The following is a 57,671-nucleotide window of genomic DNA, read 5'->3' as shown; positions in this document are numbered from 1 at the left end:
GCGGCGACCGCCCAGAACCCGGCGTAGGCCAGGCCGCACAGGAAGCGGGTGACGATCAGGACGCCGAAGTTGTCGGTGATCAGGCCGATCGCCACGCAGAGGGCGAAGAGGACCTGCGAGGTGACCAGCGTGGTGCGCCGCGGCCAGCGGAGCGTCAGGACCGCCAGGGGCGGTCCGCCGATGACGACGCCGATGGCGAAGGCGGAGATCAGGGCGCCGGCGGAGGAGAGCGAGATGTTCAGGTCGTCGGCGATGTCGGGGAGGACTCCGGCGAGCAGGAACTCGGCGCTGCCCATCGCGAACAGGCTGAACGCGAGCAGGTAGACCGCGAGCGGCAGCCGGTCGCCGGTCTTGCGCGGGGTGGCCTCGTGGGCTTCGGTCTTGACGCTCATCGGCGGCCGCCGAGCGGACGGGGAGTGGTCGGTCGCATGGGGCGAACTCCTTGTCGGGACGGTTCGGGACGGGCGGATCGGGGCGGGTGCGCGCCGGTCTGCCGGGCGCGCGGAGTCCGGCACCGCCGGGCTCCCGGGACGGCCGCCCTCGGCGGCGCGGACGCCGCGGCGATCCGCTGGATCACGGTGATCACTACCGGTCCCCATGCTGGAACCGAGCGTGGCGGACGGACAACATTTGTTGCCGATTCCGGGACGGGCGGGCGGGATCCGGCGGGGCCGGTTCCGGGCTCGGCGCCCGCCCGTCAGTCGTCACCGGGCAGGGCCTCGCCCCAGCCCCACTTCTTGATGGTGGTACGGCTCGAAGGGCCGACGCCCGGCTGGGAGTTGGCCATCGCGCGGCGTGAGCCGAACTCGATGTAGCCGACGAACGCCGAGCGGAACTCCGCGTCCTCGGGAAGGCCGACGACGTCCATCGCCTCCAGCATCAGCTCGACCCATCGCGCCCGCTGTTCGGGCTTGATGGCGCGGTTCCGGTGCCGGGAGACCATGTGCGGGTAGCCGCCGTGCTCCTCGGTGTAGCGCTCGGGGCCGCCGAGGACCTCGCCGAGGAAGGTGGCGACGTGCTGCGGGTGGTCGTCGTCCATGTACCGGAAGAGCGGGGCGAGGATCTCGTCCTTGCGGACGCGCCGGTAGAACTCCTCCGTGAGTCGTTCCAGCGCCTCGGCGCCGCCGGCCCATTCGTAGAGGGTGGGGATCCGGTCCGTCACTGTGTCACCTCGTGTGGAGTGCTCGATGTCGGGTGCGGAGCGCGCTCGGGCCGCGCACAGGTCGACGTGGGCGCGCTCGGGCCGCGTACCGGCCGAAGCGGGCGCGCTCAGGCCGCGTACAGGTCGAAGGTGGGGGTGGGCGGGCCGCCCTGGGCAACGGTGTCGAGCCGGGGGTCGACGGCGAGCATCGCCTGGTGCAGTCGCTGGAGCTGCGGGGCGGGTTCCAGGCCCAGGTCCTCGATCAGCCGCCGGCGCAGCCTGCGGTAGAGGTCGAGGGCCGCGGACTGCCGTCCGGAGCGGTAGAACGCCACCATGGCCTGGGCGTACAGCCGCTCGTGGGCCGGGTGCCGCTCGGTCAGTTCGACGAGCTCCGAGAGGAGTTCGGTGTGCCGGCCGAGCCGCAGGTCGGCGTCGATGCGCCGCTCGGTGGCGAGCAGCCGGCTCTCCTCCAGTGCGGCCGCGTGGATCCGGAGCGCGGACCCGGCGCGTACGTCCACGAGCGCGGGGCCCCGCCACAGCGCCAGGGCCTGGCGCAGCAGCCGGGACGCGAGCTCGCTGTCGCCGTCCGCGAAGGCCGCGTGGCCGGCCCGGGCCGTCCGCTGGAAGACGAAGGCGTCGACGTCCTCCTCGGCGACCCGCAGCAGGTAGCCGCCGTGTCCGGTGGCGAGGAGCCGGCGGGCCGCCCCCGTCGCGTCCGGCGTCGCGCCGCCCTCGTCGAGGGCGGTGGCGAGGACGCGGCGCAGCCGCAGGACGTAGGTCTGGAAGGTGGTGTGCGCGCTGCGCGGCGGCACCGGTCCCCACACCTCCTCCCACAGGGTGGACACCGGGACGAGCTGTCCCGGGTGGAGGGCGAGGAGCGCCAGGATCTGGCGCGTCTTCGCCGCCGTCGGGACGGCCCGGACGCCGTCCGACTCGGCCTCCAGCGGGCCGAGAATCCGTATCTTCACGCTTCCTCCGTCACTCGCACGCGCCTCGGCCGGTTTCCCGCTTTCGCCGGGGCGACCGCTCTGGGAAGGAACGTAGAAGTGCGGGGAGGGGGTCCTCAATACGGTGGGACCGTAGGGCTGACCGAAGAATCTGCGGTGGGGTTCGCCCTTCGGTCACGCGGACCACCGGACATAGGGAGACGGCCCGCGGCGGGAACGCCACGGGCCGTCGGATCTGCGGGGGACAATGCCGGGGGAATGTGCGGGAGGACGTGAAGGGAATCGTCCCGGAGATCGTCCGGGACCGAATGGACGTGGATTCCTTCGGGTAATTCGAGACCCCCCCGCTTCTACTAAGGAATTACGGAGAGATCAGGCGCGGGGCCGGCACAGGCGGGCCGTGTGCACGGTGACCGCCGTGAGGTAGAAGGCGTCGGGGCGCCACAGGATGCCCGTGCAGGCGTCGCCGTCCAGGAGCTGCTCCACGGTCAGCCGGTCGACGAGGTCGAGCCGGTCGCCGAGGTCGTCGAGCAGGCGGCTCAGCCGGGTGTGCAGATGGCGGCGCGCGGCCAGGTCCAGCGGGGCGGGGAAGTCGATCAGGAAGGTGCGGCTGCCGGTGGGGACGAGTCCGGCGGAGGCCAGCAGGCACGGCCAGTCTTCGACCACGGAGGTGGCGCCCGGCAGCCGGGCCCGCGCGGCGGCGAACCGCTCCTCGAGGGCGGCGTCCAGGCGGGCCTGGAGACCGGGTTTCCCGATGCCGATGTCGCGCGGCAGGAAGCGCGGCGGCAGCCCTCGTTCGGCGACGGCGAGCAGTCCGCCGGGCCGCAGGGCGGACGCCAGGGCGCGCAGCGCCGCCTGCTGGTCGCCCAGGTGACGGCAGACGTTGCCGGTCCAGATCAGGTCGGCGGGTCCGAGCCGGCCGAACTCCTCAGGCCGCTCGGCCCGACGGGTGGTGATCCGGCCGGTCAGCCCGTGCTCGGCGGCGCGGGCCTCGGCGCGGGCGAGGAGCGCGTCGGACCGGTCGACGGCGACGACGTCGGCGAGCGGGAAGGCACCGGCCAGGGCGCAGGAGGCCACGCCGGGGCCGCTGCCGACGTCGACGATCCGGCGGACCGCCGCCGTCACCCGGTCCTCGGGGCCGAGCAGGCCGCGCAGCCAGTGCGCCGCGTCGGCCAGGAAGCCCGCGTGCAGTTCCGCCTCGTGCTCCGCCTCGTGCTCCGGCCGCTGCTCCGCCTCGTGGCCCGCCTCGTGCACCGGCTCGGCGCCGGGGGCTTCGCCGCCGAGGCCCGGGGAGCGGTGTGTGGGTGTCATCTGGTCACCTCCGGCGGCCAGGATGTGGAAGCGGCCGGGACGGGGCAATTCCTGTTGCCGATTCCGGAACGGGCCGGGGGCATCCGTGGCCGGGGCCGCCGTCGGGCCGGCCGGAACGGGCCGGGTCACCCGCGGCCGGGGGCGCCCATGGCCGGGCCGCCGCCGGGCCGGCGCGGATCGGGCCGGGTCACCCGCGGCCGGGGCCGCCCATGGCCGGGTCGCCGCCGGGCCGGGCCGGAACGGGCCGGGTCACCGGTGGCCGGGGTCGCCGTCGGGCCGGGTGGGAACGGGCCCGTTCCCGTAGGGGCCCCGCCCCCAACAGCCCCGGTCCCGCCTCGGGCCCGCCTCGGGCCCGCGTCGGGCCCGCGTCGGGCCCGGTCCCGGCCGGTCCCGGCCGGTTCCGTGGTCAGTACGCGGCCGCCGCCAGGAGGCGGCGCGCGGCGGCCGGGCGGATCAGGTCGCGGGTGAAGGTGTCCAGGAGCTCGCGCTGGGCGGTGAGCGGGAAGTAGTGGTCGCCGGGGAAGGTCTCCACGCGCAGGGCGCGCCGGGTGCAGCGGCGCCAGCCGGCCAGGTCGAGCCCGGTGACGGTGCGGTCCTGGAGGCCGCCCATGGCGGTGACGGGGCAGTGCACGACGTGGCGCGGGTCGCGCCGGTAGGACTCCATGACGGCGAGGTCCGCGCGCAGGGCGGGCAGAGCGCGGGCCGCGCGGCGCGGGTCCCGGTCGACCGGGGGCATCCGGCCGCGGTCGCGGAGCCTGCGGATCATCGCCGCGTCCGGCAGATGCGCGACCGCGCGCTCCGGCAGGGTCCGCTGCGGCATGCCGGAGCCGGAGACGTAGAGCCGGTCGGCGACGGCGTCGTGCTCCCATTCGAGGCGGGCGGCTATCTCGTACGCGAGGAGGGCGCCGAAACCGTGCCCGTAGAGCGCGAACGGCCGGTCGCACATGCGGGCCACGTACGGCATGATCTCGGCCAGCAGCGGCTCCAGGCTGTCGCAGGGGCGGGTGCGCGGGTGGCGGCCGCGGCCGGGCAGCTCGACGGGGGTGACGACCACCGAGGGCCCCATGGCCTCGGTCCACGGCAGGTACACGCCGGCGGAGACGCCCTCGAAGGGAAGGCAGAACAGCCGCACCGAGTTGTCGCCGGAGCCGGTCATCGGCCCACCGACCCCGCGAGCAGGTCGCCGGCGCCGTCCGGGCACCGCGGGGTGCCGCCGCGCAGCAGGACGGCGTACGCCTCGGTGGCCCGCTCCAGGAGGCGCAGGCCCGCCCGCCGGTCCATCAGCTCGCGGGCGTAGCGCCAGGCGAAGGTCCAGGTCGTGTCGTCGCGCCGGATCAGGGTGGCGCACATGGGGCCCGTCGACGGTCCCTGGCCCGCAGGCAGTCCCGTGGCCGACTCGTGGGCGAGCCGCTCGGCGAGGCGGGCGTCCTGGACGGCGGGGCGGGTGGCGCGCCAGTCGACGACCTGGAGTCGGAAGCCGGGGCCGAGGACGGTCTGCCAGGCCTGCTCGTACACCAGCGGCAACAGACCGGTCAGGGAGAGGACGAACCGCTCGGTGCGGACGTCGCCGTCGCGGGGGGCGGGGGCCGGGTGCGGCGGCAGGGCCGGGCGGACGGCCCATAACGGCCGGAGCTCCTCACTGGTCGCGGTCACGGGGACACCGATCCTTCCATCAGATTTCGCCATTAGGCGGCGGGTGAATATGTCAGGTCCCGGAGGAGCTCGTCATCTCCGGCTCACCGGTCACCGCCGCAATGCCGTGCAGACCGTACCCGTGCGGTCCCCACGCCCATCAATACGGGGGGACCGAAGCAATGGCCGAAGGAATACTCATCGATTCCCTCGGGTGGCGGGAGGTCGTGTTAGCGTCGGGCGCATCAGAGGTGTACGCCGTTCACCGGTGATCGGGGGATCGACGTGGGGGGGCTCGGTTTTTCTCCACTCCGCCTGCTGAAGCCTTTCCGCCCGGCCGGCGACGGATTGATCATGACCGGGAATTACCCTTGACGGCGCTGGTCGGCAGGAGGTTCAGGGCGGTGCCCCAGGAACTGTTCGGCAGAAGCGAAGAATCCAAGATCATCACTGAGCTGCTCGCGTCCGCCAGAGCGGGCGCGGGCGCGGTCGCGCTGATGGAGGGGATCATCGGGACGGGCAAGACCTCCCTCCTGCGCTGGGCCGAGGACACCGCCCGCGAGCAGGGCATGGTCGTGCTCTCCGCCACGGCCTCCCCCACCGAACAGCGCTTCTCCCTGGGGGTCGTGCACCAGCTCCTGGGCACGCTGCCCGAGACGGCGGACGGATGGGAGCGCGCCTTCGCGTCGAGCGCGCGGGGCGACGGCCGGCCGGCCGAGTCCGACTACCCGCTGCTCGCGGAGCTGTGCGCGGCGGTGGGCCGGGCCGCGCGCCGCACCCCGATCCTGCTCACGGTCGACTCCGTCCAGCACGCCGACCGCACGTCGCTGCTGTGGCTGGGCTTCCTCAGCCGGCGGCTCGACAACCTGCCGGTGGTGCTGCTCGCCACCAAGCGCTGCGGCGAACCGGCCAGCGACCAGCACCTGCTGGTCGAGTTCATGGAGGGCGTGCGCCCCGACCGCCACATCCACCTGCACGACCTGAGCCCGAGCGCCGCCTCCGACCTGGCCGCCGCGCTGTGCGGCCACGACCACGCGTCGGTGGACGCGCTGGTCGCCGACACGGGCGGCAACCCCTATCTGTTGACCGAGCAGATACGGACCGTGCCCGCGGGATCCGGCGGGCCGCTGTCCGCCGGGCCGGGGCACGCGCACCCGCACGCGCCGGACGCCCTCGCCGGCCGGGCAGCGGCGGACCCGCCGGACGAGCGGATGCGGCTCCAGGCGGTCAAGGAGCGCATTCTGTGCATGCTCCGGCGGCTCGATCCGCACTGCCTGGAGGTCGCCCGCGCGGCCAGCATCCTGGGCTCGCCGCTGGACCCCGCGATCCTGGCGGACCTGTGCGGCGTGCCGACCGAGGACGCCTGTCGCAGCCTGTCGCGGCTCACCGAGTCGGGCCTGCTCTGCCGCCACGACATGACGTTCCGGCACCCGCTGCTGGCCGGGCTGCTCTACCAGGACATCCCGTGCGCGGAGCGCGCCGAACTCCACCGGCTCGCCGCCCGGTACATGTGGCGCCGCAACGCGCCGCGCGAGGACGTCGCCGCCCATCTGCTGCGCTCCCACCGGCTCGACGAGCCGTGGATGACGCGCCTGCTGCTCGACGCCGCGCAGGACATGGTGGGCCGTGACCCCGCCGGGGCGCGGCGGCTGATCGAGAAGGCGGTGCTGCACGGCGTTCCGGACGAACTGGCCGCGCGCGCCGAGGGGTTGCGCATCCAGGCCCTCACCGCCCTGGACCTGCCGGCCTCCGCCCGGGCGCTCAGCGCGCACGCCGCCGGGCAGCTGGGGTCGGAGGACCGGCTCCAGGAGGCGCTGCGGCTCTCGGACATCCTGCTCCGCCTGGACGAACTCTCCTGCGCCCGCGAGGTCCTGGAGGACGCCCGCGAGGAGATCGGCGTCCTGGACGTCTCGGCCGAGGCCCGGTTGCGGGAGCGGCTCACCGAGATCCGGCTGCACGAGGGAACCTACCGCCCGGGCGGCGACGAGGGCGAGGACCGGCTGGAGCGGGTGCTGCTGCTGCGCACCGCGGCCGGCGACTCGGCACCGGCGGTCCGGCGGATCGCCGACCGGTTCCTGGCCGTGCCCCGCGCCCCGTACGGTTCGCCCACCTGGTACCACGCGCTGCTCGCGCTGCTGTGGGCGGGCGACGCCGACAAGGCCCGGCGGCACATGGACACCGAGGTGCGCCTCGCCCGCGCCGAGGGCACCGTGACCCGGATCGCCGAGGCCCTGGCCGTACGCGGTCTGGTGCAGCTGCACCGCGGGCAGCTCGCGGACGCCGAGGACGACGCCCGCCAGGCGCTCGACCTGCTCACCCGGATCGCGGCCGCCGCCTACCACGCGGGGGCGCTGGCCCGCAGCGTCCTGATCGACGTGGCCCTGGAGAAGGACGACATCGCCGCGGCCGGCGCACTGCTCGACGAGGCTCCGCCGCTGCCCGGCGAGCAGCCCGTCACCTGGTGGCGGCTGCACCTGCTGCACAGCGCGGGGCGGGCCCTGGGCCGGCTGGGGCAGGCGCAGCGCGGTCTCGCGATGATCGCCCACTGCGAGGAGGAGCTGGTCCGCCGGGGCATCGTCAACCCGGCGGTGCTGCCCTGGCGTTCCACCCGCTCCGCCCTGCTCCTCGCCCAGCGCAACATGGCCGCGGCCCGGCGGGTCGCGCGCGAGGAGACCGATCTCGCCCGCCGCTGGGGCGCTCCGTTCGCCCTGGGCCGGGCCCTGGTCGCGCAGGCGGCGGCGAGCTCGGGGCAGGAGGCGCTGCAACTGGCCGACCAGGCACTGGAGATCCTGGAGCCGGCTCCCACGCCGCTGCTGTTCGCCCACGCCCTGTACGAGGCGGGGCGGGCGCACCGGCAGATCGCCAAGGTGCGCCGCACCCGCGAACTGCTGCACCGCGCCAATGAGCTGGGGATCTCCCTGGGCGCCGACGGTCTGGTGGAGGCGGTCCAGCGGGAGCTGCGGTACGCGGGTGGCAGGCCCGATCCGCGCAAGGACTCCCCGGAGTCGCTGCTCACACCGGCCGAGCGGCAGGTCTCGGAGCTGGCGGCGGGCGGGATGAGCAACCGGGACATCGCCCATCTGCTCAAGGTGAGTCTGCGGAACGTGGAGTCCCATCTCACCCATTCCTACCGGAAGTTGCGGATCAGCGGCCGGCACGAGCTGGCCAAGCACTTCCCGCCGGAGGAGAAGGAGCCGGCGGCGGCTCCGGTGCTGCTCTACCAGCCCAGGACCGCGCCGGCCCCGCACGCGCGGGCCCGGTCCGCGCTCACCGCGCGGCACCAGCTGCGGACCGGCTGACGGACGGCGGTGCCTCGTCGGCGTGCCTACGCCCGCGGGGACCGCCGGTCGCTCCCCGGGTCCGTGCCGGGCTGCCGCGGGGCGGTCGGCGGCTCCTGCGGGGCGGCCGGCGGCTCGGTCCGGGACCGCCCCTGCGCGAACGCCCCGTCGAGCAGGGCGCGCAGTCCGGCGGCGAACCGCTCCTGGTCGCTCATCCCGGCCAGGAGCGGGGCGACCCGCCGTACGGTCGGATAGTCCTCGGCGCCGTCCGCGCCCGTCGCGGGGCAGGGCGTCAGGCCGGGCGCGCCGGCCCGGGCGGCGACCAGGTGTCCCACCAGGTACTCCCAGATGGCGACGTGCACGCGCGCGGCCTGGGCGTCGCTCATCCCGTCGCGGACCAGGGTGTCCAGGATGAACTCGGACAGCCGCATCGAGGCGGCGCCGAGCAGGCGGCCGTCGAGCATCCCGGCGGCGATCCAGCCGTGTTCCTCCAGGACCCGGTGCGCGCTCTGGGTCGCCGCCACGATGGCCGTACGGGGGTCGTCCCCCGGGTCCGGCAGTTCGATGCGCCGCGACACCTCGTCGAACAGCAGGCACATCAGCTCGCGTTTGTCGCTGACGTGCTTGTAGACGGCGGCGGGGGCCTTGCCCAGTTCGCCGGCGAGCTTGCGCATGCTGAGGCCGGCGGCGCCCTCGCGCTCCAGCAGGCGCAGTCCCGCCGCGACGATGTGCGGACGGGTCAGCCGCTGCATCGCACGCTCCGGGGTCGGGGACTTCGGGGAGCGCCATCGTCTCGCACCCGGGCGGTCCGCGGCACCGAATCGGAGGCGATGAAACATGACTGTCGTGTTTGCCGCGACCGCCGGTCATGCCGGAGGCCCGGCCCCTTCCGTGCCGGGGCCGGGCTCGGTCGTACGGGCTTCCGCGCGCCGGTCAGGCGGCGCCGCGGCGGCCGGGCCTGAAGCCGGCCTTGGCCGTGCCGACGATCGCGAAGGCCAGGGCGGCCAGGGCGAGCAGCACCCACGGGAAGGAGGCGGGGCCGGAGGACTCCAGGAGCAGACCGCCGACCACGCCGCCACCGGCGACGGCCAGGTTGAAGATCGTGACGAGCATGGACTGGGCGACGTCGGCGCCGTCGCCCGCCGCGTCGGCGATGGCGGTCTGCAGCAGGGTGGGGGCGCCGCCGAAGGTCAGGCCCCAGGCGACCACGCCGACGATCACGGCGACGGGCGACTCGTTGCCGATGCCGAGGACCAGGGAGGCCGCGGCGAAGCCGGCGAGGCTGACCAGGGTCAGCAGGCGCAGCTTGCGGTCGACGAGCATGCCGGTCAGCCAGATGCCGACGATGGCGGTGGCGCCGAAGACGAGCAGCATCACGTCGACGCGCTCGCCGAGGCCCGCCTTGCTCATGAAGGGAGAGATGTAGGTGTAGAGGATGTTGTGGGCCAGGATCCACAGGAAGATGACCGCGAGGATGGGCCGGATGCCCGGGGTCACGAAGATCTCGCGGATCGGCCGGCGCTGCTCGGCGGCCTGGCCGGGGAAGTCCGGCACCAGGGCGCGCACCCAGATCATCAGGGCGAGGGCGACGGCGGACATGATCCAGAAGACGCCCTGCCAGCTGGTGACCGACCCGAGGTAGGTGCCGAGCGGGACACCGGCGGTCAGCGCGATGGGCTGGCCGACGCCGACGACGGCGAGGGCCCGGCCCTGCAGGTGCTCGGGCACCAGGCGGCGGGCGTAGCCGGCGAGCAGGCCCCAGATCACGCCGGAGGCCATGCCGGCGACGAAGCGGGCGCCGAGGGTGACGCCGTAGTTGGTGGACAGCGCGGTGACGGTGTTGAAGACGAACAGGCCGCCGACGGCGGCGAGCAGCAGCGGCCGGCGCCGGACGCTGCGGGTCGCGGCGATCACCGGGATCGCGGCGACGACGGATCCGATGGCGTACAGGGTGACGAGCTGGCCCGCCAGGCCCTCGGACACGTCGAGGCCGCGCCCGATCTGCGGGAGCAGGCCGGCGGGCATCGTCTCGGTCATGATCGCGAGGAAGCCCGCGGCGGTGAACGCGAGGAGTTTGAGGATGGGGAGCCGTTCCTCGGACGGCGCCTCGGGGGGGCGCAGTGCGGTTGCGGTCGCTTCGCTGCTGCCGGTGCTGGTCACGGGAGTTCTCCAGTTTGTCGCGGCGCGCCGGTCGGGGCGGGCCGCGGCCATCGGTCGGGCTTCGGTCGGGGACGGGGGCGGTGCGGCGCGACGGCGCCGCACCGCCCGGGGTGGCCGTCGGTCAGTGCTCGGAGAGCAGCGAGCCGTGGCCGTGGACGCGGTCGTGGATGCCGTTCTGGCGCAGTGCGTGCCAGTACAGGACGGTGTTGTTGGAGATCACGGGCTTGCCGGTCCAGAACTCGGCGACCGCCGCGACGTGCGACATGGCGACGTTGGTGCCGACCTGGACGATGGCCTCGATGTCGGGGCCGTCGATCTCCTTGATGACGTCGCGCAGTTCGGTCTGGGAGACGTGCGAGATCTTGGCGGGGCTGGGCATGCCGAGGCCCCGGATGCGGACGACGTCGTAGCCGCTGTCCTTGAAGAAGCGGCTGACCGAGTCGTCGCCGACGGGCAGGTACGGGGTGATGACGGCGATCCGGCGGGCGCCGTAGGCGGCGAGAGCGGCCTTGATCGCGTCGGGGCTCATGATGACGGGCAGTCCGCCCGCGGCCTCGCGCAGGGAGGCGAGGACGCGTTCGTGGGACTCGGGGCCGTCCCAGTAGCTCTCCGGGGAGACGCCGATGATCACGGTGTCGGGGTTGCAGCTGACGACGCTCTTGATCGCCGGGTGGGTGGAGTTGCGGATGCTGTGCATCACGTGGTCGAAGCCGGGCTCGTCGACCATCGAGTCGTCGCCGATGACCATGCGGCCGATGTGGTTGGTGACCTGGTGGGGGCGCAGGGCCTCCAGCTCGGGCTGGGCCGAGGTGTTGGTGGAGGGGACGACGACGCCGACCTTCAGTCGGGGGCCGAGGGAGTCGGTCATTGCGGGTACCTCTCAGGTGTGCGGGTGGTGGACCGGGACGGCGGACGGGCGGTCACGCGGACCGGTAGTCGGGCGCCTTGATCAGCCGGTCGGGAAGACCGGTGATCCGGGGCTCGAAGACCCGGTCCTGCCAGTCCTCGCGGTCCACGGGGTGCAGGGAGACGGAGACGGCTCCGTCGTAGGTCGAGAAGTGCTCGACGACGACGTCGGACAGGGCCTTGGCCAGCCGGTCCTTCTGCTCGTCGGTGAATTCCCGGTCGTAGTAGGAAATGTCCACGTGCGGCACGAGGGGACTCCAAGTCCGGTGGTTCGGCGGGGGGCCGCACGGCCGGCTGGACCGGCCGTGCGGCGGGGTGGCGCCCGGTGCTAGACGGCGAGCCGGGCGCGGATGGCGGACACCAGTTCGGCGATGCCGCGCTCCTTGAGCACGCTGTAGTGGTCGCCCTCCAGGTCGATGACCGTGGCGGGAGCGGCGGAGTAGCCGGAGCTGCCCTCGATGAAGGAGTAGTCGTCGCCGGTCGCCTTGAAGACGGTCACCGGCGCGCTCAACTGACGCTCGCTCAGTTCGCGGAAGTTGTACTCGAACTCGTAGGTCTCGCCGACGATGCGGGTGATCCGGCGGATCAGCCGCTCGTCCAGGGCGGGTATTCGCTCGTGCACGAAGGCGACGAAGCTGTCCTCGTCCCGGGTGGCCGCCAGGCACTCCTCGACCTCGGGGCCGCTGATCGAGCCGGCGAAGACCGAGTAGAGGATGGTGACGTAGGCGGGGTTGGTGTACGAGGCCTCGCGTCCGTGGCGGTCGGCCTCGGCGGACCGGACCTCGGGGTTGCCGGGGCACAGCAGGAGCAGCTGCTCCACCTTCTCGCCGGCCTGCTCCAGCTGCCAGGCCGCCTCGAAGGCGACGCGGGCGCCGAAGGAGTAGCCCCACAGCAGGTACGGGCCCTCCGGCTGGATCCGCCGGATCTCGGCGACGTCGGCCGCCGCCATCTCCTGGACGGTCGGATAGGGCTGTTCGCCCTCGTTGATGCCGTGCGCCTGGATCCCGTAGAACGGCCGGCCGAGGCCGGACTCGCGGCCGAGCAGCCGCAGGTTCATCGGGTAGCCGCCCAGGCCGGGCCAGCAGAACACCGGTGCGGTGATGCCCTCGGCGCCCTTCGGGGTGTCGTCGTGCAGCCGGACCAGGCGCGAGACGGGCGCGTCGGAACCGTCCGCGATGCGGGCGGCCAGGTCGCGCAGCCGGGGTGCCTCGAAGACGACCTGGAGCGGCAGTTCGGTGCCGAACTCGCGGTTGATCCGGTTGACCAGGGCGACCGCGGTCAGCGAGTTGCCGCCGGCCGCGAAGAAGTCGTCCTCGGTGGACACGTCCTCGTACTTCAGGGCCGTGCCCCACACGTCGGCGAGCCACCGCTCGTGGGGGGTCGCCGGGGCGACGTAGGGGGCACCGCTGCCGGCGGAGCGCACCTGCTCGCTGGCGGCGAGCGCCTTGACGTCGACCTTGCCGTTGGCGGTCAGGGGCAGGTCGTTCATGACCAGGACCCGGTTCGGGATCATGTAGTCGGGCAGGAAACCGGCCAGCTCGTCCTTGATGATCTCGGCCGGACCGCGGGTGTGCACGGCGTCCTCGTTCATGCCCTCGTGCCGCAGCTGCTCCTCGCTGACCTTGCCGCCGAGGAAGAAGTACGACGGGCCGGTCTCGGTGCCGAGGGAGGCGAGGATCTCGTCGATCCGCCGGGCGGCGGGCAGCGGGTTGCCGGACTTGGAGCTGTATCCGGAGGACATGAAGCCGAGGGACAGCCCGTTGCGCTGGAGCCGGTGGAGCTTCGCGCCCATCGCGATGTACTCCAGCCAGGGTTCCGCGGCGCGGCTGACGGCGGTGATGCCGAAGGAGGCCCGGTCGTACACCGCCTGGTTGATGGCGATGACGTGCCGGCGCTGGATCAGCTCGTCAGAGACGCGCTCCAGTTCGCCGTCGTGGTGGCGGTAGTGGCCGGCCGGCAGGTCCGCGATCCGGCCGGGGTGGGCCTGGACGTAGATCTCGGTCGGGTCCTGGCGGGGTTCGCCGTCGTTCGGGTACACCTCGAAGGTGCCGAGGTAGTAGTCCTCGTCGACGACGTCGAGGCGGTCCTTGACGGCGGGGGTGAAGCCGGCGGGGCGGATGGTGAGTCCGTACTCGGGCAGCACTTCCTCGAAGACGCCGAGCATGTGACCGGTCTCGAACTCCAGGACCTCCTGGATGTTGTTGGCGTAGACCGGTTCGATGGCCCGCTTCTTGCCGGCGAAGTGCACCTTCAGGGCGGGTCCGGTGAGGTCGGTGCCGGCGATCCGCACCAAGGTGTGGTCGACCGGGTGGTGGTAGTAGACGCCCGGATCCACTCCCGCGACACCGCTGATCTCCAGGTACATCTGGGTGGCGTAGAGCGCGCCCGGGGAGGCGTAGGAGTACTTGGGAAGGAGCCGCTCCGTGCTGCGGAACTGTCCGAACCAGCGCAGGATCTCGCCCAGTTGCGGCAGGGTGAGTTCGTCGAGCCCGCGCGAGAGCGCGGTGACCGGCGGCGGCGCGAGCAGCTGCCGGACGTCCTCGCGGGTGACCTCGCCGCCGTCGTAGAAGCGGTAGGTCTTGCGGGCGAAGGTCTCCCGGCGCTGACGTGCGGTGCCCTCCTTGCCGGGCAGGTCGAGGACCGGGCGGCCGGACAGCTCCTGCGGGTCGCGCAGACCGGGATCCGACAGCTGGGCCTTGACCTGGAGCTTGCTGGCCTTGGACTGGTGGTGGCCGCCGTGGTTGCCCTGGTCCATCAGGGCGGCCTCGCGCGGGTTGAGCTCGATGCAGGCCACCAGGTTCTGGAAGCCGGTGCGGGGGTCGTCGGTGACGACGGCCGCCGCGCGGCGGACCCAGGCATGCTCCTCGATGGCGAGGGAGATCTCGTCCAGTTCGACGCGGTAGCCGCGCAGCTTCACCTGGTTGTCGGCGCGGCCGACGCAGGTGATGGTGCCGTCCTCGTTCCAGTAGGCGAGGTCGCCGGTCTTGTAGAGCCGCTCGGTGGGCACGAACGGCGAGGGGATGAAACGTTCCTGTGTCAGGTCGTCGCGGTGCAGGTAGCCGCGGGCGAGCTGCACGCCGCCGATGTAGAGCTCTCCCGTGGTGCCGATGTCGACCGGCCGCAGCTCCTCGTCGAGGATGAAGCAGGGCGTGTTGTCGACCGGGACGCCGATCGGCACGGAGCCGGCGCCGTCGCCGAGCGAGTCCGGGTCCACCAGGCACGCGGTGGCGTTGATGGTGGTCTCGGTGGGGCCGTACAGGTTGACCAGCGAGATCCACGGCAGCTCGGTCAGCAGGGAGCGGGCGAGGCGCTGCGACAGCGCCTCGCCGCCGGAGAACACCCGGCGCAGGCTGGTGCAGCCGCGGAACTCGTCGAGGTCGACCAGCGCCTGGAGCAGGGTGGGTACGCCCTGCAGGGTGGTGACCCGGTGGCGCTTGACGGCGGCGATGAGCGCCTCGGGGTCGCGGTAGATGCCCGGCGCGCCGACGACGACCTTCGCACCGGCGGCGGGGGCGAGGATCTCCCACTGGGCCGCGTCGAAGCTCATCGGGGTCTTCTGCAGGACGGTGACGTGGGTGCCGAGGTGGCCGAAGGAGTGCATCCAGCGCAGCTGGGACACGATGCTCCGGTGCTCGATCATCACGCCCTTGGGCTTGCCGGTGCTGCCCGAGGTGTAGATGACGTAGGCCAGGGAGTCCGGCCGCGGGCCCGTCAGCCGCTGCCCGGCGGCCGGTTCGGGCGCGGTCCCGCCGCTGGTCGCGGGGGTCTCGGCGCCGGCGAGGAGGTTTCCGACGCCGCAGTGCGGGACGCCGTCCGGGGAGGCGTCCGGGACGTCCGCGAGGGTGACGATCCGGGTGCCGGACGGGGCGAGTGCGGCCAGCCGGTCCCGCAGGTGCTCTTGGGTCACGACGACCCCGGTGCGGCTGTTCTCGATCATGTAGCGGAGGCGGTCCTCGGGGTACTCCGGGGACAGCGGCAGATACGCCGCCCCGGCGAACAGGATGCCCCACGCCCCGATCATCAGGTCCACGGACGGTTCGGTGTACAGGCCGACGCACGTGTCGACCGAGACGCCCAGGTCGGCCAGGTGGGCGGCCAGTCGGCCGCTGGAGTCGGCGAGCTCCCGGTAGGTGAGGCTGCGGTCGTCGGAGACGACCGCGACGGCCTCGGGCCGCGCCACGACCTGCTGCTCCAGCAGGCCGGGCAGGCAAGCCCCGTCTTCCAGGCGTAAGCCGTAAAGGGGCGCAACGGACTGAACGGGTGCCAAGGTGATTCCCCCATGCAAAGGTGTTGATGCCCTGATGACAGGGCTCTCCCCCGTGCCCGCCCGCTCGTGGCGGGCGAACCGGGTCTCCGCGGCGCCGGCGACGGGGAAAGTGATCGGTCTCCCGCGCCGGACAGGCGTACACGGGTCCCCGGAGCTGCGTCCGGGGCACTCGGTGCCGCGTCGACGACTTGAGGTAACCACACCTTCCGGCAGACCGTCACGCCGGGCCATTGAATTTTAACAATCGTTCCAGAACCGCTAACCTGGCGGCATGTCACCTCGCCCCCGGAGCTTCGACGTCAACCACGCACTGGACGCGGCGATGGCCACGTTCTGGGACAAGGGGTACGCCGGAACGTCGGCCCAGGACCTCGTCGACAGCACGGGATTGGGCCGCGGCAGCCTCTACAACACCTTCCAGAGCAAGCGCGGCCTGTTCGAGGCGGCGCTCCAGCGGTACGACGCGGAGTGGACGAGCCGGCTGGTCGGCCTGCTCGAAGAGGGCGAAGGGCCGGCCCGGGACCGGATCCGCGCGGTCCTGATGAGCGTCGTCGACGAGGAGACGGCACAGACGCCCGGCCGCCGCGGCTGTCTCGTGGTGAACACCGCCATGGAGATGGCCGGCCAGGACCCGCGGATCACCGAGCACGTGCGCACCACCTTCGCCCGGATGCAGACGGCACTGCGTGTCGGCGTCGAGCAGGGGCAGCGCGACGGCTCGATGAGCAAGGACCAGGAACCCCAGGCACTCGCCCTCTACCTGCTCAACTCGCTGTACGGGCTGAGGGTGCTCGGCAAGGTGAGCGACCGCGCGACCCTGACCTCCCTGGTGGACCAGATCCTTCCGCCCGCCCCCTGAGCCTCCCCCACGGCCGGCCCCCGAGGCCGGCCCTTCCTTTCGCCCTCGTTCTGGAACGAAGATTCAAGAACTGTTCACGATCCGGACGAGACCACCGCTCACGATCGAAGGAGGAGCGGCGATGCCCGTCGCCGTCTATGTGCTCGGCCTGAGCGTCTTCTGCATCGGCACCACCGAGTTCATGATCTCCGGGCTGCTGCCCGAACTCTCCCGCGACCTGTCCGTCTCCGTCCCCGCCGTGGGCTGGCTGATCTCCGGCTACGCCCTGGGCGTGGTCGTCGGCGGCCCGGCCCTGACCGTCGCGACCCTGCGGGTCAACCGCAGGACCTCGCTGGTCGGGCTGCTGCTCCTGTTCGTGCTCGGCCAGACCATGGGCGCGCTCGCCCCCGGCTACGGCGTCCTGATGGCCGGGCGCGTGATCGCGGCCCTCGCACAGGGCGCCTTCTTCGGCATCGGGTCGGTGGTGGCCGTCGAGCTCGCGGGCCCCGAGCGGCGCGGGCGGGCGCTGGCGATCATGTTCGCCGGGCTCACCGTGGCCAATGTGTTCGGCGTCCCCGCGGGCACCTTCCTCAGCCAGCACGCCGGCTGGCGGGCGAGCTTCTGGGCGGTCGACGCGCTGGCGGTGCTCGCTGTGCTCGGCGTCCTCTTACTGGTGCCGCGCCGGCCGAACGGCCCGTACGGCGGAGTGCGCGCGGAGCTCTCGGCCTTCCGCAACCCCCGGGTGTGGGTGGCGCTTTCCACCTCGATGCTCACCCAGGCGGCGATCTTCTGCTGCTTCAGTTACCTGTCCAAGCTCTTCACCGACGTCGGCGGCTTCTCCGAGTCGGCGGTGCCGGTGCTGCTGACCCTCTTCGGCGTGGGCTGCTTCGCGGGAAGCGTCCTCGGCGGCCGCTTCGCCGACCGGCACCTGCTGCCCAGCCTGTACGCGGGAATCGGGGCGATGGCGCTGGTGCTCGCGCTGCTGACGGTGACCGCGCACAGCCGGGCGGCCACCGTGGTGACGGTCCTGGCCTTCGGCCTGGCCGCCTTCTCCATCAACCCTGCGCTCCAGGCCCAGGTGATGCGCGAGGCGGGCCACGCGCCGACGCTCGCCGCCACCACCAACACCTCGGCCTTCAACCTGGGCAACACCATCGGCCCCTGGGTCGGCGGCAGCGTGATCGGCGCGGGCCTCGGCTACACGGCGCCCGTCTGGTCCGGGGCCCTGCTCGCGGTGGCCGGTCTGGGCACCGCGCTGCTGTCGGGCCTGCTGTACCGGCGGGCGGCGGCGCAGGCCGGGCCGGCGGCCGGGGGACCGGCCACGTCCGCCCCGGCCGCCACCCCGCCGCCGCGCCGTCAGGAGGCGGGCGCCCCCTGATCGCCGCCCTCCAGGCTGAGCAGGTTGCCCAGCAGCCCGGGGAAGCGCTCCTCGAACTCCGGTCGAAGGCGCAGCAGCATGCCCGTCCCCGTGCTGCGCTGGAGGATCAGCCCGGCCTCGCGGAGCACCTTCCAGTGGTACGAGCGGGTGGACTTCGCACCCGGCACGTCCAGGGTCGTGCAGGGCACCTCGGCGTCTGGCGTCCGGGCCAGCCGGACCACCACGCCGCGCCGGTGACGGTCGGCCAGGGCCGCGTACACGGCGTCGAGTTCGACCGTGTCCAGCGGTGGGTGGGACAGCTCGACGGGCATCGCGGACCTCTCGTCGTCGGACAGGTGCGTCACAGGTGACATACCCGCGGGAACGCGTTGTGGGCGCCGGCGGGACGTGCCTAAGGTAACCGGGTACGAAAATTTTCGAACCGTCGGCTCCCCTCGCCGACCCACGCCGAACATCCGAAGCACCCTCTAGGAGTCCGGACATGACCTCCGCACAGCCGGTCATCGCAGTCCTCGGCACCGGCATCATCGGCGCCCCCGTCGCCCGCAACCTGGCCGCCTCCGGTCTGACGGTCCGCGCCTGGAACCGCACCCGCGCCAAGGCCGAGGCGCTTTCCGCCGACGGCGTGCACGTCGCCGACAGCCCGGCCGAGGCCGTGGACGGCGCCGACGTCGTCCTCACCGTCCTCAACGACGGTCCCCGCGTCCTGGAGGCCGTCCGGGCGGCCGCGCCCAAACTGGCCCGGGGCACCGTCTGGGTGCAGGTCAGCACCGTCGGCGAGGTCGTCGACGAGCTCGCCGCCTTCGCCGAGGAGACGGGCCTCGTCTTCGTCGACGCACCCGTCCAGGGCTCGCGCCAGCCCGCCGAACTGGGCAAGCTCGTGGTCCTCGCGGCGGCGCCGCAGAGCGTCCGGCCCACCGTCCAGCCGCTGTTCGACACCATCGGCTCGCGGACCGTCTGGGTCGGCGAGGACGGCACGAGCGGCGCCGCCAGCCGCCTCAAGCTGGTCCTGAACACCTGGGTGGGCGCCCTCACGCACGGCGTGGGCGAGGCCCTGTCGCTCGCCGACCGGCTCGGCGTCGACCCCCGGCACTTCGTGGACGTCGTCTCCGGCGGCCCGATGGACAGCGGCTTCTTCCAGGGCAAGACCGCCGCGATCCTCGCCCGGGACTGGACCCCGCAGTTCTCCGTGGACAACTCCGAGAAGGACGCCCGGCTCGTCCTCGATGCCGCCGAGCGCGTCGGCGTCCGGCTCGACGCGACCGAGGCCGGCCACCGCCGCTTCCAGCGGGCCGCCCGGCTCGGCCACGGGGACAAGGACATGGCGGCGGGCTGGTTCGCCAGCTTCGACGCCGACGCCGACGCCTGACGGCGACGGACGCCCGGCATGTTCACCGAACGCACGACCGTCCTCGTCGCCGGCGGCGGCCCCGTGGGCCTGCTGCTCGCCGGCGAACTGGCCTTGCGCGACGTCGACACGATCGTGCTCGAACAGCACGAGGACGTACGGGACACCCCGCGCGCCGGCACCCTGCACGCGCGCAGCGTCCAGTCCCTGCTGCGCCGGGGCCTGCTGCGGCTGCCCCGGCCCGGCCGGCTCGACCTGTGGCAGCGCACCGGTTTCCACTTCGCCGGGCTGCCGCTCCTGACGATCGCCAGCCCCACGGCCGAGGGCCCGCCGATCCTCAACCAGCCGCAGTCCGCCCTCGAGGAGGCCTTCCAGGCCCGGGCCCGCGCCCTGGGCGCCGACATCCGCCGGGGACTGCGCGTGCACCGGCTCACCGAGCACCCCGACCGGGTGGAGGTCGAGGTGCTGTCCGCGGACGGCACCGCCCGCACCCTGGAGGCTGACTACGTCGTGGGCTGCGACGGGGCCCGCAGCACCGTGCGCGAACAGGCGGGCATCCCGGTCACCACCACCGAGCCGTCCTTCAGCGGGGTGATCGGCCTCGTGCGCCTGGCCGACCCGGGCGGCGCGCCGGGCGGCTGGGCGCGCGGCCCCGGCGGCTCGACCCTGATCAACGTCAACCCCCGGGGCCAGAGCCGGGTGCTCACCCATGACTTCACCCGTCCGTTCCCCGACCGGGGCCGGCCGGTCACGCTACGGGAGCTGAGCACGACCGCCGCACGGGTCCTCGGCCGGGAACTGCCCATGCGCGACCTGACGTACGGCTCCCGCTTCAGCGACTTCACGCGCGTCGCCGACACCTACCGCTCCCCCCGCCACGGCCGGGTCCTGCTGGCCGGCGACGCGGCGCACGTCCATGCCCCGCTGGGCGGCCAGGGCCTCAACACCGGCCTCCAGGACGCCTTCAACCTGGGCTGGAAGCTCGGCCTGGTCGCGCGCGGTGACGCTCCCGCCACGCTCCTGGACACCTACACCGACGAGCGGCGGGCGGTGGCGCGTGCCGTGGTCGCCAACACCCGTGCACAGGCCGCGCTCATGGACCCGCGCCCCGAACAGGAGCCGCTGCGCGCCTACTTCGGACGCCTGATGGAGGTGCCGGAGGCACTGGCCGCGACCGCCGGGGAGATCAGCGGTCAGAGCATCCGCTACCCGCGGCCCGGCACCGATCCGCTGACGGGCACCTTCCTGCCCAACCACACCTTCAAGACCGAGGACGGGCCGCGCACCACCGCCGAGCTCCTGGAGGACGCCACTCCCCTGCTCCTGATCGCCCACGACGTGACGACGCTCCCGCCCGACCTGCCCGCCCCCTGGGCCGGATCCGCCCCCGCCCGCCTGCGACCGGTCCGGATCCTGGACGCCGACGGCACGGCTCCCGCCTGGCGCGCGGTGCTGTGCCGCCCGGACGGCTACCTCGCCTGGGCAGCGACCGGAGCGGACCCCGACCCGGCCGAGCTCGTCACCGAACTGACGCGCTGGCTGGGCCCGGCGGACGGGAAGCGGGCCGCAGGACGGGACGGCGACCGGTGGTGAGCGGAACACGGCGCAGGCGGTGTACGGGGCCGGGCGGACCGCACGCAGCGGGCGCGGCGCAGGAGGTACGGGGCGTACGGGGCCGGGTAGCGAGCCGTCGGGCGCGGCGCAGGCGGTGTACGGGGCCGGGCGGACCGCACGCAGCGGGCGCGGCGCAGGAGGTACGGGGCAGGAGGGACGGGGCCGGGCAGCGAGCCGTCGGGCGCGGCCGGGCCGGACGTGGTGAGGCAGGAGCCGCGCCGACAGGTGGTTGACGCGCCGCGGGAGGCCGGCGCCTTGGGCCGGTCCCAGGCGGTCCACCACCGGTCGTGGCGGGAGGGTGCCGGTCCCTGCCGGCCGAGGCGTTAGGGTGCGGGGTGCTTCTCAGACCCACCGGACCCGCCCGAGCCGCCGTCCCCGCCCAAGCCGGCGGACCCGCCGAGGCCGCCGGACCCGGCGCCCCTCCCGGTTCCGCTTCCCCCGTTCCGCCGCCCGCGCTGTCCGACGCCGTGCTGCTCGCCCACGACGAGGACGGCCGCCGCTGGCCGATCCTGGTGTGGGTGCCCGGCCCCGGCACCCGCATGGTGTCGAGCGCCGTCCTCGGCGGCGGCATCGGCGAGCGCGCGTGGGTGGTCAACGCCCAGGTGCCGCCGGGTTACGCCCGCCTCGACCCGGTCGCCCATCTGCGCACCCTGGCCGAGGGCGCCGGACTCGACGGCCCCGGGGTCGGCCTGATGACGGCGGCCCCGGTCGCCGACCGCCGCTGCGCCGCCGACGGCGGCGTCGAGGCCGTGGTCACGGCAGGCATCGGGGTGCGCGGCTGGGCCGCCGTCCCCGAGGACGGCGCGGGCACGGTCGGCCCGCCCCGTCCCGGCACCGTCAACATCATCGTGTCGCTGCCGGTGCCGCTCACCGACGCGGCCCTGGTCAACGCCGTCGCCACGGCCACCGAGGCCAAGGTCCAGGCGCTGGTGGAACTGGGCGCCGACGCCTCGGGCACCCCCACGGACGCCGTCTGCGTGGCCTGCCCGGCCGCCGACGGCACGCCCCCCGAGCCCTTCGCCGGCCCGCGCTCCCTCTGGGGCGCCCGACTGGCCCGCGCTGTCCACGCGGCGACCCGGGCGGCGTGCGCCGAGGCGCTCACCCGGGGCGACTGACGATCCGGCCCCTTCGGGCGGGGGCCGGGCCGTCCCGACCAGCCGCCGCGCGGCCCGGCCCCCGCTCGACGGGCGAAGAGCGACCTCACGTCCCGGCCGTGCGTCACCCGGCGCCGGACCGGCCGGCGCCTCGCGCTGCGCGGAAGCTGCCCGGCCGATGCCGGGCCGATGCCGGGCCGTCCGCGAGGCCGGTCGCCGGATCCGGGTGGTCGAGGGCCTGACGGACCACGGCCCGTGCGGTTCACCCGTCGCCGGAGCCCCCGCCGGCCGGCCGGTCCCCGGCCCGCGCCGCCTCGTCCGCCGCCTCGCCGGCGGCCCCCTCCTCCGCCTTGTCCGTCGCCTTGTCCGCGGCCTTCTCCGCCGCCTTCTCCGCGGTGCGCGCGATGTTCCGCGCCATGCCGCCGAAGACCACCGCGTGGAACGGGGAGACGCCCCACCAGTACAACTGCCCGGCGAGCCCGCGCGGGTGGAACAGGGCGCGCTGGTGGTAGCGCGTGCGGCCCGCGTCGTCGCGTTCGGCGCGCATCTCCAGCCAGGCGAGGCCGGGCAGCCGCATCTCGGCGCGCAGGCGGAGCAGTCGGCCGCGTTCGATCTCCTCGACGCGCCAGAAGTCGAGCGCGTCGCCGACCCGCAGGCGCTGGGCGTCGCGTCGCCCGCGGCGCAGGCCGACGCCGCCGACGAGCCGGTCGAGCCAGCCCCGTACCGCCCAGGCCAGCGGGAAGGAGTACCAGCCGTTCTGCCCGCCCACGCCCTCGATGACCCGCCACAGCTGTGCCTCGCCGGCGTCCACCGTGCGGGATCGTTCGTCGGTGTACAGGCTGCCGCCCGCCCAGTCCGGGTCGGTGGGCAGCGGGTCGCTGGGCGCTCCGGGCAGCGAGGCGGAGGACCAGCGGGTGGTGACCTGGGCGTCGCGCACGCGCTGGAGGGCGAGTTCGAGCGCCGCGTCGAACGACAGCGGTCCGCCCGGCGGGTCGGGGACGTAGCGGCGGATGTCGTCCTCGGCGCACACCACCTCGTGGCGCAGGGACTCGGCCAGCGGGCGGGCGAGGGAGGCGGGCACGGGGGTGACGAGGCCGATCCACTGGCTCGACAGGCGGGGGGTGAGCATCGGGACGGAGACGATGAGCCGGCGCGGAAGGCGGGCGACGGCCGCGTACCGGATCATCATCTCCCGGTACGTGAGGACGTCCGGGCCGCCGATGTCGAAGCTGCGGTTCACCTCCGGCGGCATCGAGGCGCTGCCGACCAGGAGGCGCAGCACGTCCCGCACCGCGATCGGCTGCACCCGGGTGCCCACCCAGCTCGGCGTCACCATCACCGGCAGCCGTTCGGTCAGGTAACGGAGCATCTCGAAGGACGCCGAGCCGGAGCCGATGACGACGGCCGCCTTGAGGACGGTGGTGGGCACGCCGGAGTCGAGCAGGATCCGGCCGACCTCGGCGCGGGAGCGCAGATGGGGCGAGAGCCGCTCCTCCGGCACGTCGCGGGGGGTGAGGCCGCCGAGGTAGACGAGGCGGCGCAGTCCCGCGCCGCGTGCCTCGGCGGCGAAGGTGCGGGCGGCGCGCCGGTCGGTCTCCTCGAAGCCCCTGCCGGAGCCCATGGAGTGGACGAGGTAGTAGGCGACGTCGACGCCTTCGAGGGCCGGCCGCAGGCTCGCGGCGTCGGTGACGTCGCCGCGGACGATCTCGACGCGGTCGGCCCAGGGGTGGTCCTGGAGGTGGGCCGGGGTCCTGGCGAGGCAGCGCACCCGGTATCCCGCGTCGAGGAGCTCGGGGACGAGCCGTCCGCCGATGTAGCCGCCCGCGCCGGTGACCAGGCACAGCGCTCCGCCGGGCCCGCCGGTCTGAGGACCTGCCATGCCGTTCCGTTCCTTCCCGCCGGACCGCGTCCCGGCCCGGGCCCCGCCTGGCCCCGCACCGATTGCCGTCCGTGTCCCGTCCGTGCCGCTCCCGCCCGCCTGCCAGGTGTTCCTTCCTCCCCTCCCCTCCCGTTCCCCTTACCTCACCTTCCCTTCCCCTTCCGTCCCTCGCTCGGATGCGCCGTTCCGGTTCTCATGGCGCGAAGGGGGGTCCTTCCGCCACCATGGCGCGCAGACGTGCGGGACTCCGGAGATCCGAAAGGGTGCGGTATGAGCGGTGTGGGGCGCAGGTCGGTCGTCGCGGCGGCCGGTGGAGCGGGCCTGGTGGCGGCCCTGGCCGCCTGCGGCGGGAACGCGCAGGACGGCGGGGACGGCGACGGGGAGGGCTCGGGCGGCGGGGACGCGTCCGGCGGTACGGGCCAGGAGGCGCCGCTCACCCGGACCGGCGAGGTCCCGGTGGGCGGGGGCAAGGTGCTCGCCGACCGGGGACTGGTCGTGACGCAGCCCAAGGCGGGCGAGTTCAAGGCGTTCTCCTCGCGCTGCCCGCACCAGGGCTGTCACGTCGGCAGCGTGGCGGACGGGGTCATCGTCTGTCCCTGCCACCAGAGCCGGTTCGACGCCTCGGACGGCAGCGTGAGGAAGGGCCCGGCGACGCAGCCCTTGGAGCCGGTGCCGATCGAGGTGGTCGGCGACGCGATCAGGCTGGGCTGACCCGGCGCGGCGCCCGCCAGCAGTCGAGAACGTCGTCGGTGGTCGTGACGGTGGCGACCAGGGCGAGGGTGTGGCGGATCATCGCGGGGGTGTAGTCGGCCGGCACCCCCGCGATGGCGTCGCCCGGCACCACCACGGTGTAGCCGAGGTTGACGGCGTCGAAGACGGCGTTGGGGACCGCCACGTTGGCGGAGACCCCGGTGACGACCAGGGTCCGGCAGCCGAGGTTGCGCAGCAGGGCGTCCACGTCGGTGCCGGCGATCGGCGAGAGGCCGTGCAGGCGCCGTACCACCAGGTCTCCTTCGGCCACCTCGATCGGCTCCGCGATCCTTACGGCGGTGCTTCCGGTGTGCTGCTGTACGGGGAGCCGGGCGGCGGCGCGAAAGAGGCGGGCGTTGCGGCTGGCCCCGCGCCCGTCGGGGCGGCGCTCGGCGACGGCGTGCAGGACCTGCACACCGGCCTCGTGCGCGGTGGCGACCAGCCGGGCGACATGGCGCAGGGCGCCGGAGGACCGTGCGACCGCGGCGAGTTCGGGCAGGGCGGCGTCGCGGCCGACGACGCCCTCCTGGCACTCGACGGTGAGGAGTACGGTGCCGTCGGGGGCGAGCTGTTCCCTGAGCCGTTCCCGCTGCGTCACGGTGTCCTCCTCGCTCGCCCGGTGTCCGCGCCCGTCCGGCGGCACCTTGCCCCGCGGCGGCGCAGGCCCCATGATTTCTGACACACAGTCAGAAATCCAGAAGGGTGCGGACGATGACCGTCGCGCAGCGCCGTGGGCGCCGGATCATGATGACTCCGGCCGAGCTCGACTCCTTCCTCACCGAACAGCGCACCTGCCGGGTCGCGACCGTGTCGGCCGACGGGCGCCCGCACGTCAGCGCCCTCTGGTTCGCCTGGGACGGCACCTCGATGTGGCTCTACTCCCTCACCCGCAGCCGGCGCTGGGCGGAGCTGCGGGCCCGGCCGCGGATCGCGGTCGTCGTGGACGACGGCGAGCAGTACGGGGAGCTGCGCGGGGCGGAGCTCTCGGGCACCGTGGAGTTCGTGGGCGAGGCGCCGCGCACCGGGCGGCCCTGCCCCGAGCTGGAGGAGCCCGAGCGGCTCTTCGCCGCCAAGAACTTCGGCCTCGACGCCATGCCGCACGACGGCCGGCACGCCTGGCTGCGGCTCACCCCGGACGCCGTCGCGTCCTGGGACTTCCGCAAGTTGGCCTCCCCGCCCACCGCCTAGGGTCCCGCCGGCGCCCGGCACCCGGCAGCGCTTCCCGGGCCGACGCCACGGCGCCGGCGCCGCCCGCCTCGCTCGGCCCCGCGACCGGCCGGCCTGCGCCGTCCGCCCAGGCCGGGCCCGCACCGCGCCACCGCCCCGCACCACCCGCCACCGCCCCGCACCGCCCGCCACCGCCGGACGGCCGCGTCCCCGTACCGCCCGGACGGCTGCGTCCCCGGTCCCCCGCCCCCGGCCCTCCCCCGCCCCCCGGCGGCCGTCAGCCGTCAGCCGTAACTCCGGGCCGGTGCCGGGCCCGAGGCGTGGGCGATCGCGTCCGCGAGGGGCTCGATGTCGTTGCGCGTGATGCCGGAGACGGTCACGCGGATCGCCGGACCCGCGTCCATCCGGAAGCGCGCGCCCGGCGCCACCGCCCAGCCCGCCCCGAGGAGCCGGGCGACGGCCCCGGTCTCGTCGGTGACAGGGACCCACACGTTCATGCCGGCGCGCCCGTGCGCCTCGACGCCGCGCCGGGCGAGCGCGCGGACCAGGCCGTCGCGGCGCGCCCCGTAGGAGGCGGCGACGGCCGCCGGGTCGACGGCCCCCGTGGCCCACAGGTGGACCACGGCACGCTGGAGCAGCCGGCTGACCCAGCCGGGGCCGAGCCGCTGCCGCCCGAGGACCCGGTCGACGGTCTCCGCGTCCCCGGTGAAGGCGGCGATCCGCAGGTCGGGGCCCCACGCCTTGGCCACCGAGCGCACGAAGACCCATCTGCCCCGCCCGGTGGTGAGCGGATGCGCGGGCTGCGCGACGATGCCGTGCCCGTGGTCGTCCTCGACCAGCAGCACGTCCGGGTGCTCGTCGAGGACGGCCCGCAGTTCGGCGGCGCGGGCGGCCGTGACGCAGGCGCCGGTCGGGTTCTGGGCCCGGTCGGTGACGATCACCGCGCGCGCCCCGCCCCGCAGCGCCCGCGCCACGGCTCCGGGCAGGGGCCCCTCGTCGTCGACGGCGACCGGCACGGGCCGCAGCCCGAGGGCCGGCACGAGGTCGAGGAGGCTGCCCCAGCCGGGGTCCTCGACGGCCACCGAGTCGCCCGGCCTGAGGTGGACGGCGAGGACCCGCTCGACGGCGTCGAGCGAACCGGAGGCGACGCCGACGGGCCCGGCCGGGACCCCGGCCTCGTCGAAGGCGGCCCGCGCGAGCCGCGCGAACTCCTCGTCGACCGGCGCCTCTCCGTACATCGGCGGCCGCCTCGCGTACTCGGCCGCGACCTCGGCGAGCACCGCCCCGAGCGGCGGCAGCAGCGCGGGGTCCGGGCTGCCGTCGCTCACGTCCCGTACGCCCTCGGGAGCCTCGACGCGGATCGAGCCGCGCGCCGTCGTGGCGGGCGCGGGGCGCACCCGGCTGCCGCGCCGGCCGTCCGTCTCGATCACCCCGCGCTCGCGCAGGGTCCGGTAGGCGGCGGCGACCGTGTTCGGGTTCACGTCGAGCGACGCCGCCAACTCCCTCATGGGGGGCAGCAATTGGCCCGGCTGGAGCTGCCCCGAGCCGACGCCCCGTTCCACGCTGGCGGCGATCTCCGATGCGCGACGACCTTCGATCCGATACTCTCCTAGCACAAAGCCAAGTATGCACTAGTGCAATAGGAGAGGCAAATGACGGACACGACGGCGACCGCCACCGAGGCCGCCCGGCCGTCCTACGAGCCCACCGAGCGGACGGTCCCCACCCGGTCCCGCGAGCGCGCCTCGTACGACCGCGAGCTGGTCCACTCGATACTCGACGAGGGATACGTCTGCCACCTCGGCTTCGTCCGCGACGGCGCGCCCGTGGTGCTGCCCACCCTCTACGGCCGGGTCGGCGAGCGCCTGTACGTGCACGGTTCCACCGGGTCCCGACCGCTGCGCGCGGCCGGCCGCGGCGAGGACGCTCCGGGCCTGCCGGTCTGCCTCACCGTGACCCACGTGGACGGCCTGGTACTGGCCAGGTCCGCCTTCCACCACTCCCTCAACTACCGCTCGGTCGTGGTGCACGGCACCGCCCGCCCGGTCACCGACCCCGAGGAGCTGCGCACCGCGCTCGACGCGCTGGTCGACCACGTCGTGCCCGGCCGCTCCGCCGACTCCCGGCCGGGCAACGCCAAGGAGATCGCCGCGACCGCCGTGCTGCGCCTGGACCTGACCGAGGTCTCGGCGAAGGTCCGCACCGGCGGCCCCAACGACGATCCGGAGGACGCCGGACTCCCCCACTGGACCGGTGTGATCCCGGTCCGGCGGGCCTACGGCGCCCCGGTCCCGGCCGCCGACCTCGCCCCGTCGATCCCCCTGCCCGACTACCTCGCGGCCCTCTGAGGAGCCGTCCGTGCTGGTCCCCCCTGGGACGCGCCGCGTGACGAGCACGAGTGGCAGGGCCGGCCGGCCGGGCGCGACTTCGGCCGGCCGGCGGTCGACGGCGGACCCGGCGAGCCGTCGCGGGTGCAGCCGAGGCACTTCCGTCACGAGCCCGAGCCCGGCCCGTACGGCCGGGTGATCACCCGGCCGGCGCGCCCGAACCCGCTCCGGCGCGATCGGGAGCGCAACCCGGCCGTGCCGCTGCGCCCGGTCGACGACTACGTCTTCGTCCCCGGCCACTGGACGGCCCCGGCGGGAGCCCCTGCCGAACACGGCACCCCCACCTCGTCCTCCGCGGCCGTCAGCACCGCCGGACCGCGCACGTGGTCGACGACCCCGAGGAGAAGGCCGCCCTGCTCCAGCGGCAGGTCGCCCACGGCCGGCCGGAGGGCGGCACCGCGCCGGTGCGGGCCGGGGAAGCACCGTCCGGGCGGAGGCTGCCCGGCATCCCGTGCTGCGCCTGGAGGTGACCGACGCGCGGGCGAAGTTCACGGACGCGGGCACCAAGGCACAGGAGGTCCAGGACCGGGTGGCGGCCCGGCTCGCCGAGCGCCGGTCCCCCGGCGACGCGGCGACGCGCTCGCACCAGACCCGCCGCCGCGCCGCCGGGCCCGCCCGCTGATCCTTCGCCACCCGGCGAGGGGGTATCCATCAGCGCCTCCCAGCCGCCCGGCCCGCTGATCCTCCGCCGCCCGACGAGGAGGCAGCCGTCAGCACCGCCCCGCAGCCCGTCCCGCCGGCCTCCCCCTCGGTCGGAGCGGCGGCCCTCAGCGCCCTCCGGCCGCCCGCGGCTGGTCCGTCGGCACGGGGATCCGCCGCACCACCGCCGCGTCGCGCCTGCGCTCGGCCGCCGTGCGGGCTTCCGCGAGGGCGAGCCCGGTGACGGCGACGAGCAGCAGCAGGGTGCCGGCGAAGGTCGGCGCGGTGAGGCGCTCGCCCAGGAGGGCGACCGCGACGACCGCCGCGCTCACCGGCTCCAGGAGCATGATCACGGAGACGGTCGCGGCACGGACCACGGCCGCTCCGGCGAAGTACAGGGCATAGGCGAGGGCGGTCGGCACGGCCGCCACGTACCCCAGCAGGCCGAGCATCAGCAGCGGCGAGTCGGTGTGCGGCAGGAGTCCTTCGGCCACGGCCGCCGGCAGCAGTCCGACCGCGCCGACGGCGAAGGCCCAGGTGGTGGTCGACAGCGCGTCCGTGCCGCCGCTCTCCCGGCCGAGCCATCGGGTGAGCAGGGTGATCGCCGCGTATCCGGCGGCGGAGACGACCGCGAGGGCGACACCGGCCGGCCGGACGTCGGCGTCGCCGCCGCCGAGCACGAGGACGCCGAGCCCGGCGAGCGCGCCGGCGACGGCCGCGGCCCCGCCGGCCCCGATCCGTTCGCCCATGAGGATCCGGGCGCCGACGGCGATGAGCACGGGTCCGGCGCCGAGGGTGACGACGGTGCCGACGGCGAGGCCGGTGGCCTCGACCGCGGCGAAGTAGGCGCTCTGGAAGACGGTCAGGCCGATGCCCGTGCCGAGGATCCGGACGAGGCGCCGACGGCGCGGTTCGGCGGCGGCGGCCAAGGACACGGCACCGCGGGCCACGGCACCGCGGGCAGCGGCGGTCACGGCCGGCCGCGGCCCGCGGCGCAGCGCGAGCGCGCCGAGCAGCAGGGCGAGCCCGCCGACGCAGCGCCAGAAGGAAAGGGCGAGCGGCCCCATGTCACTGGCCCGGAAGACCAGCGAGGCGGCGGCGCCGGCCGTGCCCCAGGCGATTCCGGCGACGATCAGATAGGTGAGGCTCCGCCCGGTGGACAGGGCGGAACCATCGGTGTTCGACACGTGTGTTCTCCGCGAGAAGACGGGATGGGTGGGGTCGCTTCGCTCCGCGGGCGGGCAGCGACGAACCGCTCGGGGGCCTTGTTCCGGCGGGCCCGAGCCCGGTCTTCGTCAGCGGAAGGTGCCGCCCGCGCTAGGCGGCGGGAGGCGGCAGAACGGTCGAGTGCATGATCGGCACCTTACGGCGCGGTCCTCCGGCCGGACAACCCGGCCTCTCGCGCCTCCGGCGACGGCCCGCTGCCGGAGGCCGCGTCGGCCGCCGACCCCGCGACCGGCTCGTCCGCGGTCGCCCTGGGCGTGGAGGACTGGGCGATGAAGGCGCCGACGAGGACCACGGCGCCGCCGAGGATCTGCGGCGCCGCCAGGTGCTCACCGAGCAGCACCCACGCGAGCACGGTCGCGATGACCGCTTCCAGGCAGGCCACGACGCCGGCGACCTGCGGGGAGAGCCGGCGCACCGAGACGACGCCGGTGACGTACGCGAGGACGGTGGCGATCAGGACGATCCAGCCGAGCAGCAGCCAGGCGGGGGCACCGGTGCCGTTCATGTCGGCGCTGCCGGCGAGGACGGACCAGTCCATGGTCCACGGGCGGGCGACGGCGGTGAGCACGAGGGCGCCGACGAGCAGGCCGTACGCGATGACGCCGAGCGGGTCGGCGGGCTCGGCCTCGGTTCCGCCCTGGTCGGACAGGACGAAGTAGCCGACCTGGCAGCAGGCGGCGGCGAGGGCGAGGAGCAGCCCGAGCAGGTCGAAGCTCAGCCCGGACCAGACCTGGACGACGCAGGCGAGTCCGCCGACGGCGAGGACGACGCCGAGGGCGGCGGCGCGGGTCACGGGCCTGCGCTGGACGAAGCGGACCCAGCCGAGGACGAGGGCGGGCGCGAGGTACTCGATGAGGAGGGCGACGCCGACCGGGATGCGGGAGATGGCGGCGAAGTAGCAGGCCTGGACACCGGCGACGGCGAGCAGTCCGAAGCCGGCGAGCAGGGCGGGCTTGCGGCGCACCAGGTCGCGGTGGCGCCAGGCCAGCGGCAGCATGACGAGCGCGGCGCCGGCCACGCGTAGCCAGACCACGTGCAGCGGGTCGAGTCCCGCCTCGATGAGCGGCTTGGCCGCGACACCTGAACCACCGAATGCGAAGGCCGAGGCCAGGGCGAGTCCCAGGCCGGCGCTTCTCCCCTGAGACGCGTGCATCGGGCCATGATGACAGGAGCCGGTCAGGCGTGTAACCCCCGTTACACCTGTTGAGACGGCTCCCCGCAGCGGGCGGCGAGGGCGGCCCGGTCGACTCCCGCCCGGCGCAGCACCTCGGCCGCCCGGTTGTCCGGGTCGACGGCGAGCGCCGCGAGCAGATCGAGGCCGCGGGCCCGGCGGTCACCGCGCCGCGCGGCCCGCTCGCGGGCGCCCGCCAGGGCGGCGGCCGCCGCGGGCGACCATCCCGGGGCTCCGCCGTCGGCGTCCCGCAGCACGGGCAGGGCGGAGCCGGTGTCCTCGACGGAACGCTGCCAGTGCAGGCCGTAACCGATGGAACGCTGGACGAGATAGCCGAGGACCCGGGCGCGCCGGTGGTCGTCCTCGAACGCGGCGGCGGCCTCGGGGTCGGTCTCGACGAGGGAGTGCAACAGGTGCGCGGTGTCGATCTGCCGGTCCCCGTCGCGCAGGGCACGGCGCCGGGCACCGGTGACCACCGCGACGAGCTGCGGGGTCAGACCGTCCTCCAGTTCCGCACGGCGTGCCGCGGGCAGCGGCCGCAGCGCCCTGGGCGTCAGGCCGTGCACGGCCGAGCGGGCGGGTACGGGGCGGTCGGAGGGCGAGGGGACGCGACCGGACGCGGGGACCTGACGGTGGGACGCACGGCCGCGCGGGGCGGGGGCCGGAGGGACGGGAGGCTGCACCCTTCCACCTCATCAGCCGGCGGGCGCGGGAGCATCCCCGGCGAGGAGCATGTGCGCATCCCACCGGAGTCGTGCACGGACGAGCGGTTCCTCCTCCTTACGGAGGAGATCGCGCGACATCGCCCCTCGGGGCGCGCGCCGCCTTGCCCTGCGCCCCGTTCGCAACCACGGGTCGGCTCCGCATCGTCCTTCAGACATGTTCTGGATGGTGGCTCTGCTCGCGCTCGACGGGCGGCAGTACGTCTACCGGGTGTACGCACCGCGGGAGGCGCTGCCGGCCGACCTCTTCTGGGCCGCGTTCCACTGCCACGACGAGAGCGGCGGACCGCGCGCCTCCGACTGGTTCGACTCCGCGCAGATCTGGTGGATCGACGGGGAGACCGCGGAACTGACGGTTCATCAGTATTGAATGTTCACGCCGTTGTGGCTACGTTCCGCGACACCGAAGGCCGACTGGCACGCGTGAAGGGGTGGTCCCATGGCCGAAGTCAGCGCGGAGGCACGGATCGAGGCACCGGCCGAGAAGGTGTGGGCGCGGCTCACCGACTTCGCCTCGTACGGGGAGTGGAACGCCACCCACACCGACTTCCCGGACGGCGGCCCGGCCGCACTGGAGACGGGCGCCACCTTCGCGGAGAACATGCGGCTCATGGGCTTCCCCGCCGAGGTGACCTGGACGGTGGAGGAACTGGAGACGGCGCGGGTGCTCGCGATCCGCGGCAAGGGCCCGATGGGGGTGATCGTCGGCACGCGCTACTCGCTCGCCGCCGACGGACCGGCGACCGTGGTGCGGATCGACGGCGAGTTCACGGGGGCGGCCGTCTCCTTGATGGCGGGCAGACTGAGGGACTCCGCCACGGCGGCGCTGACGGAGTCGCTGCACAGGCTCGCCGACCTGGTCGCCTGACGCGGGGCCGCACGACAACGGCTCGTGCGGCGACGGCTCGTTCGGCGACGGCTCGCACGGCGTCGGCTCCGCGAGCGCCGGTCGAGACGACGCAGCCCTCACGGCGAACGCCCACATGACGAAGGGCCCCGCGGCACGTGTGCCGCGGGGCCCTTCGTACGCCGCTCGGGCTCAGTGCTCGTCGGCGAGGATCAGATACAGCTTCTTGCGGGCCTCGGTGATGACCTCGACGGCCTTCTGCCGCTGCTCGGCGCTGCCGGTCTTCCAGACCTGGCCGAACGCCTCCATCAGACCGAAGCCGGCCTGCCGGACCTCGTTGAGGGCCTCCCAGTCGACGCCGCGCCCGGCCTCCTCCCACGGAGCCTCCGGCCCCGCCTCCGCCTCCGCGCGCCCGTCGTCGGTGAGCGTGAACAGCTTCTTGCCGCCGTCGTTCCGGCTGGCGATCAGGCCCTCGTCCTCCAGCATCTGGAGGGTCGGGTAGACCGAGCCGGGACTGGGCTTCCAGGCCCCGCCGCTGCGCTCGCCGATCTCCTGGATCATCTCGTAGCCGTGCATCGGGCGGTCCTTCAGCAGGGCCAGGATCGAGGCGCGCACATCGCCGCGCCGCGCCCGGCCGCGGCCACCGCCGCGCCCGCCCCGGCCGCCGAAGCCGCCGCCCCAGGGGCCGCCGCCGAAGGGTCCCGGCCCGAAGGGGCCGAAGGCGGCGCGCCGCCCCTCGAACTCCCCACGAGGGCCGGGTCCGCAGGAGCCGCCACCGTGTCCGTGCCGGTGCTCGTGTCCATGTGTACGCATCGCAACGCTCCTTCCATCGGGATTCCATCGTTGTACTGTCGCGATGCCTCAACGATATATCGGAACTCTTCTTACGACAACCCCCCGGGCCCCACCGCGCCGGTCCCCGCCCCGCGGCCGACCGGTCCAGCACTCCCGAATTGGCCTTGGCCTGCCGTTTTCCGCTTCCGGTACGTTCCGGCTCATGCGGATTCGAATCGTCGACGCCTTCACCGACCGACCCTTCTCCGGCAACCCGGCCGGAGTCCTGCTCCTCGACTCCTTCCCGGAGGACGCCTGGCTCCAGAAGGTGGCCGCCGAGGTCAACCTCTCGGAGACCGCCTTCGCCCACCCGCTGCCGCCGGGCGGCGAGGCGGACTGGGCCCTGCGCTGGTTCACCCCCACCACCGAGGTCGACATGTGCGGCCACGCCACCCTCGCCACCGCCCACGTCCTGCACAGCGAGGGCGTCGCGACCGGCACCGTCCGCTTCGCCGCCCGCTGCGGCGTCCTGCTCGCCACGGCCGAGCCGGACGGGACGATCACCCTGGACTTCCCGACCTCCTCGCTGACCCCGGTCCCGGTCCCCGAGGGCCTGGCCAAGGCGCTGGGCGCCGAACCCGTCGCCGTCCACGACACCGCGGCCCACATCGGCGACCTGGTCGTCGAGCTCGAGGACGAGACGACGGTGCGCGGCCTCGCTCCGGACTTCGCGGCCCTGAAGGTGCTCTCCGAGCGGGGCGTCATCGCGACCGCCCGCGCGGACCGCCCCGACGGCGCCTACCAGTTCGTGTCGCGCGGCTTCTTCCCCGCCGTCGGCATCGACGAGGACCCGGTGACCGGCAGCGCCCACACCGCCCTCGCCCCCTACTGGGCCGCCCGCTTCGGCCGCGACGAGCTGACCGGCTTCCAGGGCGGCGCCCGCACCGGCATCGTCCGCACCCGGCTGCGGGGCGAGCGCACCCACCTCAACGGCCACGCCGTGACCGTCATCGACGGCGAGCTGCGCGCCTGACGGCACCGCCACACGACGAAGGGGCGTACGGCCGATGCCGCACGCCCCTTCCGCTTCCCCCGTTCACGGGGTGGGCAGCCACCCCACCTTCCCGGCCAGCAGCCCGTATCCGACGAAGGCCACGATGTCGAGCAGCGCGTGCGCGACCACCAGCGGTCCCACCCGCCCCCAGCGCCGGTACAGCCACACGAACACCACGCCCATGACCACGTTGCCGACGAAACCGCCGATCCCCTGGTAGAGGTGGTACGAGCCGCGCAGCACCGCGCTCGCCACGAGCGAGGCCGTCGCCGACCAGCCGAGCCCGTCGAGCCTGCGCAGCAGATAACCGACGACGATCACCTCCTCCACGACGGAGTTCTGGATCGCCGAGAGGATCAGGACCGGATACTTCCACCACACGTCCGGCAGCGACTCGGGCACCACCGTGAGGTTGAACCCGGCCGCGCGCACCGCCAGATAGAAGGCGAGGCCCGCGCTGCCGATCCCGGCCGCCACCAGCGCCCCGCGCCCGAGGTCCGGCCACGGCCGGGTCCGGTCGAAGCCGATCGCCCGCAGTCCGCGCACCCCGGCGCCCTCGCGCAGCAGCAGATGGGCGACCAGGGCGACCGGCACCAGCGCGGTCGCGATGCCGAAGAGCTGCCAGGCCAGGTCGAGCCAGGGCCGCCCGGGCGCGTACGAGCCGTTGAGCGTGGCCGCCTGCTCCTTCAGCGCACCCGGCCGGGTCAGCGCGCCGATGAAGCTGATGAGCGAGGACACCGCGCTCGCGCCGAGCGACAGCGCGAGCACCAGCAGCGTCTCGGAGCGCAGGATCCGGCGCGGCGGCCCGTCCGGCGGCAGGGAAGCGTCCCTCACTCGATGCTCCGACACCACACCTGTCTCCCATTCCCCATCGCTTGCCGGGTACGGGAACCCTACCCACGGCGCCGGCGCCTCCGCGCCGCGCCTAGGAGACCGGCGGCCCCTCCCCGATGCCCACCGGCCAGGTGTGCACCGGCTCGCCCGTGTGCATCAGCTCGCGGTAGCGGCGGGTGGTGGCCGCCAGGGCCTCGGGGCGGTCGAGTCCGGACTCCAGGGCCCCGTGGAAGGTGTCGGCCTGCCAGGAGGCGCCGTTCACCCGCCGCCGGCAGCGCTCCTCGATCACCCCGAGGTAGAAGTCACGGTCGGCCCGCTCGACGTGCCAGGCGTCGAGACCGGCCGCCGCCAGCGGGAGCAGTTCGTCCAGGACGAGCTTGACCGCGGGGACGGTCGCGACGCCGCCGGAGCGTCCGGGGCGGGGCCAGCGCAGCTCGGCGTCGATGCCGTGGCGGCACGCGGTGTCGAAGTTGTGGTCGGCGTCCTCGAAGGCCATCCGCTTCCAGACGGGCCGGGACTCCTCGGCGAGCGCCCGCACGAGTCCGTAGTAGAAGGCGGCGTTGGCGATGACGTCGGTGACCGTCGGCCCGGCCGGAAGCACCCGGTTCTCCACCCTGAGGTGCGGGACGCCGTCGACCCAGCCGTACACCGGGCGGTTCCAGCGGTAGACGGTGCCGTTGTGCAGGACCAGCTCGTGCAGGTGGGGCACCCCGCCCTCGTCCAGGACCCGCAGCGGGTCCTCGTCCTCGCAGATCGGCAGGAGGGCGGGGAAGTAGCGCAGGTTCTCCTCGAACAGGTCGTAGACCGAGTCCACCCAGCGCTCCCCGAACCAGGTGCGCGGCCGCACCCCCTGGGCCTGGAGCTCGGGCGGCCGGGTGTCGGTGGCCTGGAGGAAGAGGGGCGGCCGGGACTCGCGCCACAGTTCCCGTCCGAAGAGGAAGGGCGCGTTGGCGCCGACGGCGATCTGCACGCCGGCGATCGCCTGCGCCGCGTTCCACACCGCGGCGAAGCGGGGCGGGGTGACCTGGAGGTGCAGCTGCACCGATGTGCAGGCGGCCTCGGGCACGATCGAGGCGGAGGTGCAGTGCAGCCGCTCGACGCCGTGGATGTCGAGGGTGAAGTCCTCCCCGCGGACGGCGAGGATCTGGTCGTTGAGGAGGGTGTAGCGGTCGGCGGCGGAGAGGTTGGAGAGGACCGCGTCGTCCTGGGTGAGGGTCGGCAGTATTCCGATCATCACGACTCCGGCGCCGACTTCCCGGGCCTTGCGGTCGGCATATCCGAGGCCGGTACGGAGTTCCTCCGCGAGCCGGTCGAATACATGGCCGCCGAGCCGGTGCGGGGCGATGTTCACTTCCAGGTTGAACATTCCGAGTTCCGTCTGGAAATCGGGACTGGCGATACGGTCGAGCACCGGTGCGTTCAGCATCCGGGGCCGGCCGTCCTCGCCCGCGAGATTGAGTTCGATCTCCAGGCCCATGAGATTGCGGGGCCGGTCGAACCGCTTGTCCGCGAGCAGCCGCGCGAGGGCGGCGAGGCATTGCTGGAGTTTCCTGCGGTAGCGCTGCCGGTCGGACGGGCCGAACCCGTCGGCCACGACCTTCTCCCCCATCGAAGCGTCCCTCCCGAGTGGGCAGCCGCCACGACGGCCGCGAGCGTCACGGACGATGATGCCCCGGCGCGCTGATCCATAACGCCCTGCGGGACGTATGTGTTGGGCGTTACTCTGGTGTGGGTTCTCCACCGGCAGTACCCCCGGGCAAGGGGCAATGGACATATACCAAAGTCATATTGTCCTGTGAGTGGAGGTCGGGTTTCGGCCGACCGGCCCGGCGGGGAAGGCGCAGGCAGACGTTCCGCCGGAGGCCGGCATTCCACCGAATCACCCGGGGAATACGACCGAATGACGCCTTGTCAGGAATATCGGCGCGCTCTAGCGGAAACACTGTGTGAACACGTGTCGTATAAACTCCGCGCACGAGGCAGAGTGTTGGCGCCCGGCCATGGGACCCGTGGCCCCCCTCTCTGACCCCGTCGCTGACAGCGCCGTCGTACCTGCCCACGCTTCACCGTGTCTCCTGAGTGAGAGGCGACCCACCATGCTCCGACCCTCCCCGGCCCCCGCGTCGGCCCTCCGCAGTGTCCTCGCGGCCCTCGGATCGCCCACGGCGGTCCGCGAGCCCCGAACGCCGGCCCTGCGGGCCGCACAGGGACCGCTGAGCCCCGAACTGCCCCTGCCCGTCCACCTCCTGGGAGCCCCCGGCGTCACCGGAGCCGCCGGTGGGACAGCGCAGCAGCCGCCCAGGACCAGGCTGGCCGGCTGGCGCTTCCTCATCAGGAACGGGGACCGGGCGATCGCCGCCGCCGACACCATGCTCACCCCCGACGGCTGGTCCTTCTCCCACTTCTTCGAGGGGCCCTACGTCACGGCCACCGAGCGGGCCCTGATCCAGGCCGAGGCTCTCGTCACGCCGTACCAGCCGCGGCTGCTGTCCGTGCCGCAGCTGTACATGCTGACGCTGTGGCTGCACGCCGACACCGAGGCGGACGGGGCGAGCACCGCACCGGATCCGGAGGACCTCCTGGTGCCCCTCGCCCCCGCGCCGCCCGGCATCGCCGCCAACCGCCCCTACCGGGTCGCCGACCTCCTGCCCGTCATCGGAATGCGTCTCGCGCCGCCGCCCCTCCTCGGGTCAGCGGCGCCCGCCTGATCCACCGCACGCACCCGCGCCCCGGGACCCCCGGTCCCGGGGCGCACTGCTGTCCGAGGACGCTCCCGTTCGGACTAGCCCACTGGGACCATCCCGAACCCCCCGAAGAGGGGGGGCGGTTGACCTGAACCGCCCCTGCGGGTGATGCGTCTTCCCCGGAGAGGACGAGCTGCCGCGAAATCCCTGCGGAACGCCGTCCTTGGGGCAAGACTGGGACCGGAACCGAACCGACCTACGGGGGCGGCCATGCCAACGAAGAGCCGCAGGACATCCACTTCGACGCAGCGAAAGAACCCACCCATGTGCCAGCACCAGCCTGCCTGTCCCACCGCCGACTCCGCCGACCGGGAGGCCGCCCGGCTCGTGGCGCACCACCCGGAACAGGGATGGAGCCTGCTGTGCAACGGGGTCCTGATCTTCGAGGACACCGGTGAGCTGCTGCCGGACGGGCGGATCATCGCCCCGCACCGCCCGCTGACGGCGGCCCGGGTGACGACGGCGGCCTGACGGAGCCGTCGCACGAAGGCCGAGGGCCGGCCCGGAGAAGACTCCGGACCGGCCCTCGGTCCGTGCGCGGTGCCGGTGCGCCGTCAGACGGCGCACCCCGTGTGTCAGTTGTCGTACTCGTCCAGCGGCGGGCAGGAGCAGACCAGGTTGCGGTCGCCGAAGGCACCGTCGATCCGGCGGACCGGCGGCCAGTACTTGTCCGCGGCCGAGACACCGGCCGGGAAGACGGCCTCGTCACGGGTGTACGCGTGGTTCCACTCGCCGCCCAGCGCGGCCGCGGTGTGCGGGGCGTTGCGCAGCGGGTTGTCCTCGGCCGGCCACTCGCCGGAGCCGACCTTCTCGATCTCCGCGCGGATCGCGATCATCGTGTCGCAGAAGCGGTCGAGCTCGGTCAGGTCCTCGGACTCGGTGGGCTCGATCATCAGCGTGCCGGCCACCGGGAAGGACATCGTCGGCGCGTGGAAGCCGTAGTCGATCAGCCGCTTGGCGATGTCGTCGACGCTGACGCCGGTCGCCTTGGAGATCGGACGCAGGTCGACGATGCACTCGTGGGCGACCAGGCCGGCCGGGCCCGTGTACAGCACCGGGTAGTGCGGCTCCAGGCGCTTGGCGATGTAGTTGGCCGCGAGGACGGCGACCTGGGTGGCGCGCTTGAGGCCCTCGCCGCCCATCAGGCGCACGTACGACCAGGAGATCGGCAGGATGCCGGCGGAGCCCCACGGGGCGGCCGAGATCGGGCCGACGCCGGTCTCCGGGCCCGCGGCGGGCTGGAGCGGGTGGTTCGGCAGGTACGGGGCGAGGTGGGCGCGCACCGCGACCGGGCCGACGCCGGGGCCGCCGCCGCCGTGCGGGATGCAGAAGGTCTTGTGCAGGTTCAGGTGGGAGACGTCGCCGCCGAAGTGGCCCGGCTTGGCGAGGCCGACCAGGGCGTTGAGGTTGGCGCCGTCGACGTACACCTGGCCGCCGGCCTCGTGCACCAGGCCGCAGATCTCGGAGACGTGCTCCTCGAACACACCGTGCGTGGACGGGTAGGTGATCATCAGCACCGACAGCTCGTCGCGGTACTGCTCGATCTTGGCCCGCAGGTCCTCGACGTCGACCTCGCCGTCGTCGGCGGTCTTGACGACGACGACCTTCATGCCGGCCATCACGGCCGAGGCGGCGTTGGTGCCGTGCGCGGAGGACGGGATGAGGCAGACGGTGCGCTGGGTGTCGCCGTTGGCGCGGTGGTACGCGCGGACGGCGAGCAGACCGGCGAGCTCGCCCTGGGAGCCGGCGTTCGGCTGGAGGGAGACCTTGTCGTAGCCGGTGACCTCGGCGAGGCGCTCCTCGAGCTCGGTGATGAGGGTGAGGTAGCCCTGCGCCTGCTCCACCGGGGCGAAGGGGTGCATCTGACCGAACTCCGGCCAGGTCACCGACTCCATCTCGGTGGTCGCGTTCAGCTTCATGGTGCAGGAGCCGAGCGGGATCATGCCGCGGTCGAGCGCGTAGTCGCGGTCGGCCAGCTTGCGCAGGTAGCGCAGCATCGAGGTCTCGGAGCGGTGCGCGTGGAAGACCGGGTGGGTCAGGTACGCGTCGGTGCGCAGCGCGTCGGCGGGCAGCGCGTCCTCGGTGGCGGCGTCGAGGGTGTCGATGTCGGCGGTGACGCCGAAGGCGGTCCAGAGGGCGGCGATGTTGGCGCGGGTGGTCGTCTCGTCGCAGGACATCGACACGTGGTCGGCGTCGACGCGGTAGAGGTTCACCCCGCCCTCGCGGGCGGCGGCGACGACCGCGTCGGCGCGGCCCGGGACCCGGGCGGTGAGGGTGTCGAAGAAGGCGCCCTGGGTGAGCTCCACGCCCCCGGCGCGCAGACCGGCGGCCAGGATCGCGGCGTAGCGGTGGGTGCGGCGGGCGATCTGCTTCAGGCCGTCGGGGCCGTGGTAGACGGCGTACATGCCGGCCATGACGGCGAGGAGGACCTGGGCCGTACAGATGTTGCTGGTGGCCTTCTCGCGGCGGATGTGCTGCTCGCGGGTCTGCAGGGCCAGGCGGTAGGCCTTGTTGCCGTCGGCGTCGACGGAGACGCCGACCAGGCGGCCGGGCAGGGAGCGGGCGTGCTTGTCCTGGACGGCCATGTAGCCGGCGTGCGGGCCGCCGAAGCCCATGGGGACGCCGAAGCGCTGGGTGGTGCCGACCGCGATGTCCGCGCCGAGCGAGCCGGGCGAGGCCAGCAGGGTGAGCGCGAGCAGGTCGGCGGCGACGGTGACGATCGCGCCGAGCTCGTGGGCCTGGTCGATGACCGGCTTGATGTCGCGGATCGCACCCGAGGCACCCGGGTACTGGATCAGCACGCCGAAGACGCCGCGCTCGGCGACCTCGGCCGGGATGCCGGCGGACAGGTCGGCGACGACGACCTCGACACCGGTCGGCTCGGCACGGGTCTCGATGACGGCGATGGTCTGCGGCAGGGCGTCGGCGTCGACGAGGAACACGCCGTTCTTGACCTTGCCGACGCGGCGGGAGAGCGCCATGGCCTCGGCGGCCGCGGTGCCCTCGTCGAGGAGGGAGGCGCCGGAGGTGGGCAGGCCGGTCAGGTCGGCGACCACGGTCTGGAAGTTGAGCAGCGCCTCCAGGCGGCCCTGGGAGATCTCCGGCTGGTACGGCGTGTAGGCGGTGTACCAGGCCGGGTTCTCCATCACGTTGCGGAGGATCACCGGCGGGGTGAACGTGCCGTAGTAGCCGAGGCCGATCATCGGCGCGAGGACCTGGTTGCGGTCGGCGAGGGCGCGCAGCTCGGCCAGCACCTCGGCCTCGGTGCGGGCGGCCGGCAGGCCCAGGGCCTCGGCGTTCTTGATGACGTCCGGCACGGCCGCGGCCGTGAGCTCGTCCAGAGAGCCGTAACCGACCTGGGCGAGCATCTTGGCCCGCGCCTCGGCGTCGGGTCCGATGTGCCGCTGCTCGAAGGGGATGCCCTGCTCGAGCTCGGAGAGCGGGGTGCGGTTGGCGGTCATGTGCGGGGGCCTCCTGGTCGTCACGACCTGCGAGGGGCACCACGGCGCGGGTGCCCGGACGGCCTCCCCCTCTGTCATCCAAACCTGAGAGCTTCACCGGCCCGCCTCGCGGAGGACCGGCTTTCACCGTCGGTGAGAGCGGATGCCGTCGACGCCCGCCCTGCTTTCCAGAGTGACCTCGTCCGCGCGGTACAGGGGCCTGAGAGATTCCGGGGAGGATTTGCTCCTTCGGCGCCTCCGGAAGCTTTCTCCGGAGGACTCTCCCGCGCGGGGTCGACAGCCACAGCCAGCCTACCAGCGCCGTTCCTCCTCCCTTCGCTCAAGTGGCCGACATCCCAGATGTGCACTTTCGTAGGGGTGTAGAGCAGTTGCGACCTGTTGGAGGGACCGTGCAGACCGATATCGATCCGCGCAGCCTGATCGGCCGCAAGGCGTTCGACCGGGACGGACACAAGATCGGCACCGTGGACGAGGTGTACCTCGACGACGCCACGGGAGTCCCCGAATGGGCCGCCGTCCGCACCGGCCTGTTCAGCCGGGACGCCTTCGTCCCCCTGGAGCCGAGCGAACTGGTGGGTGACGCCCTCCACATCCCCTACGAGCGGGCCCTGATCAAGGACGCCCCCGACTTCGGCGTCGGCCGCCACCTCTCCCCGGAACAGGAACTCCAGCTCTACCGCCACTACAACCTCACGCTGCCGCCCGCGCCCCCGGACGCCCCGGACCGCGACTTCGGCCGTCTGGCGGGCCAGGAGGAGGTCTGAAGGCCACCTGAGCGCCAGGGTGCCGGCCCGCGGACCGGGCCGCCGGGTCAGGCCGCCGCGCCCGTCGCGCCGCCGGGGACGAGCGGCAGCGGATCGCAGGGCTCCAGGTCCGGCTCGTCGACCGGGAAGGTGCGTACGCGGCCGGGCGGCGAGCCCGGTTCCTCGAAGCGGACGGTGACCCGCCCCACCCCGCTGCCCTGCACCCAGCCGTGCCCGTACACGGCGTGCCGCACGTCGTGCCCCGGCGCCCAGCGCCGCTCGGCGGTCTCCGTGGCCGTCGCGGGCGCGGCCGGCACCGGGTCGGAGGGGGCCGCTTCCTCCGGTCCGTCCTCCCGCGCCCCCGCCACCGCGACCACGGGGCCGGTGCCGGCCGCGGCCCCCGCCCCGGCCGCCGCTTCCGCCTCGGCCTGCGCGAACAGGTCCTCCTGCGTGTAGTCGGCCAGTCCGCTCACCCCCACCCCCAGCAAGCGCACCCCACCCGTCGTGTCCACCAGGTCGAGCAGCCGCGCCGCCGCCTCCTTCACCACCACCGGGTCGTCCGTCGGCCCCCGCAGCGTCTCGGACCTGGTCAGCGTCGAGAAGTCGTACCGCCGCACCTTCAGGACGATCGTCCGCCCCGAGTGCCCCGAACCCCGCAGCCGCGCCACGCACCGCTCCGCCAGCCGCTCCACCTCCAGGCGGATCCGCAGCCGGTCGTGCAGGTCCACGTCGAAGGTGTCCTCCACGGAGACCGACTTGGCGTCCCGCTCGGCCACCACGGGCCGGTCGTCGTGCCCGAGGGCCATCCGGTACAGGGAGCCGCCGTGCGCCCGCCCCAGGAGCCGTACGAGCTCGTCCTCGCCCGCCTCCACCACCTCGGCGACCGTCGTGATCCCGGCCCGCCGCAGGTGCTCGCCCGTGGCCGGCCCCACCCCGGGGATGATCCGCACCGAACGCGGCCCGAGCAGCTCCCGCTCCGTCCCGGGCTCGATCAGCACCAGCCCGTCCGGCTTGGCCTCCTCCGAGGCGATCTTCGCGAGCATCTTGGACCCGGCGAGCCCCACCGACCCGGTCAGGCCGGTCGTGGCCAGGATGTCCCGGCGCAGCCGCTCGCCCGCCACGCGCGCGCTCTCCCGGTCGTCGGCCACGCCGCCGGCCTCCAGGTCGACGAAGGCCTCGTCGAGGCTGAGCGGCTCGACCAGCGGCGACAGCCGCCCGAGCAGCTCCATGACCTGCCCGCTGATCGCCCGGTAGAACGCGAAGCGGGGCACCAGATACGCCGCGTTCGGCGCGAGCCTGCGGGCCTGGGCCATCGGCATCGCCGAGTGCACCCCGAAGCGCCGTGCCTCGTACGAGGCCGTGGCGACCACACCGCGCGGCCCGAGCCCGCCCACGACCACGGGCTTTCCGCGCAGGCTCGGCTTCGACGCCTGCTCGGCTGCGGCGAAGAAGGCATCCATGTCGAGATGCAGGATCGTGGGCGCGGCTCTCACGGTTCCGATGCTGCCCTACGCCACTGACAATCGGCCCGCACACCCGTGCGAGCCGCTGGGTTCGAAAGAGGGAGACCCGAAGGTCAGACGGCCCGGTCCCGGCGCCGGCGCGCCAGCTCGTCGGCCGGATTGTGCCCGATCAGCGTCTCGCCGGTGTCCACGCGCTCGCCGTGCAGCTGCGAGAGCGCCGACTCGACGTCCCGCCACACCACGCCGACGGCGATGCCGAAGACGCCCTGGCCGCCCTGGAGCAGGTCGACGACCTCGTCCGGCGAGGAGCACTCGTAGACGGTCGCCCCGTCGCTCATCAGCGTCATGCGCTCCAGATCGCGAAAGCCCCGGGCCCGCAGGTGCTGCACCGCCGCCCGGATGTTCTGCAGCGCCACCCCGGTGTCGAGGAACCGCTTGACGATCTTGAGGACGACCACGTCCCGGAAGCTGTAGAGCCGCTGCGTCCCGGAGCCGTACGCGGGCCGCACGCTCGGCTCGACGAGCCCGGTGCGTGCCCAGTAGTCCAGCTGGCGGTAGGTGATGCCGGCCGCCGCACAGGCCGTCGGGCCGCGGTAACCGATGACGTCGGAGTCCGGGTCCGCGGCCGCGCCCTCGTCCGCGGCGAAGTCGCCCACACTGCCGTGAAGCGGATACGGGCCCTTCTCCCCGGGGGCACGCATCAGGAAGCCCCCTGCCGTACCGTCGCCGCTGCTCATCACGCCGACCCTCCGTCCTTGACCTGCCCACACGAAGGTAGGCAGTCACTCGGGGTGCGTCAACGATCGCCACACTCGGCACGCCGAGTGATAATCACCCTGAGAGTGGTTTCTCGTGCCCCACTCCGGGGAAAGGCTACTCGAATGCTCCCGGGGCGCTCTGCCGGAGACGTCCTGACGGGTGCCGGCGGCTCCCCCTGACGGGTGACCCGCGGCCGGCCCGACGGGCCGGTCCCACTACTGGTTGCCGGTCCCGAAGTCCTCCGGCGAGATCTGGTCGAGGAACTCGCGGAACTTCTCCACCTCGTCCTCCTGCTCGTCCGGAATCGCGATCCCCGCGTCGTCGAGCACCCCGTCGCTGCCGTAGATCGGCGTGCCCGTGCGCAGCGCCAGCGCTATCGCGTCGGACGGCCGGGCGCTCACCTCGACACCGCTGGCGAACACCAGCTCGGCGTAGAAGACGCCGTCCCGCAGGTCCGTGATGCGGACTTCGGTGAGCTCCTGCCCCACGGCCTCCAGGACGTCCTTGAAGAGGTCGTGCGTCAGCGGCCTGGCCGGGGCCATGCCCTGCTGCGCGAAGGCGATCGCCGTCGCCTCTCCCGGTCCGATCCAGATGGGAAGGTAGCGGTCGCCTCCCACTTCACGCAGGAGCACGATCGGCTGGTTGGAAGGCATTTCCACCCGGACACCCACAACGTCGAGCTCGTTCACACAGCAACCCTAGGACGTGCCCGACCGGTTTGGGTAGTCGGGCCGGTCCGGTATCACTGCAGACGGAGTCCCAGAGCGGTCTGCACCAGTGCCGCGTGGAGCCGTACGGACAGCCCGGCGAGCTCCTTCGCGGTCGCTTCCGCGTGGGCCCTGGTCTGGGGATTGCGGTGCCGGCGCAACGGCGCCACCATCTGCTCGACCAGCCCCGCCTCCCGGTCCGCGGCGGCCTTGACGGCCCGCAGATGCCGGGGTTCCAGGCCGAACCTCCCCAGGTCGGCCACCAGCTTGGCGACCGTGACGGTCTCGGCGTCGTAGCCGCCGCCCTCCGTCTGGGCGATCAGGCCGTACGACTCCCACTCGGCCAGCTCGGCCTCGGTCACCTCGGCGGCGGCGAGCAGCTCGGCCCGGCCGATCCGGGCCGCGGTCGGACGCTCGCCCTCGGCCTCCGGGGCCCCGTCCAGCAGGTCACGCTGGGGACTGGGCGAGGGCAGCTTGATCTGCTCGCCCCGGGCGAGGGCGTCCAGGTGCTCGCGGATCACCTTGAGCGGCAGATAGTGGTCACGCTGCATCCGCAGGATCTGGGCGAGCCGCTCCACGTCCTGCGGGCTGAACTTCCGGTACCCGGAGGCCGTCCGCCGGGGCTCGACGAGCCCCTCGGCCTCCAGGAACCGGATCTTGGAGATGGTCACTTCGGGAAACTCGTCGCGCAGCTGGCTCAGCACCGTCCCGATGCTGAACAGCCGGTCGCCCGCGGCGGCGGCGCCGAGACCGGCACCGCCCGTCGGTGTACGCAGCATGGACCTTCCCTGAAGGTTCTCCGGAGCGTCACACGCTCCGCTGGCTCGCGAAGAAGACGAGCCGGTACTTGCCGATCTGCACCTCGTCACCGTTCGAGAGCACGACCGAGTCGATCGGCTCCCGGTTGACGTACGTGCCGTTGAGGCTGCCGACGTCCGACACCGTGAAGGTGCCGTCCTGTCCGCGCCGGAACTCCACGTGGCGACGCGACACGGTCACGTCGTCCAGGAAGATGTCGCTCTGCGGGTGACGGCCGGCCGTGGTCAGCTCGCCGTCCAGCAGGAAGCGGCTGCCCGAGTTCGGTCCGCGGCGCACGATCAGCAGCGCCGAACCGGCCGGCAGTGCCTCCACGGCGGCGAGCGCCTCGGGCGACAGCGCCGGGAGCGAGGTCTGGCCGGTGACCTCCGAGTCGTAGGCCTCGAGCCCCGAGATGGAGATCGTCGAGGTCGTCTCGGAAGCCCGCTCCGGAGCCACCCCGCCGCGCAGCGGCGCACCGCAGTGGGAGCAGAAGCGGCTGTCCGCCGTATTGCGGTGACCGCACCTCGTACACACCGGCATGGACGCGTCCTCCTGCCGCGGCTGCCCCGCGGAGGTCTGGGTCGCATACGGATCGGGGACGAACCCTCCACCCGTACTCGAGGCTGATGGTTCTCCGAAACCTATGCGCGCGGCACCGGCAGGGTCAACAGAAGACGCGCCCTGTGTGCCCGGAATGTCACCACCCTGGCCACCGACCTCGTCACGGAAGAGCGGGCGTTCGACGCCCTGTTCCTCACCCTGCGCGTGGCGCGGCGCGCGATGCTTGGCGTTGCCGCCGTCCTCGCGTCCGCTCTTGCCGAACAACTTCGCAAACAACTTCACGGGCGATTCCCCTTGACCGAAACAGACCCGCCCGTGGGGCAGGACGAACCCTGACTGAACACACCTGCCGACCCGGACATCTTCACAACGTCCGTGGCCACTCGACAGTTTCCACCACGCACCACCCATGTGGTGCGGCGACCCCCCGCAAGGTCATGCCCTTGCCGCGCGACCGTCATCGACCCCCGCCTCACTGCGAGGACGACCGAGCGTAGTCAGGCCGCTTCGCAGGTCGCAAGGCGTCGACGACGATCTTCCCGGAACGCTGCACCGTGGCCGTGGCCTGCTCCTTCTCCAACGTCTGGACGACACCGCCGGGGATGTTGAGCGCGGGCTCGAGATCCTCCGGCTTCCCGATGACCTTGAAGACGTACGGAGCGGCCACCTGCGTTCCATCGATCTGAAGATCGCGCCCGCTGCCCGAGAAAAAGCTGTCGGCCACCACGCGCACGTCGTTGACCTGGATCGCCTCCGCGCCCGCCGCCCGCAGCTCCTGGATGGCGTCGAGCAGCATGTCCGACTCGATGGCACCGGTGGAGTCCGTGATCGTCAGCGTGATCCCCGGCCCCTCGGCGGCCACCGTGCCGGCCAGGATCCCGAGCTGCCGCTCCTTCTCCTGGGTCTGCCTGCGCGCCTCCTCGGCCTGGTCCGAGCTGGACTCCAGCTCCGAGCGCTGGCTCTCCAGACGGGTCTTCTCGTCCTCCAGGCGCTGCGTGCGGTCGTCGAGCTCGTCGAGGATGCGCACCAGGTCCTCCTGGCGGGCACCGCGCAGCGCGCTGTTGTCACTGGTCGACCGCACCTGGATGGCGAGCCCGAGACCGAGCACGAACAGCAGCAGAGCCACGACGAGTTGGGCGCGGGTCACCCGCGGCGGCCACAGGCTGGCGGCCAGCCGCTGCCGGCCGCTGACCCCCGATCCGGCCGACGCCTGGGGCTGCGGCCGGGGCCGCGGCGGCGTGGGGGGCTGCCCCTCGGACGGGGGCTGGGGTCGCGGCTGCGCCGGGGGCCGGGGCTGGGCGGGCGGCTGGGGCTGGGCGGGCGGCTGGGGCTGCGCGGGACGCGGGGGCTGCACGGGCGGCAGCGGCTCGTGCGGTCCTCGGGACTCGGGCCGCGGCTGCGGCCGGGACTCCTCCGGTTCCTGCGCCGGGTTCGTGTCGTTGTCGCTCATCGGCCTCACGCCCGGAACACGTGCCGCCGGATGGCGGCGGCGTTGGAGAAGATGCGGATGCCGAGCACGACGACCACACCGGTCGACAACTGCGCGCCCACACCCAGCTTGTCGCCGAGGAAGACGATCAGCGCCGCCACGACCACGTTGGACAGGAACGACACCACGAAGACCTTGTCGACGAAGATCCCGTCGAGCATGGCGCGCAGCCCGCCGAAGACCGCGTCGAGGGCGGCGACCACGGCGATCGGAAGATAGGGCTCGACCACCGCCGGAACCTCGGGCCGGACCAACAGTCCGACCACGACTCCCACGATCAGGCCCAGTACGGCGATCAAGATGTGCCCTTCCCTGTGTCGGCCGTGGCCCGCCCGGTGGCCTTCGCCCCGGCTCCCCTCGGCTCTGCTGTACGTACGATCAGGCTCGGCGCGGCCGGCAGACGCACGTCGCCCTCCGCCGAGATACGGGTACGGATCCCGAAGTTCTCCTGGAGCGCGTGCAGATACTGACCGTCGGCGCTGTCCTGGAACGCGGTGCTCAGCCGCTGCCCGTCGCCGACGGCGAGGATCGTGTACGGCGGCACCAGCGGCTTGTTGTCGACCAGTATGGCGTCACCCGCGGCACGGATCGCCGACAGCGCCGTCAGCCGCTGCCCGTTGATCGCGACCGCCTCCGCACCCGACTCCCACAGCCCGTTCACGACCCGCTGCATGTCCCGGTCGCGCACCCGCCCGGTGTCGGCGAAGCCACTGCTCTCCCGCGCCCCTCCGCCGCCCCCGCCGGTGCCCTTGGCATCGTCGACGACGAGCCGGACGCCCGGCCCGCGCACCGGGGTCGCGCCCGACAGCAGCGCCACGAGTTCGGCCTGGTCCCCGCCGTGCTGCTCCAGCGCCCTGCGCTGCCGCTCCCCCACCTCGTCGCGGATCCGCTCGACGTCCCGCTCCAGCCGGTCGGCCGCCGAGGTCTCCGCCTCGATCCGGTCGATCAGCTCCTGCCGCTCCTTGGCGACCACCGGCGCGGACACCCGCGCCTCGGCCGCGCCGAGCGTCACCACGGCCGCCGCGAGCACCAGACCGGCCGCGAGTCCGAGCTTGGCCCGGATCGTACGGGGCAGGCCACCGCCCTCGGCGGCGCGCCGGGCGGACGCCTCCGCGTACCCGTCGTCGAGCGCGTGGTCGATCACGTTGTTCAGCAGCGACATGGACGCGTCCGGGCGCGGAGGGGGCGTTTCTGTGCTCCGAACGGGGGGCTGCTGCGACATGCCGCACATCGTCGCACGTCGTACGCCCTACCGCCGAATGGCCCCTCCGACGTGCCGGGAGGTACCGTCCGGTACCTCCCGGCCGAGAAGGCCCCTCAGGGGGACCGCTCGCTCAGTGACCCGCGCTGTCCACCACGGCCGACCACTCGTCGAGCAGGGCCTGCGCGGAGGCGTCGTCGGGACCCTCCGCCCACAGGTGGGTGACCGCCTCCGCCGGGTCGGGCAGCACCATCACCCAGCGGCCGTCGGCCTCGACCACCCGCACGCCGTCGGTGGTGTCCACGGACCGGTCCCCGGCCGCCTCGACCACCCGGCGCATCACGAGTCCCTTGACCGCCCACGGGGTCGCAATGTCCCGCTTGAGCACGTGGGCCCGCGGGATCCGCGCGTCGATCTGGCTCAGCGTGAGCTGGGTCCGCGCGACCAGTCCGATCAGCCGGACGAAGGCCGCCGCGCCGTCGAAGACGCTGCTGAACTCCGGGACGATGAAGCCGCCCCGGCCGTCGCCGCCGAAGATCGTCGTCTCCTCCCGGCCGACCCTCGTCAGGTCGTCCGGCGAGGTCGTCGTCCACTCCACCTGCGTGCCGTGGTACGCGGCGACCTGCTCGGCGATCCTCGTGGTGGTCACCGGGAGGGCGACCCGCCCGGACCGCCGCTCGGCCGCCACCAGGTCGAGCAGGACCAGCAGCGCCCGGTCGTCCTCGATGATCCGGCCCCGCTCGTCGACGAGCGAGAGCCGCTCGCCCACCGGGTCGAACCGCACACCGAACGCCGCCCGCGCCGACGCCACGATCTCGCCGAGCCGGACGAGGCCGGCCCGCCGGCTTTCGGCGGACTCGGTCGGCCGCGACTCGTCCAGACCCGGGTTGATCGTCAGCGAGTCCACCTGGAGCCGGCCCAGCAGGCTCGGCAGGACGAGGCCGGCGCTGCCGTTGGACGCGTCGACGACCACCTTCAGACCGGCTTCGGCGATCCCGGAGGTGTCCACGTTCCGCAGCAGCGATCCCGTGTACGAGTCGAAGACGCTGGCCGGGAAGGACAGGTCGCCGATCTCGCCGGGGAACGCCCGCCGGTACTCCTGACGTGCGAAGACCCGGTCGAGCTTGCGCTGCCCCGCCTGTGACAGGTCCGCGCCCCGCTCGTCGAAGAACATGATGTCCACGGAGTCCGGGACGCCGGGTGAGGTCCGCACCATGATGCCGCCGGCGCTGCCCCGTGCCGTCTGCTGCCGGGCCACCGGCAGCGGTACGTTCTCCAGGTCCCGTACGTCGATGGCGCTGGCCTGCAGCGCCGAGATCACCGCCCGCTTGAGCGCTCGGGCGCCTCGGGAGTGGTCACGCGCGGTGGTGACGGTGGCGCCCTTCTTCAGGGTGGTCGCGTACGCACCGGCGAGCCGTACCGCCAGCTCGGGCGTGATCTCCACGTTGAGGATGCCGGAGACGCCTCTCGCCCCGAAAAGGTGCGCCTGCCCGCGGGACTCCCAGATGACGGAGGTGTTGACGAAGGCGCCGGCCTCGATCGTCTTGAACGGGTAGACCCGCACGTTGCCCTGCACGATCGATTCCTCACCGATCAGGCACTCGTCACCGATGACGGCGCCGTCCTCGATGCGGGCGGCACGCATCACATCGGTGTTCTTGCCGATGACGCAGCCGCGCAGATTGCTCTGCTGCCCGATGTAGACGTTGTCGTGGACGACCGCCTTGTGCAGGAAGGCGCCGCTCTTGACGACGACGTTGGAGCCGATCACGGTGTGCTCGCGGATCTCGGCGCCCGCTTCGACCTTGGCGTAGTCGCCGATGTAGAGCGGTCCGCGCAGTACGGCGTCGGGATGGACCTCCGCTCCTTCGGCCACCCAGACGCCCGGGGAGATCTCGAAGCCGTCGATGTCGACCTGGACCTTGCCCTCGAGGACGTCGGCCTGCGCCTTGACGTAGCTCTCGTGGGTGCCGACGTCCTCCCAGTAGCCCTCGGCGACGTAGCCGTAGATGGGCTTGCCTTCCTTCATCAGCTGCGGGAAGACGTCGCCCGACCAGTCGACGGGGACATCGGCCTGGACGTAGTCGAAGACCTCGGGCTCCATGACGTAGATGCCCGTGTTCACGGTGTCCGAGAAGACCTGGCCCCAGGTGGGCTTCTCCAGGAACCTTTCGACCTTGCCTTCCTCGTCGACGATCGTGATGCCGAATTCCAGCGGATTGGGCACGCGGGTCAGGCAGACCGTGACGAGGGCGCCCTTCTCCTTGTGGAAGGCGATGAGGTCGGTGAGGTCGAAGTCGGTGAGCGCGTCTCCCGAGATGACGAGGAAGGCGTCGTCCTTCAGCGCCTCCTCGGCATTCTTCACACTCCCCGCGGTGCCGAGCGGCTTCTCCTCGTTCGCATAGGTGAGCTCCATTCCGAGCTCTTCGCCGTCACCGAAGTAATTCCTGACGAGTGAGGCGAGGAACTGCACGGTGACGACGGTCTCGTTGAGACCGTGCCTCTTGAGCAGTCGCAGGACGTGCTCCATGATCGGCCGGTTGACCACCGGCAGAAGAGGCTTGGGCATGCTCGAGGTCATGGGGCGAAGGCGAGTGCCTTCACCACCGGCCATCACGACGGCCTTCATGTCGGAAGCGTCCTCCTTGAAGTGACGACGGTCCTGCCGACTTCACCTGTCCGCAACGGGCCCTGGGGCTTCTTCGTTCGTGCCGGCGCCGTTGTCGGCAGGGGCGGACGGGCTCAATCGGCCGCGGTATCCGCCTTCACGAGTCGGCGGACCTGGACCACGTAGAGGATCCCTGCCCACCAATACAGAGTTGTACCCCATCCGGCGAAGGCCCACCCGAAAACTTCGGCGAGTGACGCCAGCCATCCGTTTCCGTCACTGAGAAGCAGCAGCGGGAACGCGTACATCAGGTTGAAAGTGGCAGCTTTCCCGAGGAAGTTCACCTGCGGCGGCGGATACCCGTGCCGACGGAGGATTCCCACCATGACCAGCAGCATCAGCTCGCGGGCCAAAAGGGCGAGTGTGAGCCAGAGGGGCAGGATCTCGCGCCAGGTGAGACCCACCAGGGTGGAGAGGATGTACAGCCGGTCGGCGGCGGGATCGAGCAGCCGGCCGAGGCTGCTGATCTGGTTCCAGCGCCGGGCGAGCTTCCCGTCGAGATAGTCGCTGACACCGCTGAGGGCAAGGACCAGCAGCGCCCAGCCGTCGCTCTTGGGCCCACCGAACTCGGGGCGGAGGATCAACCACAGGAACAGCGGCACGCCGACCAGGCGCGCCATGCTGAGGATGTTGGGGATGGTGAGGACCCGGTCCGTCTGAACACGGGTCTCCTGGACCTCCACCCGGGGGCCTCCTGAGGAACGAGCTGACGATGCCCCCTGACCTTACCCTCAGCCCCAAGGGCGGGAGGCACAGGGGTCCGGGCGGTCGGGGTCGTGAACGCAGAAAAGCCCCGCACCATAAGGTGCGGGGCTTTCCCACAATGATTGTTCGGCGGTGTCCTACTCTCCCACAGGGTCCCCCCTGCAGTACCATCGGCGCTGAAAGGCTTAGCTTCCGGGTTCGGAATGTAACCGGGCGTTTCCCTAACGCTATGACCACCGAAACACTATGAAGTTGAACCGCCGCGCCCCTGACCAATAGGGGGGCGTGTTCGTTACTTCAGAACTAACACAGTGGACGCGAGCAACTGAGGACAAGCCCTCGGCCTATTAGTACCGGTCAGCTCCACCCATTACTGGGCTTCCACATCCGGCCTATCAACCCAGTCGTCTACTGGGAGCCTTACCCTCTCAAGGAGGTGGGAATACTCATCTCGAAGCAGGCTTCCCGCTTAGATGCTTTCAGCGGTTATCCCTCCCGAACGTAGCCAACCAGCCATGCCCTTGGCAGGACAACTGGCACACCAGAGGTTCGTCCGTCCCGGTCCTCTCGTACTAGGGACAGCCCTTCTCAATATTCCTACGCGCACAGCGGATAGGGACCGAACTGTCTCACGACGTTCTAAACCCAGCTCGCGTACCGCTTTAATGGGCGAACAGCCCAACCCTTGGGACCGACTCCAGCCCCAGGATGCGACGAGCCGACATCGAGGTGCCAAACCATCCCGTCGATATGGACTCTTGGGGAAGATCAGCCTGTTATCCCCGGGGTACCTTTTATCCGTTGAGCGACGGCGCTTCCACAAGCCACCGCCGGATCACTAGTCCCGACTTTCGTCCCTGCTCGACCCGTCGGTCTCACAGTCAAGCTCCCTTGTGCACTTACACTCAACACCTGATTGCCAACCAGGCTGAGGGAACCTTTGGGCGCCTCCGTTACCCTTTGGGAGGCAACCGCCCCAGTTAAACTACCCATCAGACACTGTCCCTGATCCGGATCACGGACCCAGGTTAGACATCCAGCACGACCAGAGTGGTATTTCAACGGCGACTCCACCATGACTGGCGTCACGGCTTCAAAGTCTCCCACCTATCCTACACAAGCCGAACCGAACACCAATATCAAACTGTAGTAAAGGTCCCGGGGTCTTTCCGTCCTGCTGCGCGAAACGAGCATCTTTACTCGTAGTGCAATTTCACCGGGCCTATGGTTGAGACAGTCGAGAAGTCGTTACGCCATTCGTGCAGGTCGGAACTTACCCGACAAGGAATTTCGCTACCTTAGGATGGTTATAGTTACCACCGCCGTTTACTGGCGCTTAAGTTCTCAGCTTCGCCCACCCGAAAGTGAGCTAACCGGTCCCCTTAACGTTCCAGCACCGGGCAGGCGTCAGTCCGTATACATCGCCTTACGGCTTCGCACGGACCTGTGTTTTTAGTAAACAGTCGCTTCTCGCTGGTCTCTGCGGCCACCCCCAGCTCACGGAGTAAATCCGATCACCAGGCGTGGCCCCCCTTCTCCCGAAGTTACGGGGGCATTTTGCCGAGTTCCTTAACCATAGTTCACCCGAACGCCTCGGTATTCTCTACCTGACCACCTGAGTCGGTTTAGGGTACGGGCCGCCATGAAACTCGCTAGAGGCTTTTCTCGACAGCATAGGATCATCCACTTCACCACAATCGGCTCGGCATCAGGTCTCAGGCTATATGCTGTCCGGATTTGCCTAGACAGCGCCCTACACCCTTACCCCGGGACAACCACCGCCCGGGCTGGACTACCTTCCTGCGTCACCCCATCGCTTACCTACTACCACCTTGGGTCAGCGGCTCCACCACTCCCCTTTGCCCGAAGGCTCCGGGGCGGCTTCACGGCCTTAGCATTAATGGATTCGATATTGGGCGTTTCAAAGCGGGTACCGGAATATCAACCGGTTGTCCATCGACTACGCCTGTCGGCCTCGCCTTAGGTCCCGACTTACCCTGGGCAGATCAGCTTGACCCAGGAACCCTTAGTCAATCGGCGCACACGTTTCTCACGTGTGTATCGCTACTCATGCCTGCATTCTCACTCGTGAACCGTCCACAACTCGCTTCCGCGGCTGCTTCACCCGGCACACGACGCTCCCCTACCCATCACAGCCTCCGTTGGGAGTATTGCTGCAATGACACGACTTCGGCGGTACGCTTGAGCCCCGCTACATTGTCGGCGCGGAATCACTTGACCAGTGAGCTATTACGCACTCTTTCAAGGGTGGCTGCTTCTAAGCCAACCTCCTGGTTGTCTCTGCGACTCCACATCCTTTCCCACTTAGCGTACGCTTAGGGGCCTTAGTCGATGCTCTGGGCTGTTTCCCTCTCGACCATGGAGCTTATCCCCCACAGTCTCACTGCCGCGCTCTCACTTACCGGCATTCGGAGTTTGGCTAAGGTCAGTAACCCGGTAGGGCCCATCGCCTATCCAGTGCTCTACCTCCGGCAAGAAACACACGACGCTGCACCTAAATGCATTTCGGGGAGAACCAGCTATCACGGAGTTTGATTGGCCTTTCACCCCTAACCACAGGTCATCCCCCAGGTTTTCAACCCTGGTGGGTTCGGTCCTCCACGAAGTCTTACCTCCGCTTCAACCTGCCCATGGCTAGATCACTCCGCTTCGGGTCTTGAGCGTGCTACTGAAACGCCCTGTTCGGACTCGCTTTCGCTACGGCTTCCCCACACGGGTTAACCTCGCAACACACCGCAAACTCGCAGGCTCATTCTTCAAAAGGCACGCAGTCACGACGCATTGAGTAAACTCAATGCGCGACGCTCCCACGGCTTGTAGGCACACGGTTTCAGGTACTATTTCACTCCGCTCCCGCGGTACTTTTCACCATTCCCTCACGGTACTATCCGCTATCGGTCACCAGGGAATATTTAGGCTTAGCGGGTGGTCCCGCCAGATTCACACGGGATTTCTCGGGCCCCGTGCTACTTGGGTGTCTCTCAAGCAAGCCGCTGATGTTTCGTCTACGGGGGTCTTACCCTCTACGCCGGACCTTTCGCATGTCCTTCGACTACACCAACGGTTTCTGACTCGCCTCACAGCCGGCAGACTGTGAAAGAGAGATCCCACAACCCCGCATGCGCAACCCCTGCCGGGTATCACACGCATACGGTTTGGCCTCATCCGGTTTCGCTCGCCACTACTCCCGGAATCACGGTTGTTTTCTCTTCCTGAGGGTACTGAGATGTTTCACTTCCCCTCGTTCCCTCCACATGCCCTATGTGTTCAGGCATGGGTGACAGCCCATGACGACTGCCGGGTTTCCCCATTCGGAAACCCCCGGATCAAAGCCTGGTTGACGGCTCCCCGGGGACTATCGTGGCCTCCCACGTCCTTCATCGGTTCCTGGTGCCAAGGCATCCACCGTGCGCCCTTAAAAACTTGGCCACAGATGCTCGCGTCCACTGTGTAGTTCTCAAGCAACGACCAGCCACCCATCACCCCACCACATACGCGGCGAGTTCACTGGGGCCGGCATCGCGAAGGCAAGACCTTTCGGCCGTACCCTCAGATACCCAACAACGTGCCAAGCACGACCTTCTCGGTTCAGCCCGTGTTCCACGCCGAAGCAGTACTAACAGGAGACTCTGAAGAATCGCGCCAACTAATCAACGTTCCACCCATGAGCTGACCGTGCAGAACGTTTGCCTGCAATCGGTACTGTGCTCCTTAGAAAGGAGGTGATCCAGCCGCACCTTCCGGTACGGCTACCTTGTTACGACTTCGTCCCAATCGCCAGTCCCACCTTCGACAGCTCCCTCCCACAAGGGGTTGGGCCACCGGCTTCGGGTGTTACCGACTTTCGTGACGTGACGGGCGGTGTGTACAAGGCCCGGGAACGTATTCACCGCAGCAATGCTGATCTGCGATTACTAGCAACTCCGACTTCATGGGGTCGAGTTGCAGACCCCAATCCGAACTGAGACCGGCTTTTTGAGATTCGCTCCGCCTCGCGGCATCGCAGCTCTTTGTACCGGCCATTGTAGCACGTGTGCAGCCCAAGACATAAGGGGCATGATGACTTGACGTCGTCCCCACCTTCCTCCGAGTTGACCCCGGCGGTCTCCTGTGAGTCCCCATCACCCCGAAGGGCATGCTGGCAACACAGGACAAGGGTTGCGCTCGTTGCGGGACTTAACCCAACATCTCACGACACGAGCTGACGACAGCCATGCACCACCTGTATACCGACCACAAGGGGGGCACTATCTCTAATGCTTTCCGGTATATGTCAAGCCTTGGTAAGGTTCTTCGCGTTGCGTCGAATTAAGCCACATGCTCCGCTGCTTGTGCGGGCCCCCGTCAATTCCTTTGAGTTTTAGCCTTGCGGCCGTACTCCCCAGGCGGGGAACTTAATGCGTTAGCTGCGGCACCGACGACGTGGAATGTCGCCAACACCTAGTTCCCAACGTTTACGGCGTGGACTACCAGGGTATCTAATCCTGTTCGCTCCCCACGCTTTCGCTCCTCAGCGTCAGTAATGGCCCAGAGATCCGCCTTCGCCACCGGTGTTCCTCCTGATATCTGCGCATTTCACCGCTACACCAGGAATTCCGATCTCCCCTACCACACTCTAGCCTGCCCGTATCGGATGCAGACCCGGGGTTAAGCCCCGGGCTTTCACACCCGACGTGACAAGCCGCCTACGAGCTCTTTACGCCCAATAATTCCGGACAACGCTTGCGCCCTACGTATTACCGCGGCTGCTGGCACGTAGTTAGCCGGCGCTTCTTCTGCAGGTACCGTCACTTTCGCTTCTTCCCTGCTGAAAGAGGTTTACAACCCGAAGGCCGTCATCCCTCACGCGGCGTCGCTGCATCAGGCTTTCGCCCATTGTGCAATATTCCCCACTGCTGCCTCCCGTAGGAGTCTGGGCCGTGTCTCAGTCCCAGTGTGGCCGGTCGCCCTCTCAGGCCGGCTACCCGTCGTCGCCTTGGTGAGCCG

At 72.0% G+C, this 57,671-nt stretch carries 47 protein-coding genes, 3 rRNA genes, 1 pseudogene and 1 riboswitch (2 of these 52 running past the window's edge); of the genes and pseudogenes, 16 read left to right on the top strand and 35 right to left on the bottom strand.

The features are described from left to right. From ABD954_RS29235 to ABD954_RS29210, 6 genes are all read right to left on the bottom strand, one after another. On the bottom strand, window positions 1-392 hold the 5' end (the start) of the coding sequence (locus tag ABD954_RS29235) for a Cmx/CmrA family chloramphenicol efflux MFS transporter (RefSeq protein ID WP_345490491.1). The gene continues 835 nt to the left of window position 1, outside the view; only the first 392 of its 1,227 coding nucleotides appear in the window; the start codon lies at window positions 390-392; its stop codon lies off the left edge, out of view. Window positions 393-697: 305 nt separating this feature from the next. After that, entirely contained in the window at window positions 698-1,162 is a 465-nt protein-coding gene (locus tag ABD954_RS29230) for a group II truncated hemoglobin (RefSeq protein WP_345490489.1), read from the bottom strand. 107 nt (window positions 1,163-1,269) lie between these two features. Then, on the bottom strand, window positions 1,270-2,109 hold the full coding sequence (locus ABD954_RS29225; RefSeq protein ID WP_345490487.1) for an AfsR/SARP family transcriptional regulator: 840 nt from the start codon (window positions 2,107-2,109) through the stop codon (window positions 1,270-1,272). Window positions 2,110-2,460: 351 nt separating this feature from the next. Then, complete coding sequence (locus tag ABD954_RS29220) at window positions 2,461-3,399, bottom strand: class I SAM-dependent methyltransferase (protein WP_345490485.1); 939 nt, start codon at window positions 3,397-3,399, stop codon at window positions 2,461-2,463. Between the two features lie 406 nt (window positions 3,400-3,805). Beyond that, a complete protein-coding gene (locus ABD954_RS29215; RefSeq protein WP_345490484.1) occupies window positions 3,806-4,555 on the bottom strand; it encodes a thioesterase II family protein in 750 nt (249 codons plus the stop codon). Continuing rightward, the gene (locus ABD954_RS29210) at window positions 4,552-5,052 is read right to left on the bottom strand and encodes a condensation domain-containing protein (protein ID WP_345490482.1); all 501 of its coding nucleotides are present in this window, start codon (window positions 5,050-5,052) and stop codon (window positions 4,552-4,554) included. The genes ABD954_RS29215 and ABD954_RS29210 overlap by 4 nt, the downstream gene beginning before the upstream one ends. Before the next feature lie 383 nt (window positions 5,053-5,435). Between ABD954_RS29210 and ABD954_RS29205 the strand changes: the two genes are divergently transcribed. Then, on the top strand, window positions 5,436-8,330 hold the full coding sequence (locus ABD954_RS29205; protein ID WP_345490480.1) for a BREX system ATP-binding domain-containing protein: 2,895 nt from the start codon (window positions 5,436-5,438) through the stop codon (window positions 8,328-8,330). Between the two features lie 26 nt (window positions 8,331-8,356). Here the strand turns inward: ABD954_RS29205 and ABD954_RS29200 are convergent, their stop codons facing one another. The 5 genes from ABD954_RS29200 to ABD954_RS29180 form a co-directional block, all read right to left on the bottom strand. Then, window positions 8,357-9,061: a TetR/AcrR family transcriptional regulator gene (locus ABD954_RS29200; RefSeq protein WP_345490478.1), complete on the bottom strand. Its 705-nt coding sequence runs from the start codon at window positions 9,059-9,061 to the stop codon at window positions 8,357-8,359. 181 nt (window positions 9,062-9,242) lie between these two features. Then, window positions 9,243-10,469: an MFS transporter gene (locus ABD954_RS29195; RefSeq protein WP_345490476.1), complete on the bottom strand. Its 1,227-nt coding sequence runs from the start codon at window positions 10,467-10,469 to the stop codon at window positions 9,243-9,245. A 121-nt stretch (window positions 10,470-10,590) separates the two neighbouring features. After that, on the bottom strand, window positions 10,591-11,337 hold the full coding sequence (locus ABD954_RS29190) for a maleate cis-trans isomerase family protein (RefSeq protein WP_345490474.1): 747 nt from the start codon (window positions 11,335-11,337) through the stop codon (window positions 10,591-10,593). Between the two features lie 52 nt (window positions 11,338-11,389). Beyond that, entirely contained in the window at window positions 11,390-11,614 is a 225-nt protein-coding gene (locus ABD954_RS29185; RefSeq protein WP_345490472.1) for a tautomerase family protein, read from the bottom strand. 89 nt (window positions 11,615-11,703) lie between these two features. Then, a complete protein-coding gene (locus ABD954_RS29180) occupies window positions 11,704-15,555 on the bottom strand; it encodes a non-ribosomal peptide synthetase family protein (protein ID WP_345490470.1) in 3,852 nt (1,283 codons plus the stop codon). A gap of 358 nt (window positions 15,556-15,913) precedes the next feature. Between ABD954_RS29180 and ABD954_RS29175 the strand changes: the two genes are divergently transcribed. After that, window positions 15,914-16,501 (top strand): TetR/AcrR family transcriptional regulator, encoded by a 588-nt coding sequence (locus ABD954_RS29175; protein ID WP_345490468.1) that lies wholly within the window; start codon window positions 15,914-15,916, stop codon window positions 16,499-16,501. 121 nt (window positions 16,502-16,622) lie between these two features. Next, complete coding sequence (locus ABD954_RS29170) at window positions 16,623-17,858, top strand: Cmx/CmrA family chloramphenicol efflux MFS transporter (RefSeq protein ID WP_345490466.1); 1,236 nt, start codon at window positions 16,623-16,625, stop codon at window positions 17,856-17,858. Here ABD954_RS29170 and ABD954_RS29165 read toward each other — a convergent pair. Next, window positions 17,837-18,202, bottom strand: coding sequence for an ArsR/SmtB family transcription factor (locus ABD954_RS29165; RefSeq protein WP_345490464.1), 366 nt, complete (start codon window positions 18,200-18,202; stop codon window positions 17,837-17,839). The genes ABD954_RS29170 and ABD954_RS29165 overlap by 22 nt on opposite strands. Before the next feature lie 137 nt (window positions 18,203-18,339). Here ABD954_RS29165 and ABD954_RS29160 point away from each other — a divergent pair, with 137 nt between their 5' ends. The 3 genes from ABD954_RS29160 to ABD954_RS29150 all read left to right on the top strand — a co-directional run bounded on the left by ABD954_RS29160 (window position 18,340) and on the right by ABD954_RS29150 (window position 21,935). After that, on the top strand, window positions 18,340-19,227 hold the full coding sequence (locus ABD954_RS29160; protein ID WP_345490462.1) for an NAD(P)-dependent oxidoreductase: 888 nt from the start codon (window positions 18,340-18,342) through the stop codon (window positions 19,225-19,227). An 18-nt stretch (window positions 19,228-19,245) separates the two neighbouring features. Then, entirely contained in the window at window positions 19,246-20,799 is a 1,554-nt protein-coding gene (locus tag ABD954_RS29155; protein ID WP_345490460.1) for an FAD-dependent monooxygenase, read from the top strand. A gap of 491 nt (window positions 20,800-21,290) precedes the next feature. Beyond that, window positions 21,291-21,935: an adenosylcobinamide amidohydrolase gene (locus ABD954_RS29150; RefSeq protein ID WP_345492533.1), complete on the top strand. Its 645-nt coding sequence runs from the start codon at window positions 21,291-21,293 to the stop codon at window positions 21,933-21,935. Window positions 21,936-22,176: 241 nt separating this feature from the next. On the opposite strand, the gene ABD954_RS29145 is transcribed toward ABD954_RS29150, so the two are convergent. Beyond that, entirely contained in the window at window positions 22,177-23,793 is a 1,617-nt protein-coding gene (locus tag ABD954_RS29145; RefSeq protein ID WP_345490458.1) for an SDR family oxidoreductase, read from the bottom strand. Window positions 23,794-24,063: 270 nt separating this feature from the next. Here ABD954_RS29145 and ABD954_RS29140 point away from each other — a divergent pair, with 270 nt between their 5' ends. After that, window positions 24,064-24,504, top strand: a complete 441-nt coding sequence (locus ABD954_RS29140; protein WP_345490456.1) for a Rieske (2Fe-2S) protein — start codon at window positions 24,064-24,066, stop codon at window positions 24,502-24,504. On the opposite strand, the gene ABD954_RS29135 is transcribed toward ABD954_RS29140, so the two are convergent. Further along, window positions 24,491-25,141 carry a cysteine hydrolase family protein gene (locus ABD954_RS29135; RefSeq protein ID WP_345490454.1) on the bottom strand — a complete coding sequence of 217 codons (651 nt, stop codon included), beginning with the start codon at window positions 25,139-25,141 and terminating at the stop codon, window positions 24,491-24,493. The genes ABD954_RS29140 and ABD954_RS29135 overlap by 14 nt on opposite strands. 113 nt (window positions 25,142-25,254) lie before the next feature. On the opposite strand from ABD954_RS29135, the gene ABD954_RS29130 reads away from it, so the two are divergent. Further along, window positions 25,255-25,731 (top strand): pyridoxamine 5'-phosphate oxidase family protein, encoded by a 477-nt coding sequence (locus ABD954_RS29130; RefSeq protein ID WP_345490452.1) that lies wholly within the window; start codon window positions 25,255-25,257, stop codon window positions 25,729-25,731. A 263-nt stretch (window positions 25,732-25,994) separates the two neighbouring features. Here ABD954_RS29130 and ABD954_RS29125 read toward each other — a convergent pair whose 3' ends face one another. Beyond that, on the bottom strand, window positions 25,995-27,326 hold the full coding sequence (locus tag ABD954_RS29125) for an aminotransferase class I/II-fold pyridoxal phosphate-dependent enzyme (protein ID WP_345490450.1): 1,332 nt from the start codon (window positions 27,324-27,326) through the stop codon (window positions 25,995-25,997). 36 nt (window positions 27,327-27,362) lie between these two features. Here ABD954_RS29125 and ABD954_RS29120 point away from each other — a divergent pair, with 36 nt between their 5' ends. Continuing rightward, entirely contained in the window at window positions 27,363-28,058 is a 696-nt protein-coding gene (locus ABD954_RS29120; protein ID WP_345490448.1) for a pyridoxamine 5'-phosphate oxidase family protein, read from the top strand. A gap of 21 nt (window positions 28,059-28,079) precedes the next feature. After that, window positions 28,080-28,719: pseudogene (locus ABD954_RS29115) on the top strand (FMN-binding negative transcriptional regulator); the annotation flags it as partial. A 145-nt stretch (window positions 28,720-28,864) separates the two neighbouring features. On the opposite strand, the gene ABD954_RS29110 reads toward ABD954_RS29115, so the two are convergent. The 3 genes from ABD954_RS29110 to ABD954_RS29100 all read right to left on the bottom strand — a co-directional run bounded on the left by ABD954_RS29110 (window position 28,865) and on the right by ABD954_RS29100 (window position 31,700). Beyond that, on the bottom strand, window positions 28,865-29,923 hold the full coding sequence (locus tag ABD954_RS29110; protein ID WP_345490446.1) for a DMT family transporter: 1,059 nt from the start codon (window positions 29,921-29,923) through the stop codon (window positions 28,865-28,867). Window positions 29,924-30,099: 176 nt separating this feature from the next. Next, window positions 30,100-31,116 carry an EamA family transporter gene (locus ABD954_RS29105; protein ID WP_345490444.1) on the bottom strand — a complete coding sequence of 339 codons (1,017 nt, stop codon included), beginning with the start codon at window positions 31,114-31,116 and terminating at the stop codon, window positions 30,100-30,102. Between the two features lie 41 nt (window positions 31,117-31,157). Further along, window positions 31,158-31,700, bottom strand: coding sequence for a Clp protease N-terminal domain-containing protein (locus tag ABD954_RS29100; RefSeq protein ID WP_382745952.1), 543 nt, complete (start codon window positions 31,698-31,700; stop codon window positions 31,158-31,160). 313 nt (window positions 31,701-32,013) lie between these two features. Between ABD954_RS29100 and ABD954_RS29095 the strand changes: the two genes are divergently transcribed. Both ABD954_RS29095 and ABD954_RS29090 read left to right on the top strand, forming a co-directional pair. After that, on the top strand, window positions 32,014-32,226 hold the full coding sequence (locus ABD954_RS29095; protein ID WP_345490442.1) for a hypothetical protein: 213 nt from the start codon (window positions 32,014-32,016) through the stop codon (window positions 32,224-32,226). A 69-nt stretch (window positions 32,227-32,295) separates the two neighbouring features. After that, window positions 32,296-32,724, top strand: coding sequence for a type II toxin-antitoxin system Rv0910 family toxin (locus ABD954_RS29090; protein ID WP_345490440.1), 429 nt, complete (start codon window positions 32,296-32,298; stop codon window positions 32,722-32,724). Between the two features lie 171 nt (window positions 32,725-32,895). Here ABD954_RS29090 and ABD954_RS29085 read toward each other — a convergent pair whose 3' ends face one another. Further along, the gene (locus ABD954_RS29085; RefSeq protein WP_345490438.1) at window positions 32,896-33,516 is read right to left on the bottom strand and encodes a PadR family transcriptional regulator; all 621 of its coding nucleotides are present in this window, start codon (window positions 33,514-33,516) and stop codon (window positions 32,896-32,898) included. A 184-nt stretch (window positions 33,517-33,700) separates the two neighbouring features. Between ABD954_RS29085 and ABD954_RS29080 the strand changes: the two genes are divergently transcribed. Next, window positions 33,701-34,510, top strand: coding sequence for a PhzF family phenazine biosynthesis protein (locus ABD954_RS29080; RefSeq protein WP_345490436.1), 810 nt, complete (start codon window positions 33,701-33,703; stop codon window positions 34,508-34,510). Window positions 34,511-34,573: 63 nt separating this feature from the next. Here ABD954_RS29080 and ABD954_RS29075 read toward each other — a convergent pair whose 3' ends face one another. Both ABD954_RS29075 and ABD954_RS29070 read right to left on the bottom strand, forming a co-directional pair. Then, window positions 34,574-35,365, bottom strand: coding sequence for a CPBP family intramembrane glutamic endopeptidase (locus ABD954_RS29075; protein WP_345490434.1), 792 nt, complete (start codon window positions 35,363-35,365; stop codon window positions 34,574-34,576). Between the two features lie 91 nt (window positions 35,366-35,456). Next, window positions 35,457-36,974 carry a glutamate-cysteine ligase family protein gene (locus ABD954_RS29070; protein WP_345490432.1) on the bottom strand — a complete coding sequence of 506 codons (1,518 nt, stop codon included), beginning with the start codon at window positions 36,972-36,974 and terminating at the stop codon, window positions 35,457-35,459. A gap of 487 nt (window positions 36,975-37,461) precedes the next feature. Between ABD954_RS29070 and ABD954_RS29065 the strand changes: the two genes are divergently transcribed. Together ABD954_RS29065 and ABD954_RS29060 are read left to right on the top strand one after the other, a co-directional pair. After that, entirely contained in the window at window positions 37,462-38,073 is a 612-nt protein-coding gene (locus ABD954_RS29065) for a hypothetical protein (RefSeq protein ID WP_345490430.1), read from the top strand. Between the two features lie 300 nt (window positions 38,074-38,373). Then, window positions 38,374-38,580: a DUF5999 family protein gene (locus tag ABD954_RS29060; protein ID WP_345490428.1), complete on the top strand. Its 207-nt coding sequence runs from the start codon at window positions 38,374-38,376 to the stop codon at window positions 38,578-38,580. 104 nt (window positions 38,581-38,684) lie between these two features. Here ABD954_RS29060 and gcvP read toward each other — a convergent pair whose 3' ends face one another. Further along, window positions 38,685-41,570 (bottom strand): aminomethyl-transferring glycine dehydrogenase, encoded by a 2,886-nt coding sequence (gene gcvP, locus ABD954_RS29055; protein ID WP_345490426.1) that lies wholly within the window; start codon window positions 41,568-41,570, stop codon window positions 38,685-38,687. Between the two features lie 177 nt (window positions 41,571-41,747). Further along, window positions 41,748-41,846: riboswitch (glycine riboswitch) on the bottom strand. Between the two features lie 113 nt (window positions 41,847-41,959). Between gcvP and ABD954_RS29050 the strand changes: the two genes are divergently transcribed. Beyond that, on the top strand, window positions 41,960-42,334 hold the full coding sequence (locus tag ABD954_RS29050; protein ID WP_345490424.1) for a PRC-barrel domain-containing protein: 375 nt from the start codon (window positions 41,960-41,962) through the stop codon (window positions 42,332-42,334). Window positions 42,335-42,381: 47 nt separating this feature from the next. Here the strand turns inward: ABD954_RS29050 and ABD954_RS29045 are convergent, their stop codons facing one another. The 13 genes from ABD954_RS29045 to ABD954_RS28985 form a co-directional block, all read right to left on the bottom strand. Beyond that, a complete protein-coding gene (locus tag ABD954_RS29045) occupies window positions 42,382-43,806 on the bottom strand; it encodes a DNA polymerase IV (RefSeq protein WP_345490422.1) in 1,425 nt (474 codons plus the stop codon). An 83-nt stretch (window positions 43,807-43,889) separates the two neighbouring features. Continuing rightward, entirely contained in the window at window positions 43,890-44,513 is a 624-nt protein-coding gene (locus ABD954_RS29040) for a MerR family transcriptional regulator (RefSeq protein WP_345490420.1), read from the bottom strand. A 237-nt stretch (window positions 44,514-44,750) separates the two neighbouring features. Then, window positions 44,751-45,224 carry a bifunctional nuclease family protein gene (locus ABD954_RS29035; RefSeq protein WP_265866874.1) on the bottom strand — a complete coding sequence of 158 codons (474 nt, stop codon included), beginning with the start codon at window positions 45,222-45,224 and terminating at the stop codon, window positions 44,751-44,753. Window positions 45,225-45,277: 53 nt separating this feature from the next. Further along, window positions 45,278-46,021: a transcriptional regulator FtsR gene (gene ftsR / locus ABD954_RS29030; RefSeq protein ID WP_345490415.1), complete on the bottom strand. Its 744-nt coding sequence runs from the start codon at window positions 46,019-46,021 to the stop codon at window positions 45,278-45,280. Window positions 46,022-46,049: 28 nt separating this feature from the next. Continuing rightward, window positions 46,050-47,012 (bottom strand): FHA domain-containing protein, encoded by a 963-nt coding sequence (locus tag ABD954_RS29025; RefSeq protein ID WP_345490413.1) that lies wholly within the window; start codon window positions 47,010-47,012, stop codon window positions 46,050-46,052. Window positions 47,013-47,073: 61 nt separating this feature from the next. Further along, window positions 47,074-48,051 (bottom strand): DUF881 domain-containing protein, encoded by a 978-nt coding sequence (locus ABD954_RS29020; RefSeq protein ID WP_345490411.1) that lies wholly within the window; start codon window positions 48,049-48,051, stop codon window positions 47,074-47,076. A gap of 5 nt (window positions 48,052-48,056) precedes the next feature. Beyond that, the gene (locus ABD954_RS29015) at window positions 48,057-48,389 is read right to left on the bottom strand and encodes a small basic family protein (protein WP_015032176.1); all 333 of its coding nucleotides are present in this window, start codon (window positions 48,387-48,389) and stop codon (window positions 48,057-48,059) included. After that, the gene (locus ABD954_RS29010; protein WP_345490409.1) at window positions 48,386-49,312 is read right to left on the bottom strand and encodes a DUF881 domain-containing protein; all 927 of its coding nucleotides are present in this window, start codon (window positions 49,310-49,312) and stop codon (window positions 48,386-48,388) included. Before ABD954_RS29010 ends, ABD954_RS29015 begins: the two co-directional genes overlap by 4 nt. A gap of 112 nt (window positions 49,313-49,424) precedes the next feature. Continuing rightward, entirely contained in the window at window positions 49,425-51,920 is a 2,496-nt protein-coding gene (locus ABD954_RS29005; RefSeq protein ID WP_345490407.1) for a sugar phosphate nucleotidyltransferase, read from the bottom strand. Window positions 51,921-52,033: 113 nt separating this feature from the next. Continuing rightward, on the bottom strand, window positions 52,034-52,642 hold the full coding sequence (clsA, locus tag ABD954_RS29000) for a cardiolipin synthase ClsA (protein WP_345490405.1): 609 nt from the start codon (window positions 52,640-52,642) through the stop codon (window positions 52,034-52,036). Between the two features lie 146 nt (window positions 52,643-52,788). Further along, window positions 52,789-52,905 (bottom strand): 5S ribosomal RNA (rrf, locus tag ABD954_RS28995). Window positions 52,906-52,991: 86 nt separating this feature from the next. Further along, window positions 52,992-56,114, bottom strand: a 23S ribosomal RNA gene (locus ABD954_RS28990). 286 nt (window positions 56,115-56,400) lie between these two features. After that, a 16S ribosomal RNA gene (locus tag ABD954_RS28985) occupies window positions 56,401-57,671 on the bottom strand (it continues 255 nt past the right edge of the window). Together the 16S, 23S and 5S rRNA genes form the textbook arrangement of a ribosomal RNA operon.

The sequence above is a fragment of the Streptomyces roseoviridis genome (genome assembly GCF_039535235.1).
Lineage (GTDB): Bacteria > Actinomycetota > Actinomycetes > Streptomycetales > Streptomycetaceae > Streptomyces > Streptomyces roseoviridis.
Note: the sequence above shows the minus strand (reverse complement) of the source record. Positions and strands in the feature narration are given on the sequence as shown.

Bases quoted from the DNA above. Each gene is read 5' to 3' on its own strand.
- ABD954_RS29040 (WP_345490420.1), bottom strand. From the start codon at position 44,513: ATGAGCAGCGGCGACGGTACGGCAGGGGGCTTCCTGATGCGTGCCCCC.
- ABD954_RS29175 (WP_345490468.1), top strand. From the start codon at position 15,914: ATGTCACCTCGCCCCCGGAGCTTCGACGTCAACCACGCACTGGACGCG.
- ABD954_RS29090 (WP_345490440.1), top strand. From the start codon at position 32,296: ATGGCCGAAGTCAGCGCGGAGGCACGGATCGAGGCACCGGCCGAGAAG.
- ABD954_RS29170 (WP_345490466.1), top strand. From the start codon at position 16,623: ATGCCCGTCGCCGTCTATGTGCTCGGCCTGAGCGTCTTCTGCATCGGC.
- ABD954_RS29065 (WP_345490430.1), top strand. From the start codon at position 37,462: ATGCTCCGACCCTCCCCGGCCCCCGCGTCGGCCCTCCGCAGTGTCCTC.
- ABD954_RS29200 (WP_345490478.1), bottom strand. From the start codon at position 9,061: ATGCAGCGGCTGACCCGTCCGCACATCGTCGCGGCGGGACTGCGCCTG.
- ABD954_RS29145 (WP_345490458.1), bottom strand. From the start codon at position 23,793: ATGGCAGGTCCTCAGACCGGCGGGCCCGGCGGAGCGCTGTGCCTGGTC.
- gcvP (WP_345490426.1), bottom strand. From the start codon at position 41,570: ATGACCGCCAACCGCACCCCGCTCTCCGAGCTCGAGCAGGGCATCCCC.
- ABD954_RS29070 (WP_345490432.1), bottom strand. From the start codon at position 36,974: ATGGGGGAGAAGGTCGTGGCCGACGGGTTCGGCCCGTCCGACCGGCAG.
- ABD954_RS29130 (WP_345490452.1), top strand. From the start codon at position 25,255: ATGACCGTCGCGCAGCGCCGTGGGCGCCGGATCATGATGACTCCGGCC.
- ABD954_RS29080 (WP_345490436.1), top strand. From the start codon at position 33,701: ATGCGGATTCGAATCGTCGACGCCTTCACCGACCGACCCTTCTCCGGC.
- ABD954_RS29215 (WP_345490484.1), bottom strand. From the start codon at position 4,555: ATGACCGGCTCCGGCGACAACTCGGTGCGGCTGTTCTGCCTTCCCTTC.
- ftsR (WP_345490415.1), bottom strand. From the start codon at position 46,021: ATGCTGCGTACACCGACGGGCGGTGCCGGTCTCGGCGCCGCCGCCGCG.
- ABD954_RS29140 (WP_345490456.1), top strand. From the start codon at position 24,064: ATGAGCGGTGTGGGGCGCAGGTCGGTCGTCGCGGCGGCCGGTGGAGCG.
- ABD954_RS29060 (WP_345490428.1), top strand. From the start codon at position 38,374: ATGTGCCAGCACCAGCCTGCCTGTCCCACCGCCGACTCCGCCGACCGG.
- ABD954_RS29190 (WP_345490474.1), bottom strand. From the start codon at position 11,337: ATGACCGACTCCCTCGGCCCCCGACTGAAGGTCGGCGTCGTCGTCCCC.
- ABD954_RS29120 (WP_345490448.1), top strand. From the start codon at position 27,363: ATGACGGACACGACGGCGACCGCCACCGAGGCCGCCCGGCCGTCCTAC.
- ABD954_RS29085 (WP_345490438.1), bottom strand. From the start codon at position 33,516: ATGCGTACACATGGACACGAGCACCGGCACGGACACGGTGGCGGCTCC.
- ABD954_RS29010 (WP_345490409.1), bottom strand. From the start codon at position 49,312: ATGTCGCAGCAGCCCCCCGTTCGGAGCACAGAAACGCCCCCTCCGCGC.
- ABD954_RS29155 (WP_345490460.1), top strand. From the start codon at position 19,246: ATGTTCACCGAACGCACGACCGTCCTCGTCGCCGGCGGCGGCCCCGTG.
- ABD954_RS29220 (WP_345490485.1), bottom strand. From the start codon at position 3,399: ATGACACCCACACACCGCTCCCCGGGCCTCGGCGGCGAAGCCCCCGGC.
- ABD954_RS29160 (WP_345490462.1), top strand. From the start codon at position 18,340: ATGACCTCCGCACAGCCGGTCATCGCAGTCCTCGGCACCGGCATCATC.
- ABD954_RS29020 (WP_345490411.1), bottom strand. From the start codon at position 48,051: ATGAGCGACAACGACACGAACCCGGCGCAGGAACCGGAGGAGTCCCGG.
- ABD954_RS29095 (WP_345490442.1), top strand. From the start codon at position 32,014: ATGTTCTGGATGGTGGCTCTGCTCGCGCTCGACGGGCGGCAGTACGTC.
- ABD954_RS29105 (WP_345490444.1), bottom strand. From the start codon at position 31,116: ATGCACGCGTCTCAGGGGAGAAGCGCCGGCCTGGGACTCGCCCTGGCC.
- ABD954_RS29005 (WP_345490407.1), bottom strand. From the start codon at position 51,920: ATGAAGGCCGTCGTGATGGCCGGTGGTGAAGGCACTCGCCTTCGCCCC.
- ABD954_RS29025 (WP_345490413.1), bottom strand. From the start codon at position 47,012: ATGGGTGGTGCGTGGTGGAAACTGTCGAGTGGCCACGGACGTTGTGAA.